Source organism: Candidatus Desulfosporosinus nitrosoreducens, from assembly GCF_030954495.1.
Lineage (GTDB): Bacteria > Bacillota > Desulfitobacteriia > Desulfitobacteriales > Desulfitobacteriaceae > Desulfosporosinus > Desulfosporosinus nitrosoreducens.
This window is the reverse complement of record NZ_JAVHUW010000025.1, coordinates 1-57,671: the sequence shown is the minus strand read 5'-3', so window position 1 is coordinate 57,671 and position 57,671 is coordinate 1. Positions and strand designations below refer to the sequence as shown.

General features: G+C 41.5%; 57 protein-coding genes and 5 tRNA genes (1 of these 62 running past the window's edge). 21 read left to right on the top strand and 41 right to left on the bottom strand.

Features of this window, described 5'->3' with window-relative positions; all coding sequences use genetic code 11:
* The 24 genes from REC12_RS02635 to REC12_RS02520 form a co-directional block, all read right to left on the bottom strand.
* Positions 1 to 937, bottom strand: the 5' portion of a protein-coding gene (locus REC12_RS02635) for an NAD(P)/FAD-dependent oxidoreductase (protein ID WP_308892174.1). The gene continues 476 nt to the left of window position 1, outside the view; the window shows 937 of its 1,413 coding nt (coding positions 1-937); its start codon is at positions 935 to 937; the stop codon falls past the left edge of the window.
* A 213-nt stretch (positions 938 to 1,150) separates the two neighbouring features.
* Complete coding sequence (dnaB, locus tag REC12_RS02630) at positions 1,151 to 2,485, bottom strand: replicative DNA helicase (RefSeq protein WP_308892172.1); 1,335 nt, start codon at positions 2,483 to 2,485, stop codon at positions 1,151 to 1,153.
* 182 nt (positions 2,486 to 2,667) lie between these two features.
* A complete protein-coding gene (lonC, locus tag REC12_RS02625) occupies positions 2,668 to 4,593 on the bottom strand; it encodes a Lon family ATP-dependent protease (RefSeq protein WP_308892170.1) in 1,926 nt (641 codons plus the stop codon).
* A 99-nt stretch (positions 4,594 to 4,692) separates the two neighbouring features.
* Complete coding sequence (gene rplI / locus REC12_RS02620; RefSeq protein WP_308892169.1) at positions 4,693 to 5,139, bottom strand: 50S ribosomal protein L9; 447 nt, start codon at positions 5,137 to 5,139, stop codon at positions 4,693 to 4,695.
* Positions 5,140 to 5,151: 12 nt separating this feature from the next.
* The gene (locus REC12_RS02615) at positions 5,152 to 6,084 is read right to left on the bottom strand and encodes a DUF2232 domain-containing protein (RefSeq protein WP_308892167.1); all 933 of its coding nucleotides are present in this window, start codon (positions 6,082 to 6,084) and stop codon (positions 5,152 to 5,154) included.
* Positions 6,085 to 6,106: 22 nt separating this feature from the next.
* Positions 6,107 to 6,457 (bottom strand): MazG-like family protein, encoded by a 351-nt coding sequence (locus REC12_RS02610; RefSeq protein ID WP_308892191.1) that lies wholly within the window; start codon positions 6,455 to 6,457, stop codon positions 6,107 to 6,109.
* Between the two features lie 96 nt (positions 6,458 to 6,553).
* A complete protein-coding gene (rpsR, locus tag REC12_RS02605) occupies positions 6,554 to 6,784 on the bottom strand; it encodes a 30S ribosomal protein S18 (RefSeq protein ID WP_014829502.1) in 231 nt (76 codons plus the stop codon).
* Positions 6,785 to 6,803: 19 nt separating this feature from the next.
* Entirely contained in the window at positions 6,804 to 7,208 is a 405-nt protein-coding gene (locus tag REC12_RS02600; protein ID WP_308892165.1) for a single-stranded DNA-binding protein, read from the bottom strand.
* Between the two features lie 17 nt (positions 7,209 to 7,225).
* Positions 7,226 to 7,513 carry a 30S ribosomal protein S6 gene (gene rpsF, locus REC12_RS02595; protein ID WP_308892163.1) on the bottom strand — a complete coding sequence of 96 codons (288 nt, stop codon included), beginning with the start codon at positions 7,511 to 7,513 and terminating at the stop codon, positions 7,226 to 7,228.
* A 147-nt stretch (positions 7,514 to 7,660) separates the two neighbouring features.
* The gene (gene ychF / locus REC12_RS02590; protein WP_308892161.1) at positions 7,661 to 8,761 is read right to left on the bottom strand and encodes a redox-regulated ATPase YchF; all 1,101 of its coding nucleotides are present in this window, start codon (positions 8,759 to 8,761) and stop codon (positions 7,661 to 7,663) included.
* A gap of 23 nt (positions 8,762 to 8,784) precedes the next feature.
* Positions 8,785 to 8,982 carry a DUF951 domain-containing protein gene (locus REC12_RS02585; protein ID WP_308892159.1) on the bottom strand — a complete coding sequence of 66 codons (198 nt, stop codon included), beginning with the start codon at positions 8,980 to 8,982 and terminating at the stop codon, positions 8,785 to 8,787.
* A 46-nt stretch (positions 8,983 to 9,028) separates the two neighbouring features.
* The gene (locus tag REC12_RS02580) at positions 9,029 to 9,940 is read right to left on the bottom strand and encodes a mechanosensitive ion channel family protein (protein WP_308892158.1); all 912 of its coding nucleotides are present in this window, start codon (positions 9,938 to 9,940) and stop codon (positions 9,029 to 9,031) included.
* A 30-nt stretch (positions 9,941 to 9,970) separates the two neighbouring features.
* Positions 9,971 to 11,341, bottom strand: coding sequence for an aminopeptidase (locus tag REC12_RS02575; RefSeq protein WP_308892189.1), 1,371 nt, complete (start codon positions 11,339 to 11,341; stop codon positions 9,971 to 9,973).
* A 92-nt stretch (positions 11,342 to 11,433) separates the two neighbouring features.
* A complete protein-coding gene (locus REC12_RS02570; protein ID WP_308892157.1) occupies positions 11,434 to 12,171 on the bottom strand; it encodes a CvpA family protein in 738 nt (245 codons plus the stop codon).
* Positions 12,172 to 12,489: 318 nt separating this feature from the next.
* Positions 12,490 to 12,587, bottom strand: a tRNA-Sec gene (locus REC12_RS02565).
* A 545-nt stretch (positions 12,588 to 13,132) separates the two neighbouring features.
* Positions 13,133 to 13,756 carry a CBS domain-containing protein gene (locus tag REC12_RS02560; RefSeq protein WP_308892155.1) on the bottom strand — a complete coding sequence of 208 codons (624 nt, stop codon included), beginning with the start codon at positions 13,754 to 13,756 and terminating at the stop codon, positions 13,133 to 13,135.
* A 113-nt stretch (positions 13,757 to 13,869) separates the two neighbouring features.
* Positions 13,870 to 14,574, bottom strand: a complete 705-nt coding sequence (locus REC12_RS02555; RefSeq protein WP_308892153.1) for an ABC transporter ATP-binding protein — start codon at positions 14,572 to 14,574, stop codon at positions 13,870 to 13,872.
* On the bottom strand, positions 14,574 to 15,341 hold the full coding sequence (locus REC12_RS02550) for an ABC transporter ATP-binding protein (protein WP_308892151.1): 768 nt from the start codon (positions 15,339 to 15,341) through the stop codon (positions 14,574 to 14,576). The genes REC12_RS02555 and REC12_RS02550 overlap by 1 nt, the downstream gene beginning before the upstream one ends.
* Positions 15,322 to 16,275, bottom strand: a complete 954-nt coding sequence (locus REC12_RS02545; RefSeq protein WP_308892149.1) for a branched-chain amino acid ABC transporter permease — start codon at positions 16,273 to 16,275, stop codon at positions 15,322 to 15,324. Before REC12_RS02545 ends, REC12_RS02550 begins: the two co-directional genes overlap by 20 nt.
* 10 nt (positions 16,276 to 16,285) lie before the next feature.
* Entirely contained in the window at positions 16,286 to 17,179 is an 894-nt protein-coding gene (locus REC12_RS02540; protein ID WP_308892148.1) for a branched-chain amino acid ABC transporter permease, read from the bottom strand.
* A gap of 124 nt (positions 17,180 to 17,303) precedes the next feature.
* Positions 17,304 to 18,470, bottom strand: a complete 1,167-nt coding sequence (locus tag REC12_RS02535; RefSeq protein ID WP_374214158.1) for an ABC transporter substrate-binding protein — start codon at positions 18,468 to 18,470, stop codon at positions 17,304 to 17,306.
* A 275-nt stretch (positions 18,471 to 18,745) separates the two neighbouring features.
* Positions 18,746 to 19,867 (bottom strand): ABC transporter substrate-binding protein, encoded by a 1,122-nt coding sequence (locus REC12_RS02530; protein WP_308892188.1) that lies wholly within the window; start codon positions 19,865 to 19,867, stop codon positions 18,746 to 18,748.
* Between the two features lie 322 nt (positions 19,868 to 20,189).
* Positions 20,190 to 22,085, bottom strand: coding sequence for a selenocysteine-specific translation elongation factor (gene selB / locus REC12_RS02525; protein WP_308892145.1), 1,896 nt, complete (start codon positions 22,083 to 22,085; stop codon positions 20,190 to 20,192).
* Between the two features lie 399 nt (positions 22,086 to 22,484).
* A complete protein-coding gene (locus tag REC12_RS02520; protein WP_308892143.1) occupies positions 22,485 to 23,516 on the bottom strand; it encodes a YkvI family membrane protein in 1,032 nt (343 codons plus the stop codon).
* 122 nt (positions 23,517 to 23,638) lie between these two features.
* Between REC12_RS02520 and yyaC the strand changes: the two genes are divergently transcribed.
* Complete coding sequence (yyaC, locus tag REC12_RS02515; RefSeq protein ID WP_308892142.1) at positions 23,639 to 24,208, top strand: spore protease YyaC; 570 nt, start codon at positions 23,639 to 23,641, stop codon at positions 24,206 to 24,208.
* Positions 24,209 to 24,210: 2 nt separating this feature from the next.
* Here the strand turns inward: yyaC and REC12_RS02510 are convergent, their stop codons facing one another.
* From REC12_RS02510 to rpmH, 13 genes are all read right to left on the bottom strand, one after another.
* Positions 24,211 to 24,714 carry a DUF4446 family protein gene (locus tag REC12_RS02510; protein WP_308892141.1) on the bottom strand — a complete coding sequence of 168 codons (504 nt, stop codon included), beginning with the start codon at positions 24,712 to 24,714 and terminating at the stop codon, positions 24,211 to 24,213.
* 55 nt (positions 24,715 to 24,769) lie between these two features.
* Positions 24,770 to 25,471 carry a DUF554 domain-containing protein gene (locus REC12_RS02505; protein WP_308892140.1) on the bottom strand — a complete coding sequence of 234 codons (702 nt, stop codon included), beginning with the start codon at positions 25,469 to 25,471 and terminating at the stop codon, positions 24,770 to 24,772.
* Between the two features lie 362 nt (positions 25,472 to 25,833).
* The gene (locus tag REC12_RS02500) at positions 25,834 to 26,679 is read right to left on the bottom strand and encodes a ParB/RepB/Spo0J family partition protein (RefSeq protein WP_308892138.1); all 846 of its coding nucleotides are present in this window, start codon (positions 26,677 to 26,679) and stop codon (positions 25,834 to 25,836) included.
* Entirely contained in the window at positions 26,672 to 27,442 is a 771-nt protein-coding gene (locus REC12_RS02495) for a ParA family protein (protein WP_308892137.1), read from the bottom strand. The genes REC12_RS02500 and REC12_RS02495 overlap by 8 nt, the downstream gene beginning before the upstream one ends.
* A 146-nt stretch (positions 27,443 to 27,588) precedes the next feature.
* Entirely contained in the window at positions 27,589 to 29,040 is a 1,452-nt protein-coding gene (locus tag REC12_RS02490) for a VanW family protein (RefSeq protein ID WP_308892136.1), read from the bottom strand.
* Between the two features lie 274 nt (positions 29,041 to 29,314).
* The gene (rsmG, locus tag REC12_RS02485; protein ID WP_308892134.1) at positions 29,315 to 30,034 is read right to left on the bottom strand and encodes a 16S rRNA (guanine(527)-N(7))-methyltransferase RsmG; all 720 of its coding nucleotides are present in this window, start codon (positions 30,032 to 30,034) and stop codon (positions 29,315 to 29,317) included.
* Entirely contained in the window at positions 30,034 to 31,938 is a 1,905-nt protein-coding gene (mnmG, locus tag REC12_RS02480; RefSeq protein WP_308892133.1) for a tRNA uridine-5-carboxymethylaminomethyl(34) synthesis enzyme MnmG, read from the bottom strand. Before mnmG ends, rsmG begins: the two co-directional genes overlap by 1 nt.
* An 8-nt stretch (positions 31,939 to 31,946) precedes the next feature.
* Positions 31,947 to 33,308, bottom strand: coding sequence for a tRNA uridine-5-carboxymethylaminomethyl(34) synthesis GTPase MnmE (gene mnmE, locus REC12_RS02475; protein ID WP_308892132.1), 1,362 nt, complete (start codon positions 33,306 to 33,308; stop codon positions 31,947 to 31,949).
* Between the two features lie 116 nt (positions 33,309 to 33,424).
* Complete coding sequence (gene jag, locus REC12_RS02470; RefSeq protein WP_308892130.1) at positions 33,425 to 34,051, bottom strand: RNA-binding cell elongation regulator Jag/EloR; 627 nt, start codon at positions 34,049 to 34,051, stop codon at positions 33,425 to 33,427.
* A 34-nt stretch (positions 34,052 to 34,085) separates the two neighbouring features.
* Positions 34,086 to 34,760: a YidC/Oxa1 family membrane protein insertase gene (locus tag REC12_RS02465; protein ID WP_308892128.1), complete on the bottom strand. Its 675-nt coding sequence runs from the start codon at positions 34,758 to 34,760 to the stop codon at positions 34,086 to 34,088.
* Between the two features lie 11 nt (positions 34,761 to 34,771).
* Positions 34,772 to 34,978, bottom strand: a complete 207-nt coding sequence (yidD, locus tag REC12_RS02460; protein ID WP_308892126.1) for a membrane protein insertion efficiency factor YidD — start codon at positions 34,976 to 34,978, stop codon at positions 34,772 to 34,774.
* A gap of 9 nt (positions 34,979 to 34,987) precedes the next feature.
* Positions 34,988 to 35,326 carry a ribonuclease P protein component gene (rnpA, locus tag REC12_RS02455; protein ID WP_308892124.1) on the bottom strand — a complete coding sequence of 113 codons (339 nt, stop codon included), beginning with the start codon at positions 35,324 to 35,326 and terminating at the stop codon, positions 34,988 to 34,990.
* Positions 35,327 to 35,455: 129 nt separating this feature from the next.
* Complete coding sequence (gene rpmH / locus REC12_RS02450; protein WP_007777819.1) at positions 35,456 to 35,590, bottom strand: 50S ribosomal protein L34; 135 nt, start codon at positions 35,588 to 35,590, stop codon at positions 35,456 to 35,458.
* Positions 35,591 to 35,946: 356 nt separating this feature from the next.
* Between rpmH and dnaA the strand changes: the two genes are divergently transcribed.
* The 14 genes from dnaA to REC12_RS02380 all read left to right on the top strand — a co-directional run bounded on the left by dnaA (position 35,947) and on the right by REC12_RS02380 (position 48,636).
* Positions 35,947 to 37,308: a chromosomal replication initiator protein DnaA gene (gene dnaA, locus REC12_RS02445; RefSeq protein ID WP_308892120.1), complete on the top strand. Its 1,362-nt coding sequence runs from the start codon at positions 35,947 to 35,949 to the stop codon at positions 37,306 to 37,308.
* Positions 37,309 to 37,566: 258 nt separating this feature from the next.
* Positions 37,567 to 38,670, top strand: a complete 1,104-nt coding sequence (gene dnaN, locus REC12_RS02440; RefSeq protein WP_308892119.1) for a DNA polymerase III subunit beta — start codon at positions 37,567 to 37,569, stop codon at positions 38,668 to 38,670.
* A 10-nt stretch (positions 38,671 to 38,680) separates the two neighbouring features.
* Positions 38,681 to 39,775 (top strand): DNA replication/repair protein RecF, encoded by a 1,095-nt coding sequence (gene recF / locus REC12_RS02435; RefSeq protein WP_308892187.1) that lies wholly within the window; start codon positions 38,681 to 38,683, stop codon positions 39,773 to 39,775.
* On the top strand, positions 39,776 to 40,027 hold the full coding sequence (remB, locus tag REC12_RS02430) for an extracellular matrix regulator RemB (RefSeq protein ID WP_308892118.1): 252 nt from the start codon (positions 39,776 to 39,778) through the stop codon (positions 40,025 to 40,027).
* A 153-nt stretch (positions 40,028 to 40,180) separates the two neighbouring features.
* Entirely contained in the window at positions 40,181 to 42,115 is a 1,935-nt protein-coding gene (gyrB, locus tag REC12_RS02425) for a DNA topoisomerase (ATP-hydrolyzing) subunit B (RefSeq protein WP_308892117.1), read from the top strand.
* 14 nt (positions 42,116 to 42,129) lie between these two features.
* Complete coding sequence (gyrA, locus tag REC12_RS02420) at positions 42,130 to 44,619, top strand: DNA gyrase subunit A (protein ID WP_308892115.1); 2,490 nt, start codon at positions 42,130 to 42,132, stop codon at positions 44,617 to 44,619.
* Between the two features lie 107 nt (positions 44,620 to 44,726).
* Positions 44,727 to 45,611, top strand: coding sequence for a pyridoxal 5'-phosphate synthase lyase subunit PdxS (gene pdxS, locus REC12_RS02415; RefSeq protein WP_308892113.1), 885 nt, complete (start codon positions 44,727 to 44,729; stop codon positions 45,609 to 45,611).
* A gap of 2 nt (positions 45,612 to 45,613) precedes the next feature.
* Positions 45,614 to 46,195, top strand: a complete 582-nt coding sequence (gene pdxT / locus REC12_RS02410) for a pyridoxal 5'-phosphate synthase glutaminase subunit PdxT (RefSeq protein ID WP_308892112.1) — start codon at positions 45,614 to 45,616, stop codon at positions 46,193 to 46,195.
* Between the two features lie 33 nt (positions 46,196 to 46,228).
* Positions 46,229 to 47,494: a serine--tRNA ligase gene (gene serS / locus REC12_RS02405; RefSeq protein WP_308892109.1), complete on the top strand. Its 1,266-nt coding sequence runs from the start codon at positions 46,229 to 46,231 to the stop codon at positions 47,492 to 47,494.
* Positions 47,495 to 47,568: 74 nt separating this feature from the next.
* A tRNA-Ser gene (locus tag REC12_RS02400) sits at positions 47,569 to 47,658 on the top strand.
* Positions 47,659 to 47,720: 62 nt separating this feature from the next.
* Positions 47,721 to 47,797: transfer RNA gene (locus REC12_RS02395), tRNA-Arg, on the top strand.
* 106 nt (positions 47,798 to 47,903) lie between these two features.
* Positions 47,904 to 47,981 (top strand) — tRNA-Arg (locus REC12_RS02390).
* A gap of 14 nt (positions 47,982 to 47,995) precedes the next feature.
* On the top strand, positions 47,996 to 48,442 hold the full coding sequence (gene tadA / locus REC12_RS02385; protein WP_308892108.1) for a tRNA adenosine(34) deaminase TadA: 447 nt from the start codon (positions 47,996 to 47,998) through the stop codon (positions 48,440 to 48,442).
* A 99-nt stretch (positions 48,443 to 48,541) separates the two neighbouring features.
* Positions 48,542 to 48,636 (top strand) — tRNA-Ser (locus REC12_RS02380).
* A 495-nt stretch (positions 48,637 to 49,131) separates the two neighbouring features.
* Here REC12_RS02380 and REC12_RS02375 read toward each other — a convergent pair.
* From REC12_RS02375 to REC12_RS02365, 3 genes are all read right to left on the bottom strand, one after another.
* A complete protein-coding gene (locus REC12_RS02375) occupies positions 49,132 to 49,566 on the bottom strand; it encodes a hypothetical protein (protein WP_308892107.1) in 435 nt (144 codons plus the stop codon).
* A 73-nt stretch (positions 49,567 to 49,639) separates the two neighbouring features.
* Positions 49,640 to 50,410 carry a DUF4367 domain-containing protein gene (locus REC12_RS02370; protein WP_308892105.1) on the bottom strand — a complete coding sequence of 257 codons (771 nt, stop codon included), beginning with the start codon at positions 50,408 to 50,410 and terminating at the stop codon, positions 49,640 to 49,642.
* A complete protein-coding gene (locus tag REC12_RS02365) occupies positions 50,400 to 50,972 on the bottom strand; it encodes an RNA polymerase sigma factor (RefSeq protein WP_308892103.1) in 573 nt (190 codons plus the stop codon). The genes REC12_RS02370 and REC12_RS02365 overlap by 11 nt, the downstream gene beginning before the upstream one ends.
* 330 nt (positions 50,973 to 51,302) lie before the next feature.
* Here REC12_RS02365 and REC12_RS02360 point away from each other — a divergent pair, with 330 nt between their 5' ends.
* The 3 genes from REC12_RS02360 (at position 51,303) to REC12_RS02350 (ending at position 54,405) form a co-directional block, all read left to right on the top strand.
* Positions 51,303 to 51,947 carry a hypothetical protein gene (locus tag REC12_RS02360; protein WP_308892102.1) on the top strand — a complete coding sequence of 215 codons (645 nt, stop codon included), beginning with the start codon at positions 51,303 to 51,305 and terminating at the stop codon, positions 51,945 to 51,947.
* A gap of 363 nt (positions 51,948 to 52,310) precedes the next feature.
* The gene (locus REC12_RS02355; RefSeq protein WP_308892101.1) at positions 52,311 to 53,477 is read left to right on the top strand and encodes a YCF48-related protein; all 1,167 of its coding nucleotides are present in this window, start codon (positions 52,311 to 52,313) and stop codon (positions 53,475 to 53,477) included.
* A 139-nt stretch (positions 53,478 to 53,616) separates the two neighbouring features.
* On the top strand, positions 53,617 to 54,405 hold the full coding sequence (locus tag REC12_RS02350; RefSeq protein WP_308892099.1) for a hypothetical protein: 789 nt from the start codon (positions 53,617 to 53,619) through the stop codon (positions 54,403 to 54,405).
* Between the two features lie 106 nt (positions 54,406 to 54,511).
* Here the strand turns inward: REC12_RS02350 and REC12_RS26410 are convergent, their stop codons facing one another.
* Positions 54,512 to 54,718 carry an RlpA-like double-psi beta-barrel domain-containing protein gene (locus REC12_RS26410; protein WP_374214157.1) on the bottom strand — a complete coding sequence of 69 codons (207 nt, stop codon included), beginning with the start codon at positions 54,716 to 54,718 and terminating at the stop codon, positions 54,512 to 54,514.
* Between the two features lie 900 nt (positions 54,719 to 55,618).
* On the opposite strand from REC12_RS26410, the gene REC12_RS02345 reads away from it, so the two are divergent.
* From REC12_RS02345 to REC12_RS02340, 3 genes are all read left to right on the top strand, one after another.
* Entirely contained in the window at positions 55,619 to 55,984 is a 366-nt protein-coding gene (locus REC12_RS02345) for a hypothetical protein (protein ID WP_308892097.1), read from the top strand.
* A 110-nt stretch (positions 55,985 to 56,094) separates the two neighbouring features.
* Positions 56,095 to 56,391, top strand: a complete 297-nt coding sequence (locus REC12_RS26405) for an SH3 domain-containing protein (RefSeq protein WP_374214156.1) — start codon at positions 56,095 to 56,097, stop codon at positions 56,389 to 56,391.
* A gap of 411 nt (positions 56,392 to 56,802) precedes the next feature.
* A complete protein-coding gene (locus tag REC12_RS02340; RefSeq protein ID WP_308892096.1) occupies positions 56,803 to 57,537 on the top strand; it encodes a C39 family peptidase in 735 nt (244 codons plus the stop codon).
* Positions 57,538 to 57,671: the final 134 nt, after the last annotated feature.

Below are 57,671 nucleotides of genomic sequence, written 5' to 3'. Positions count from 1 at the left end.
AAGCAAAATTTGTATTCTTGGTTTTTTTAGCGGCATCGGCATAGCTGTGCCCATTCACAACGGCTATGCCGCCATCATAATGCTCTTCGGAAACAACTCCGCCAGGGTTAACGCAAAAACTGCGGGTTTTAAGGTCAAAGGTATCCGAGTAATAAACAAGTTTTGCCTCATATAATTCTTTTGTTAAATGATCCATAATCGAGTTCGGAACTTCCACACGCACTCCGATATCCACTTCGTTATTTTCCGTGACTACCCCTAAGCGGACCGTTTGAGCTGCAAGCCAGTTGGCTCCGCCTCGGCCAGGCGCCGCGACCACATACCGGGCAAACACTTCATCAAGTTCGGCCTCATCCCGACGTTGGATGATTGCTCCCTGGGCCCCTTCAGGGCCAGCCAAAATGTCCTTGACCTCCGCAAGTTCCCAGAACGTTGTATTCGTCTTAGTCATTAAATGGCTATACATGCCTTTTAAAACATCATATGCCAGCTCAGTCCCCAAATGGCGCACAGGGCAATGAATTAACTGGATATTATGCCTTGAGGCATCGTATTGAATTTCCTCTACGCGGCGCGTATCTAAGCCATAGACCGTTTCCTGTGCCCCAAAAAGCCGGTAAATAGAATCGGCATAATCAATCAGGGCTTGTGCTTCATCCTCCCTCATATATTCCGTCAGCCGGCCTCCCACAGCAGGACTTAAGGACAGCTTTCCATCGCTAAAAGCACCTGCCCCAGACCAGCCTCTGGTAATGGCACAAGGATTACATCCCGCACAAACTCCTGTCGTCCGGGCCGGGCATTTCCGTTTTTCTATGGTTCGGCCGCTATCTACAATCAGAATTTTCAGGTTATTATTATGCTTCGTCAGCTCTAAAGCCGTAAATATTCCCGCTGGACCCGCCCCGATAATCAAGACATCCACTTCATGTTTCATGGTATCCCCTCCGAGAGCATTTGATTTTTGCAATTTGAAAACTTCTCATCGCAAACAATCTCATCTTAACAATCCTCTCTCTCATTGTCAATGCAATAACCGAACATTAATCAAGAATACACGATAATCATTCGGGATAAGATTCTTCAACCTTTCTCAAATTGCAGAAATAAATAAAAATCCTCCAGTCCATCATAGAACGGGAGGAAGTTATCATAGTACTTGATGCTGGCGATCAAGATTGACGAATTTTGTAAACTCTTTAAGAAATCCTAATTCAACAGTCCCAACGGGGCCATTGCGATGTTTGGCAATAATTAATTCCGCTATTCCTTTTTTTTCTGACTCTTGATTATAATATTCATCCCTGTAAATAAAAGAAATGACGTCGGCATCCGCTTCGATAGCGCCGGACTCTAACAGGTCGGACATAATCGGACGTTTGTCTTGACGTTGCTCAACCCCCCGGTTCAATTGGGACAGGGCAATTACCGGAACCTTCAGCTCACGCGCCAGTCCTTTAAGGGTTCTGGAGATTTGGGCAACCTCTTGTTGCCTGCTTTCCGTCCTTTTTCCCACAGACAACAATTGCAGATAATCAATGATCACCATGCCTAAATCATGTTCGGTTTTTAAACGACGTGCTTTGGAGCGCAGCTCTGCCAGAGAAATTCCCACAGTATCATCAATAAAAATCGGCGCGTCCGACAAGGGACCAACTGCACGTGTAAGCTTAGGCCAATCCGCATCCAACAATTCACCTGTTCTCACGCGCTGCTGATCGACCATTGCTTCCCCGCACAGCATTCTTTGTACCAACTGTTCTTTAGACATTTCCAAACTGAAGACAGCCACAGGTATCTTAGCCCTGACAGCAGCATTTTGGGCCATGTTAAGAACCAGCGCTGTTTTCCCCATGGAAGGGCGCGCGGCGATAATCACGAGATCCGACGGCTGCCAGCCTGAAGTCATGCGGTCTAATTCCGTAAAAAAAGTCGGAACACCTGTCAGATTCCCTTTATTGGCATAAAGATATTCGATTTTCTCGAAAGTATCCAGGAGCACATCCCGGATTATGCTAAAGCCGTCTTTAACCCGTCTGCGTGAAAGATCAAGAATTAATTTTTCTGCCTCTTCAAGAAGATTCTTAGCCTCTTCGCCCGGCTCATACCCTCGCTCAAGAATACCGCTTGTCACCTGGATGAGCTGACGCAAAAGGGCTTTTTCAGTGACAAGTTTGGCATAATAATCCACATTCGCCGCAGATGGAACCGAACGGGCAATTTCGGAGATCGTGGCAATCCCACCAACTTGTTCTAAGCGGCCTTGCTGACGTAAAACCTCAGCAACACTGACAAGGTCAACTGGATCACCTTTTTCGAAAAGATCCCGGATAGCTGAGAATATCAGGCGGTGACTATCCCGATAAAAATCCTCCGGCTGAAGTAATTCAAAGACGGAACTTCCGGACTCAGGTTCGAGCATCATGGCTCCTAAAACCGATTGTTCTGCTTCCAAGTTCTGCGGTGGAACTCTTAATGGTTCCATATTCTTTTCTCCTCCTGGTCACTCACGTCTATAACATATAAAAAACGTAGCTGGCATCAAACAAAGGCACTATTTTCGCACTCCTCAATCATCCGGCAGAGCTAATCGCCTTAGCCGCCTTATAGATCATGAAGTGCCGGGTGTCCTTACAACTGGAGATGCCAGAAGCCTCTATCAATTGTTTAACTCAAATATACTTTGGGATCAGTAGAAAAAACCTGTTTTATAGCGTCATTAACCGTATTGACTCCCACAACTTCAATCCCACGCAAACTTTGCGGTACATCAACCATGTTGTCCAAAGGAATTATAACTTTACGGACATCGGCCTGTTTGGCCCCAAATATTTTCTCGTAAATTCCACCAACAGGTTTAACTTTGCCTTGAATAGAAATTTCCCCGGTAATGGCAACATCTTGACGCAGAGGAATTTGCTTCAAAGCACTGTATATCGCCAGCGTTGTCGCCAGACCTGCTGAAGGACCGTCAATTCTGGCACCGCCAACAACGTTCACATGAACATCATAGTTGCGCAAATTTTCCCCAGTCAGTTCACGAATCACCGCCGTAGCATTAAAAACCGCATCCCTGGCCATACTCCCTGCCGTCTCGTTAAACCGCACCGTTCCTTTCTCGTCCTCGCTCGGAAAAGCAATAGCTTCAATTTCTAAAACCGATCCTAAGAAACCGGCAACCCCTAGCCCCAAAATTCGTCCTATTTCTGCGCCGGGCTGAGCCTTGCGGAAAACATACGGGGTAAGCCGAGCTGAGCGCAAAACTTCTTGCACATCGGCGCAAGTAATTTTAACAGCCTCCGGGCTTGAACTTCGGTATCTCGCTAAGCCGTAAGCATCGGTGAGAATGCTGTTTGCTTTCCTTCCCTCGATAACATATTCGCTTATTATCTCGGGGACATTGTCCTCCAGAGCAACCTCCAGTTTTAGTGCGGCCTGCCGAATAATATGCTGAATGTCTTTCGGTTCGAGGGGAATAAAAAAGACCTCCGAACAGCGAGAACGCAGCGCAGGATTAAGCTCCATGGGGTCCCGAGTTGTGGCGCCAATCAGAACAAAATCTGCCGGCGCCCCTTCGTCAAAGAGCTTCTTAATCCACTGCGGGACTTGAGGATCGCTTGGATCATAATAAGAAGAATCAAAAGTCACGCGCTTGTCTTCAAGGACCTTAAGCAATTTATTCAAAAGCAAAGGGTCCATGTCGCCAATTTCATCAATAAAGAGAATCCCTCCATGGGCATCACTGACTAAACCCATTTTGGGCTCAGGTACCCCGGTATCCGCCAAGTCCCGTTTTGAGCCCTGATAGATAGGATCATGAACAGATCCCATAAGAGGATTGGTTACATCCCTGGGATCCCAACGCAACGTTGTTCCGTCAACTTCAATAAATGGCGCCCCTTGAGCAAAGGGGGAATTAGCATGACTTTTGACCGTTTCCAAGGCCACGCGAGCGGCAGACGTCTTACCTACCCCCGGAGGACCATAAATTAAAATATGCTGTGGATAGGGTGTTGCCAACTTGGCCAAAAGCGCTTGCACAGCGCTTTCTTGTCCGATAATTTCCTCAACAGTCTGCGGGCGAAGCACTTCAGCCGCTGAACGGTTAAGTGAAACCGTATTCATTTTTTCCAGAATCGCCAGCTTTTTAAGGGTTTGGGCATTTTCAGGTCCTGCTGTTTCCTGGAGAACTTGAATTTTAATTTCTTTCACATAATCCTCATGCCGTTCCTGCATCTTCTCCGAGACAACCCGTTCCAATCGTTCTTCGATAGAACGCCGCGCAATTAATTCGGCCATTTGATCTTCAATTTCGTCTATAATTTTAGGAATATCCTGTATCTTCGGGAATTCCTGAATTGTTGGATCATCCATGACGATTTTGCGCAGTCCCGCAATACGCTCAACAAGGTCTTCCGAACGCATCAGCGTGAGGGCTTCTAATTTACTGGCTTTAAGCACTAATTTATCTGCTCCATAAAAATTCGCAGCTAAACTATAAAGTGCCTCAACTTCTTTGCTCCACTCCTCCTCGTCAAGCAACCGATCTCCAACATTCGTACGATTCAGCCATTTTCTCAAAATCCCTTTCATCAGGGGTCCCCTTTCACGAGATCAGTCTTTATCGACAACAGCAGTATTTTCCCAACAGAAAATACTGCTGCCCACACAGCTCCTGAATTTTGCTTAAGCTTATAACGCCGAAACATGTACCTGAAGTTTAGCCGTTACGTCCGGATGAATCTTTACGGGAACTTCATAGCTTCCTAAAGCTTTTATAGGATCTTTTAGTTCGAGTTTGCGTTTGTCTACTTCAAAACCGTATTGCTTTTTTAATACCTCGGCGATCTCTTTGCTGGTCACAGAACCAAATAAGCGTCCGCCTTCACCGGTCTTTGTTTTAACTTCAATTTGCAGAGCATTGAGTTTACTTCCTAAAGCAGCCGCCTCTTCTTTTTCTTTGATCTTACGGCGGTCTTCAGCGGCCTTCTTATGTGAGATATCCTGCATATTTCCTGTAGTCGCCTCTATAGCTAACTTTTTCGGAAACAGGAAATTTCGAGCATATCCGTCAGCCACTTCATAAACCTGCCCCTTCTTACCGGTTCCTTTGACATCCGCTTGTAAAATGACCTTCATGTAAATTCCCCCTTATGATTCCTCAGGTAAACGACGAAAATTAAACACTAAATCAAAGAGTCCAAACAAAATGATACCTGAAATACTAAAGAAAAAATAAATAAAACTGGCTACAATTAAAACCCATTTCAAAAAGCGCGGAATTCTTGGCGATTGAAGCAGATACAAATATACGGCTGTTCCCAGAACTAATGCTAAAGCTCCGTATATTACCATCAAATTAATGCCCAGGCCACGCAAGACCGTCCAGGAAAATTGATCCCCCAACAAATAAAAGGCTAAGCCGAAAACTGCGCCCCAAACCGCATACCAAGGCAAGCGCCAGCGGGCAAAGGGGATGCGGCCATTAGGATTTAACCACCGTCTTAATAGGTAAAAAACAAGGGAATATTCAAATAAAGCTCCCATCACCACAAAGCTTGGCAGAATCAGAACATAGAGCTGAATTAACTGCTGCATTAACTGGCGCAACTGGACCTCAGAAATACCTTGTTGTTGCATTGCTGACAACAACCCTGATGCTTCGTATTGCTGAATGACTGAATTAATGATATCTGTCACAGATTTGGCATCAATTCCCTGAACGGTGAACAGGAGCATTGGTATGACACCTAAAACTGCCGCCAGGACAGCGCTCCAAAAGAAAGTAACCCGAACCGGCCATTGCTTTTGCCAGCCATAAACACCCAATAAGCCAGCCCACGGCACAAAACTTAATTGATTGAGGGCCGATGTACCAAAGCCGATTAACGGTGCCGCATAGCTAATTAAGAGAACAGTCGCGACAACCGGCAGCCCTCTGCGCAAACCCACCAAAAAGACCGCAAACAACATAAATACAGTCCAAAAAAAGCCCCATGTTCCCCATGCAACTCCCAACCAAGGGAAAGCCAGGAGGATAGCCCCGACGACATAGCTGACAGCCACTTCATCACGTAAAAACATGTTCTCCGATTCTCCTATTAACTTAGTCCTCAGGGGCAAGATAACTTAAAAGTAAGCTAAAATCTCCCCACTGCTTTTCAAGATTCATCTCATCCGTATTTTTTAAGCTCTCAAGGCGTTGCAGCAAGACACGGTCAAGCCGGGAAAAATCAAAGCCTAATCGCCTGGCCATCAAATAGCTCATTCCCACCAGATCTGCCAATCCTTGAAGCATCTCAGTCTCAGAACCACTCAGCGTTCCGTGTTGGATCAGCCACTGGGCCTGAATTAAATTGACTTTGAGTTCATCAATAGCCCTTAAGCCTTTTACAACATCAACCTCAATATTTTCCAGGGCCGCTCCCTCCTCAAGCTGGATTTCTTCAAGATACAATTCGTGATAACCCAGTAAATTTCCTGCACTGTTTATGTATGAAAATACTCCCAAGAAAGTCTCAAAAATCAAAAAGGGAGCTCCCGCTCCCTTTTTCTACTCTACACTATACGGTAACAAGGCAATACTACGAGCACGTTTAATGGCCAAGGTTACTTGGCGCTGATGCATAGCGCAGTTCCCGGAGATTCGACGGGGTAATATTTTACCACGTTCCGTAATATACTTGCGTAGTTTATGTGTTTCTTTATAATCCATGGATTCAACTTTATCTACACAAAAGCTGCACACCCGTTTTCTGGGGCGACGTCCGCGTTCACGTTTCATACTAGGCTCCCCTCCTTGTTTAGAATGGGATATCATCATCCAGATTTACTTCATGTCCAAAGGAACGGGTTCCGCTTGGAGCGCCCATGTCCTGTCCTCCACTGTCTTTCGGACTAAGGAGATGAACATTATCTCCAATAACTTCGGTAACCCAGCGTTTTTGACCGTCTTGACCCGTATAGGAGCGGACTTGAATCCGACCATCTACGGCAGCCATTTTACCTTTCGCCAAATAATTTGCTGTAAATTCAGCGGTCTGCCGGTAAACAACGCAAGGTATAAAGTCGGTCTCCCGCTCGCCCTGAGCGTTTTTATAGTTGCGATCAATTGCTAAAGTAAAATTCGTTACGGCCACCCCAGTCGGGGTATAACGCAACTCGGGGTCTTTAGTTAACCGGCCAATCAAAACGACTCGATTCAACATCTATGCCCCACCGTCCTTTAGTCATCTTTTCTAACGGTTAAAAAACGAATGACATCGTCAGAAATTTTCATAACCCGTTCGATTTCCTGGGATATCTTCCCTTCAGCATCGAAGTTCATGAGAATGTATTGGCCTTCTTTGTAATCCTGGATTTCATAAGCTAAACGGCGCTTACCCCACTTTTCTACCGTGACGTTTTGGGCGCCATTGCTGGAGGCAACTCCACTGAAACGATCGACAAGTGCGGTCGTTGCTTCCTCATCCATATCCGGCCGGATAATATAAAGTATTTCATACGCTTTCATATTTGCACCTCCCCTCGGACTTAACGGCCCCGTTGAACGGAGCAGGGATATTTTGACTACCAGGTTAAGAGTATATCATTTTGTCCTTTAAAAAGCAACTATACTTGCCTAAATTATTAATTGAAGGCTAGCAAAACAGCAATTTTTTTAAACGTTAAAACGGAAATGAACAATATCCCCGTCGCGCATGATATAGTCTTTTCCTTCCAAACGCACCAGACCCTTGTCCCGAGCGCCATTTAAACCGTTATTGTCTACAAAGTCCCGATAGGAGACCACTTCGGCGCGAATAAAGCCACGTTCAAAGTCCGTATGAATTACACCTGCCGCCTGAGGTGCCTTTGTTCCCTGATAAATCGTCCAAGCTTTTACCTCTAACGGGCCTGCTGTAAAAAAGGTCATAAGTCCAAGAAGATGAAAAGAGACCCTGATTAGTTGATCCAGTCCTGACTCGCTTAACCCTAAATCTTGTAAAAAAACTTCCTTTTCCTCCGGCTCAAGCTCAGAAATTTCCGCCTCTATTTGAGCGCAGACAACGACAACCTCCGCTCCTTCTTGAGCAGCGATTCCTTTCACTTGCTGAACATAGGGATTATCCGCCGCCGTGGCCAACCCATCCTCTCGAACATTGGCTACGTAAAGCACAGGCTTCAAGGTCAGAAGCGAAAACCCTTTCAGTATTTCACGCTCTTCTTCCGTATAGGTTAGGGTACGCGCCCCTTTACCCTGGTTGAACACCTGCTTTAAGCGTTCCAGCAGCTCAACTTCCACGCGCGCCTTTTTATCTCCCATTTTCAACAATTTAGAGGAACGTTCCGAGCGTCTCTCAATGCTTTCCATATCCGCCAGAATCAGTTCCAAATCAATCGTTTCAATGTCCCGCTCCGGGTTAACAGAACCTTCAACATGGATTACGTTGGGATCTTCGAAACAGCGCACAACGTGTACAATGGCGTCAACCTCACGAATGTGAGATAAAAATTTATTTCCTAAGCCTTCACCTTTGCTGGCTCCCTTAACCAAACCGGCAATATCCACAAACTCCACCGTTGCGGGAACTATCTTTTTCGGATGAACCATATCGGCAAGTTTCTGTAACCTAAAATCCGGAACTTCTACCATACCCACATTGGGATCAATCGTGCAAAAGGGATAATTGGCCGCCTCTGCACCCGCTTGAGTAATTGCGTTAAACAAGGTCGATTTACCTACGTTCGGCAAACCGACAATTCCAGCATGTAATGTCATATTGACCTCCTCTTAATGGGTAGCTACTGATTTTCTTCAGCCCGCTGAAGAATCTCTTTAATATTGCGTTCAAGTTTGATACGGGGAATCCACGCCTGGTGTTGGCATCCTAAACACTGAATCCGAAAATCCATTCCGGTCCGCATAATTTTCCAATCGACACTTCCGCACGGATGTGGTTTTCGCAGCCGAACAATATCACCCACATTTAATTGAATCATAAATCACTCCCCCTAAGTCGAGGTTTGACAGTTGGCTATTCGGCGTTTAAGCCTTTGTCGGGGTTCCCGGCGGTCTTTGTTCTTCCTTGACAGAAGCCCTCATAGGATCGGAAATAATAACACTTGGGAATTGAGGAGGACGAATTCCTTCTTTTAAAAATGCACTGTGAATTCTGCGCCGTAATTCCCGTTCCAAGCTCCATTGCTGATCGGGCTTGGTAAAAGCAATCACCCGCAACACTACATTTCGTTCCCCGAATTGAGTGACCCCCTGAACGGTAGGGGCATCCAGAATCTGCTCTTTAAACTCGGCACTGACTTCCTCGCACACTGCATGCAGCACATCTATCACACGTTCCAGGTCTTCGTCATAGGGCAACTGAATTTCCACCTTAGCCAACATTTTGCCCCGGCTGAAATTAGTAACTGCCGTAATACTTCCATTGGGAATAATGTGCAATTCTCCGCCCCACGCTCTTATACGTGTTGTGCGAATTCCAGTTTCCTCAACAGTGCCCACAAACTCTCCCGTCTGCACATAGTCCCCTACGGCAAACTGGTTCTCAAATAAAATAAAGAAACCGGCAATCATATCTTTGACAAGGCTTTGGGCTCCAAAACCTAAGGCTACTCCTAAAACGCTTGCCGAGGCCAGCAAAGGACCCGTATCAAACTTAAAAAAAAGGTGCCTTAAAATTTGCAGAATAACAAAGAAAGTAACGAGATAAAAAGACATACTGCGCAGAAGAGAAAACAACGTGTTCGCTTTTCGCTCATCTAAAAGTTGCCTTCCTTTGCGCTCCACCAACATGCGGCGCAAAAGATAAACAAACAAGCTATAAGCCACTCGGGCAAGAATCAGCAATACAACAATATAAAGTAACGTATTTAAAGCAAATGATTTTAGATCCTGCCAATTGAAGTCACTGATATTTATGGGAAGCCATGAAATACTCATTGTTCAACTCGTCCTTTTCTGTACTACAATCTATACAGAACTTGTCAGGAATGCCCGATACCCCCGCATCAGCATAACAAAATCGGCGACTGAGGAAATCTCCCAGGGGGCATGCATGCTCAAAATTCCAACTCCGCAGTCCAACACCTCCATGCCATACACAGCCATATACTGAGCAATTGTCCCACCACCCCCCTGATCCACTTTGCCCAGCTCCGCCGTTTGCCAGGAGATTTTCTCCTTATCAAAACTTCGGCGTATTTCAGCCACAAATTCCGGGTTGGCGTCATTCGATGCTGCTTTCCCTTTAGATCCGGTGTATTTGCAGATCACTACCCCGCGTCCCAGGAAAGCGGCATTTCGTTTATCCATAACCTCCGCATAGTTCGGATCATAGCCGGGAGCGACATCCGCTGAAAGGGCTTTACTGTTTGCCATAGATCTTCGAACTGAAAGTCCGTTGTATGTGCCCGTTTGTAACGTAAGAAGCTCGGCAATAAAGTTTTCCAAATAACGGGCTTTCATGCCTGTATTGGAGTCGCTGCCAATCTCCTCTTTGTCGGCAAAGAGAACAACTGTCGTCCATTCTGGATACTCAATCTCCTCAATTGCCTTCCAGGCAGCAAAAGAGCAAATTCGGTCATCTTGACCATATCCTGCTATAAAGCTTTTATCTAAACCGGCAAAACGAGCCTTTCCTGCAGGTACGATTTCCAATTCCGCACTTACGAAATCGTCCTCTTCAACTCCGTACTTATCTTTGAGAATATGAAGAACCGCTTGCTTTACCCGCTCTTCTCCTTCCTCACCGGCAGGATCATGACCCAACAACAGGTTTAGTTCTTCACCGGTTATAGCCTCGCTCAATTTTTTTTGATTTTGATCTTTAGCCAGATGGGGAAGAAGATCATTGATTGTAAAGATAGGATCTTCTTCATCTTCTCCGATGGTAATCTCGACCTTCTCTCCATCTCTTAAAAAGATCACACCGTGAAGAGCAAGAGGCAACGCAGTCCATTGGTATTTTTTAATTCCCCCGTAATAATGAGTTTTAAAAAAAGCAAGTCCTTCCTCCTCGTAAAGCGGACGCTGCTTAACATCAAGCCTGGGCACATCAATATGAGCGGCAATTAAGCGAAATCCCTCATCTAGGGGGCGCTTACCGGCAATGGCCAGAAGACCTGCCTTGCCGCGCACCGCTAAACTAATTTTTTGCCCGCCGGAAAATGACCGAGCTTCCGCAAGGGGAATAAATCCCGCCTTAGCTGCCCATTGTTCCAAGATCCTCCAAGACTTCCTTTCTGTTTTTCCCTCGCTGAGAAACGTTAAATAATCCAGCAGTGTTTGGTGTTCTTTATCTGACAAGGATAGTCCATCCCAGGCCAACTTTTTCTTTGGCATACTCACGGCAAAATCTCCTTTTTCCTTCTTGAATTTTTATGATCCCTCCAAAATATATCCTAAGTTTTCTTCTTCCTTCATGGATTTATGTATTAAAACCAGGTCCCCTTATCTTTTATTAGAGGATCGAGTAGTTTCTCACTAAGCTGGGCTGAAAAAGCCTGATCCATAGCATTAAAAATTTTCACCAAATAGGGAAAACCCGTTGAATTATGCAGGAGAGTCACAAAACCCCCGCTCATCCCCAACTGAGAGAGGGGAGAAAGTAGTCCTGCCAAGACCGCTAAACCAATTAACGCGCTTATCCCTCCAAAAAACAAGCCTCCTCCCCGGTTAATAGAGCTGCCCCAATGACCAAAAGGCCGCAGCAAAAGGGATACGATAAATTGAATCAGTACTACAATACCGTAAAACACCAAACCAAAGGCAACCAGGCCGAGAATGCGCTCGGTTAATACCCCGGCTAAACGCTGAGTAAGCTGTTCAATACTTTGAGATAGTCCATTTCCGGTAATGTTTACTGAAGCAAAAATACTTCTCCATTCTTCAGGTAAAGCCCCAAGAATATTTCCTAAAACTTGTTGCTGTAAGGTCGAGGCCTTAGATTGAACCAAGGGAAGAATTATTCTATAGACAATAGGTTCCAGCCATTGCTGAAGGGGGAAGTACTGTTCCAGCCAATGAAGAGCATTCGAATATTCCCTTGAGGCAATCAAGAAACCTATTAAATTACTTAAAAAATTCACGATACTAGTTAGGAGCCCTCTTCGATATCCGCTTAGAGCTCCAAACAAAATGAACCCTAGTATTAGTACATCAATTAGATTCATACAATCCCCCCTTTTGGTACTAGAAAATACCCACTTCGTTTGCTCATTTCCTGCCGGCACAAGTTCAACAAAGCAGCCACTTGAGCCCGACTGAGCCCAAGACTTTTCCGCTATGCCAACCTGCGCGAAAACAGTATCTTTGGACGTCAGCAAGGTTCTTTTATACGGCTCCGAAAATAAAATTTTGCTTCACACAAAATCGAATAAGTTTAACCTGAACTTATTCGATTTCTCTACCGAGAAATCCTCCTCTATCAGCATCGAAGATCTCTATACGTCAAAAAGACAGCTTCTCGCTGCCTTGTCTACGCTCGAAAGTGGCGGGGATGCGTGCGAATCGAACACACCTCGGAACGTTCTGCGTCCCGACACGCGGATTTGAAGTCCGGGAGCAGCACCAGCCACCATCCATCCCCATTCTATCGTCAGATATTTTAACACATTCGCACTGAATATGGAAGTAAATCATTTTTTTAATCCTATTGCCATTCTGTCAAATAAAATTTTTTCTAATTCCCGCAAGTATATAAGCACAGCTATGTGTATATACTAAATCTAACAACTTTTTATCATCTAAAATATTAATAATGAGAACATTAAATTAGAAAGGAGTCACAGATGGATCACTCTAAAATATTCTTCTCTGCTTTAAGTAACGATCAAGTCCAAGATTTAAGAGAATTGGAAAACAAACTTAATTCCTCCAATTCGGGCGGGCAGGAAACTGTTCTAATAGCTTATGTAAATCCCAAATGATAGCAGCGTTTTCTTGACCATGTATTATTTAAGCTGCCATCCGGATCTAAGTCAATGATAAACGGACATATTGAAACGAAAACTTAATATGTCCGTTTATCATTGACTTAGAATAAGCACCTCAAAAATTCAGGAAATCACTAATTATAACCGAAAGACAGTTAACGTGGGAAATAGAAGAAACCCTTCTACTTCCCACGTTTTTTCAACGAATAATGTAACCTTTTTCTTCTAAGGAAGCTTTAACCTCATCTAACTGCTCACCTTGCAGCCGAGCCAATAACTGAACTTTATTTTCCCGCAAATGGTAAAAGGCAAAACTCGCCACATTGGTATCAAATTTCTTAAATATTGTACCAATGTCCAACAAGATACCTTTCTCGTCTTTTCGTTCAATAACAACGCGTTTACCGGGGCTGCGGGAGCCCATAATATCTAAGAAAGCGTCTAAGATATCATAGCCCGTGATAATACCTACAAGTTTGTTATCTTCAAGTACAGGTAACCCGCCAATTTTGTGCTCCCGCATTAACAATGCGGCGTCTTCAATTCCCATGTCCGGATGGCAAGTGATAACTTTTTTAATGGCAACTTCTCGAATGGGGGTTTTAGCTACAAGATAATTGAGCTCAAAAATACTCAACGTTGTTGCTGGTGATGGCGAAACTTCCCGGAGATCCCCATCAGTCACAAACCCTACCAGTTTTTCTTTCTCCAAAACCGGCAGCCGATCAACCTTTTTCTCACGCATTAGGGCCATAGCATCTGCAATGGATTCCTCCGGAGACACCGTGAAAACTTGGGTTGTCATAAATTGGCGAACATACATTTTTCCTTACCCCTTTCTACTTAAACGTTCTATAAAGTAAAAACTTGGTTCGTTTCCGAATATCTATTCGCCACCTGCAAGTTCTACTTCCAGTCTAGTATAAGGAATATGCATTACCCTCCTAAATAGGCCTTGCGAATTTCTTCGCTGGCTGCTAACTCCTTCGCATCTCCTGAAAGAACAATCTTACCTGTCTCCAGCACATAAGCCCGATTGGCTACAGAAAGAGCCATGTGAGCGTTTTGTTCCACAAGCAAAATAGTAGTGCCGCTTTCATTAATTTCTTTAATAATTGAGAAGATCTGCTTAACCAAAATCGGCGCCAGCCCCATTGAGGGTTCATCAAGCAAAAGAAGTTGAGGCTTGGACATCAGAGCCCGTCCCATTGCCAACATTTGTTGTTCTCCACCTGATAAAGTTCCCGAAACTTGACTGCTCCGCTCTTTAAGACGTGGAAATAATTGATACACACGTTCAAGATCTTGTTTTATCCCTGCTTTATCCTTGCGCAAATAAGATCCCATTTCTAAGTTTTCAATAACGGTCATATTAGCAAAAACATGCCTGCCTTCCGGAACTTGAGAAATCCCTTTGGCCACAATGTTTTGCGGAGCAACGACAGCCAAATTTGCCTCATTAAAAGTAATTTTTCCCGATTTCGGGCGCAGTAATCCGGAGATTGTTTTAAGGCTTGTGCTTTTCCCTGCACCATTTGAACCAATTAGAGTGACTATTTCCCCCTGATCAACACGGAAGGAGATCCCTTTGAGGGCATGAATGGCACCGTAATAAACATTAATATCTTCTAGTACCAGCATCAGACAACCTCCTCCCCTAAATAAGCCTCGATAACTTTAGGATTTTGCTTGATTTCATCCGGAACGCCGTGAGCAATGATCATACCGTAATCCAAAACATAGATACGCTCACAAACGCCCATAACCAAAGACATATCGTGCTCAATAAGGAGAATGGTCAGTTTGAATTTATCTCTTATCCAGCGAATAAGGTTCATAAGTTCTTGGGTTTCCTGGGGATTCATACCTGCGGCAGGCTCATCAAGCAATAAAAGCTTAGGCTCAGTAGCCAAGGCCCGAGCAATCTCTAAACGGCGCTGTTCACCGTAGGGCAAATTTTTCGCTGTTTCATTGGCCTTATTTTCAAGATGAAAAATTTTAAGCAGTTCCAGAGCATTGCGCTGCATCGTCTTTTCTCCCGAATAAAAGCTGGGCAAACGCAGCAAAGCACTCAGTGTCGTGTAGGCTGAACGTTGATGATAGGCAATTTTTACATTGTCAATAACACTCAGATCGCTAAAAAGGCGGATGTTCTGGAAGGTTCGGGCTATGCCGCGGGAAGTCACCTGGTAGGGTTTAAGTCCACATATACTTTTGCCCTCAAATAATATATCCCCTTCAGATTTATCATAAACCCCTGTAAGAAGATTAAAAACTGTTGTTTTTCCCGCACCATTTGGTCCAATGAGACCAATTAATTCTCCCTCATCAATCTTAATATTTAATTCGGAAACTGCTTTTAAGCCTCCGAATGACTTAGAGAGATTCTCAATACTTAGAAGAGGCATTTTTCTCACCCTTCTTTCCCAGGAAGCTTAAGCTGAATTCCTTTGTTCCCAATAATCCTGTCGGTCTGAAAATCATCATGATGATCAATAATACTGCGGTGATTACAAGCCGCCATTCCGGGAAGCTAGACAGCAGGGCAGAAACCAAGGTCATAACTATGGCGCCGACAATACCACCTGTAATGCTACCTAATCCACCTAATACCACCATAACCAGAATATCAAAGGACTTTAAAAATTGAAAGGTCATGGGCTGAATAATATACATATAATTCGCGTAAATCCCACCGGCCAGACCGGCAAAAAAGGCTCCCAGCGTAAAGGCCATTACCTTATATTTTGTCGTGTTGACACCCATTGACTCCGCCGCAATCTCATTTTCACGAACTGAGATACAAGCTCGACCATGAGTGGAATTGACAAAGTTTTTTATTAAAATGACACTTAAGGCCATTAAGCCAAAGGCCCATGTCCAGGTAATTTTGCTTGGAAGGGTAAATCCTGCGGCTCCTCCCACATATTCTGTGTTCAAGAATATAATTCTTACAATCTCGCCAAAGCCCAAGGTGGCAATGGCCAAATAATCTCCATTGAGACGAAGCGTGGGCAAGCCGACCACAATACCGGCTGCGGCAGCCACAAGCGCCCCGGCTAGGAGGCCTAAAATCAAGGGGCCATGGTGAATGGCCGTTACGATCGCCGAAATATACGCTCCCACCGCCATAAATCCGGCGTGACCAATTGAAAATTGCCCTGTAATCCCGTTAATTAAATTTAGACTTGTTGAAAGAATAATGTAAATACAAATGAGGATTAATGTCAGCTTATAGAAAGGAGGCAGTATATCAACCACGATCAGTCCTTGAATAATACCATATATAAGACCAATCGCCACAAGTGCCACTATATTTTTGCGGTTGAACAGGTTGCTCATTTATTCTCACCTACACTTTCTCACGTACATTTTTACCAAATAATCCGCTTGGTTTAACAATGAGTACAAGAATCAAGATGAGAAAGGCAACGGCATCCCGCCAAGTCGAAGCTCCAAAGCCACTCACGATCGATTCAACTAAACCTAACATTAGGCCGCCGACCATAGCTCCGGGAATAATTCCAATTCCGCCTAATACTGCGGCTACAAAAGCCTTTAATCCTGGGATAATACCCATCAGCGGATCAATGGTATTAAAGTACACACCCAGCAGCACGCCGGCCGCTGCCGCTAGAGCAGAGCCAATAGCAAAGGTAAACGAGATAATGTTATTTGTATTAATGCCCATTAATAACGCGGCATCTTTATCAAAAGAAACAGCCCTCATTGCTTTCCCCATTTTTGTATATTGAACGGTAAAATGAAGAAGAGCCATAAGGACTACAGCGGTGACGATCATGACAATATCTCCGTATTTGAACATCACTCCGCCCACGTTATAGATTGTTTCCGGAAAAACTGGAGGATAGGTGCGAACTTGTGCGGTCACAACCAGCATACCGCCATATTCCAGAAATAGTGAAACACCGATAGCCGTAATCAAAGCCGCTATCCGCGTTGCGTTACGTAAAGGTTTATAAGCAATCCTTTCTATAACTACTCCCAGAATTGCACAGGATATCATTGCAAACAGCAGAGCAGGCAAGAACGATAAGTGCAGGACCGTGGTAGCATACCAACCCGCATAGGCTCCCACCATCATTACATCGCCATGGGCAAAATTAATCAGCTTAACAATACCGTAGACCATGGTGTATCCTAAGGCAATTAACGCATAAATGCTTCCTAAGGACAGCCCGTTGACAATTTGTTGAAATACTTGTAATGCAATACTACTTCCCATATACTCACTCCCTTTTATGCATAACCTTTCCAATTAGAAGAGAGAGGGTGAATCTTTTCCCTCCCTCTCCGCTTATGGGATGGTTTTAACCATTTTTGGTAGCTCTGCTACTCATTATCGTCTCTTAGGGAGCGACACGCGTCAAGAAAACAGATTTGCCATCTTTGTTTTCTTTGATAACGGCACTCTTCAGTGGATTATGAGTTTTGGGATCGATGGTAATCTCACCGCCGACTCCGTTAAAACCTTTCATATTTTCCAAAGCAGTACGGATTTTCTCTGGGTCGGTACTCTTGGCATCTTCGATTGCTTTAATAAGCAGGTTGGCAGCATCATAACCCAAAGCTGCCATAGCATTAGGTTCGCTGTTAAATTTCGCTTTGTAATCCTTAACAAAGGTAGCCATTCCCGGATCGTCCGTTGCTACATGGTCAACATAGTAAGTATTGTTCAAAGCGTCGTTGCCGCCGATATTGAAGAGCTGAGGATCATCCCAGCCATCTCCACCCATGAACGGCATTTTCATGCCTAACTCACGTGCTTGCTTGACGATTAGGCCAACTTCTTGATAATAGCCCGGCACCCATACCATATCGGGATTTTCGGCTTTGATGCGAGTTAAGATTGGTCGGAAATCTTTGTCACTGCCCGCAACATATTGCTCAGTGCCAACGATTTGTCCATTCCCTTTTTGGAAGTTCGTCTTAAAAGCGTCGGCTAAGCCTTTGGAATAATCACTTTTCTGGTCAATAATTATAGCAGCCGCTTTAGCCTTCAAATTGTTAATCGCAAAATTCGCCGCAACCTGACCCTGGAATGGGTCAATGAAACAGGCTCGGAAAATCCATGGACGAACCTGATTAGTTGCTGGATCCACTGTAAGCTTAGAGTTAGTCCCACTCGGTGAAATCATCGGGATCTTGTTATCCGTTACAACAGGTACAGCCGCAAGCGTAACTGAGCTTGTCATTGATCCTATGACGGCAACAACCTTATCTTGAGTAACAAGCTTGGTAACTGCCGAAGTTGATTCCCCGGCATCTGATTTATTGTCCGCCGCATCTAAAACTATTTGTCTGCCTAAAACTCCACCTTTGGCATTTTGCTGTTCGAATGCTAAATTAATGGCATTCTGTGCTGCTTGACCAAACATGGCCGTTCCGCCAGTCAGCTCTAAGTTGCCCCCTACCTTAATCGGTGTATTGGAATCACCCGATCCACCTGAGGCAGTTTTCTGAGCCGTACCGCATCCTGCAACCAACGATAAGCTTAATAACGCCACAAATCCCATTGAAAATACCTTGTGAAATTTTCTCACTTTTTCTCCTCCTTAATTATAAATTCTAAATATTGTGTCTTTTTAAGTATTGGTCCACCTCCAAGTCTTTTATTAAAAGCCCCAGTCCAAGCTTAAACCTTAGTGACTGGGGCTTCTCCGCCTTATTCATATTGGATAACTTCTAAAAAAAGTTAGCTAAGCTCTGTATGCTAATTTTATCTTTTGTATAAGATTTAGTCAAGGCCCAATCTGTTATAAGTCATATTTCACTTACTGAAAATTTCGAATTATGGATTAACGTGTGTTAACAACGTCTTTTTCCCATCCACCATCTTGATAATGACTGCGCTTTTCACGGGATTGTGAGTTTTAGGATCTACAGTAATAACCCCGGTGACCCCACTGAAATCTTTTGTATTCTCTAAAGCTTGTCTGATTTTTTCTGCATCGGTACTTCCGGCTGTTTTAATAGCCGAAATCAGCATTTCCGCCGCGTCATACCCCAAAGCTGCCAAAGCGTCGGGCTCTGTATTATACTTCGCTTTATAAGCCTCTACAAAAGGTTTTGTGGCAGGGTCTTCCGCCCACATATGATTTACGAAATAAGTATTATTAAGGTTTGCCGCTCCTGCCAGCTCGGGCAATTGCGCCGAATCCCAGCCGTCTCCTCCAACAAAAGGCACCGTTATGCCAAGCTCCCGGCCTTGTTTGACAATTAAACCTACTTCATTGTAATAACCGGGAACGAAGACAACCTCCGGATTACTTGCTTTAATTCTTGTCAATGTTGACTTGAAATCTTTGTCTCCGCCAACATAATTCTCTGTATCCGTAATCGTTCCGCCGCTATCTTTAATGTCTTTGCTGAATTCAGCTGCCAGGCCTTTAGAATAATCATCTTTTTGATCGATAAATACAGCCGCATTTTTTACTTTAAGAGTATTTAAAACAAAATTGGCAGCTACTTTCCCTTGGAAAGGATCTAAGAAGCAGCTTCTAAATACCCATGAATTTAAGGACCCATCTTTGTTAACTGTGACTTCTGAATTAGTTGCGGTCGGTGTAATAAGCGGAATTTTGTTATCCATCGCAACAGGAACCGCTGCTTTGGTATTTGAGCTTGTTACAGCACCAAGTACCGCTACAACTTTGTCCTGGGTAATTAGTTTAGTGATTGCCGATGTTGACTCACCGGCCTCTGATTTATTGTCAGCGGTGACAAATTGCAGCTGTCTGCCAAGAACGCCGCCTTTCTGATTTTGATCTGCAAAAGCCAAATTAACTGAGTTCAAAACAGATTGTCCATATGTCGCCACACCACCTGATAATTCCAGATCCCCGCCAATTTTAATGTCTCCGGTATCTTTCGCGGTCCCTGCGCTGCCACAGCCAGAGACCATCCCCAACATGATCACTGCTATACCTAGTAGTACTTTAGCTTTTTTCACTCTTATTCCTCCAATTATTTCTCTAGTTTTCTAATTCCTATGACTCCCTATTAAATTACGTTGCAGCTTATAGATTCCGGATTCCAAATTTTACATTCAGATCCCTATATCACTCCTCTGACTAGAAATTATTGCCTACCCCGGAAAAAAACCTGGCAGCAATGCCAGGATATCCCGCACAACAGTTATACTACAGATTGCAAATTAATTTAGCGTCTATACTAGATTATTTTATATCTGTTACACCATTGTGTCAATTATGAAATTCTGTTTCAGGACAATATTAGTACAGTTTTCTCTTGTCTCCGATGCGCTTAGTTATCTTTAGAGAATCAAAATACTCCAGCAGCGGTACGGCATACTTTCTGGAAGTTCCCCATAACTCGCGGGCTTCTGAGACTCCAATTTCTTCATGGGACTTAAGAAAATCCAACAAATTTTTTTGGGCGTCTTCTATATCTTTTCGCTGATAATAGTAATGTTCGATATGAAGCCATTCTCCCGTCTCGCATAAGTATTGAGCGTACTCCGAAGCCTCAATTTTGGGAATTCCTAAAGATTCCGCAACACTGAAAAAATCAAAAGGAGTAAGTTTTGCGTCTTGCCATTTCTTTCTTAAATCGTCCAGACGCTTTGCTATCACGAGAGGCAGATCTGCATTTACATTTGTTCGGACTTTACTGCCGCTCACCCGGTAATAATTCTTTATGGCCCCTTGTTCAAGAACTGTTTGCCAACGATGGTTCGGCCATTGTACACCAAGGCGGGTTTTCAGCTCTTCTCTGCTCATGCCAAGACGCAGGGGGTTTGATTCCTCGTATGCTTTTACAATATCGACCAATTTAGCACGCCATTTTTGGGCTGCTTCGCTGCTCCAATAAAGTTTTGTCTCATCGGCCGGTAAAATTTCCACTCTTTGCTGCTCTTCCAACGAACCTAAGCGTTTATCTAATTCATCCCTGTTGACCTGCAAACGGGTAAGCAATTCAGAGCTATTTCTTGGTTCTGCAATCTCTTTTTCCAGCAGATCAAGCGGGTCCCCTAAGTCTTTGATTTTCATCTGCTCTATCACACTTTGTTTAAACCTTTTTTGTTTAAGGGATGCTACCCCCAGTACTTTTCCTCCCCCAATTGTTTGAGTAGGAGAGTAGAACCTCAGAACAAAACGATCTCCGGACGCTGCCAGCACGGGTTCTTCAAGCAGTATTTGAGCAAAGCCTTCTTGCCCCGGAGCAAGCTCTTCCTGATCTAATAAATGAACTCTGCCTAAAACCTCAGTTGTACCCAAATGAAAGCGCACCCGTTGTCTTTGCGTAATAGGTCTCTCCGCAGAGGCAAGATTGAGCAAATTCAGGTCAAGTATTTTGCCTACCTGAAATACCCTGGGAGATACCAGCACGGAGCCTCGCTCAACTTCCGCAACTTCCAAACCTGCAAGATTTACGGCCACCCTCTGTCCCGCACTTGCCGTTTTCATTTTTTGATTATGTACTTGCAAAGACCTTACTTTTGTCAAAATCATTCCCGGCTCGATAGCTAACTCTTGACCGAGACTTACCGTCCCGCTTTGCAAGGTTCCCGTCACCACGGTACCAAACCCCTGAACGCTGAAAACCCGATCTATAGGCATACGTACCGGCCCTTCTGAAGTCTTACTTTCTACTTCCGCAAGCAAGGCTTCAATTTCCCTGCGCAAGGCGTCTATTCCATCTCCCTTAAGTGCGGAAACCCGGCATATCGGCGCGTTTTGAAAGACAGTTTTCTTTAATTTATCCCGAACATCTTCTTCCATGAGATCAAGCCATTCCTCATCTACGAGATCTGTTTTATTTAAGACTACGATTCCGCGTGGAATCCCCAGCAGCGTCAGAATTTCTAAGTGTTCTTTTGTCTGGGGCATAATTCCCTCGTCGGCTGCTATTACTAGCAGGACAATATCCATGCCGCTGGCTCCGGCCATCATTTGACGTACAAACTTTTCATGTCCCGGTACATCGACAATACCAACTTTTCTTCCACTCGGCAGAACCATATGGGCAAATCCCAATTCAATGGAAATCCCTCGTTGCTTTTCTTCAAGCAAACGGTCCGTTTCAATACCGGAGAGTGCCCGAATTAACTCAGTTTTACCGTGATCAACATGTCCTGCAGTCCCAATTAAATAATTCCTATCAGCCATTTCTGTTCCCCTTATTTTTATTTATTAACTAAAATTATTAGCTAAATGATTAGCTAAATTCCGGCAAAAATTTATCCGCTGACTAATCCGCTCTAAGACTCCCGCTTCGGCAAGCGGTGAGTTAAGAGCGGCTGAGTCCCTGGATAAGGGCAACTAAGATTCAGATGGAATTAAAACTCCACCTGAATCAAGTCTTCTTTATTGCCAAGTTAAAGAGCTCTTTTCAAAAGATTTAAAGCTCTTTCAAGTCTCAAAGATTTTTGCTTGCATAACTAAAACTTTGTTTTACCCATCAGAGTCACTCCTGCAAGACTATTGGATTCCTGTTTTTAGAATGACCAAATCTCTTTGCCGACAATCCAAATTATTAGGAACTTCGACGGATTTGATTGTTTTCCTCTACCGTTTTAACCAAAAGAATAGGATCATGGGCAAAAAAGCCAATCCCAAGTAACCGAACAAGGGGTACACAAACTGGACAATCTGAGAGAATTTCACTCCTGCTATAGGCAATAACAGACATAAGAGTATAAATGCCGCTTTATTGTAGGTAAGTATGCCGGTTTCGACGACCCTGCTAACTAGACTAAAGCCATTTCCTATGGCTGCCGTAATCATTGCCAGCCAAAGCACAATAACATAAAAGAATTCCGGCCAGTCACCCAATTTTCCTGCCACTGCAACCATCGGAATTTCTAAGCCCAATACTTCAGGAAATCTTAGTAAAGCCGCACCTATGACAAATGCAAAAATTCCTAGGGCAGCTCCGCCTAATACTGCTCCCAATCTGGCCCCGGCTCTTTGAACATCTTTGCCAAGGGAGGCAAAGACAACCATGGCTAAGGTTAAATTAAACGATACATATAAGACGGCAGAAAAAGCCCAATTTTTTACGATCGGATTAGTTAAAACTACAATCCCTTCTCCATCTCCCGACTTAGCTAAAAAGACAGCCAATGCTGCAATTCCAAGACAAAATACAAACTTTAAAGGTATCAGGACGGTATTGATCCACAAAACCCCTTCACCTCGAAACCATAAAGCTAAAGCGATTATTGATCCGGTCAGTACAATCCCAAACCATCTGGAAAAACCGAAATATTCCTGAAAGAGTGCTCCGCTTCCCGACATCATCGCCATCATTCCTACGAACAAAAGGACGCTGACTAGTCCATCTGCCCATCTGCCCCATCTGCCACTAAGTAAATGATCAAAAAACTCAGGGTAGGATGACACTTTCCAGCGTTCTTGAAGATCCAACATGCTCCACCCTAAGAGAGAAAACAACATCGTGCTTACCAAAACTCCCGCTAATCCCCATCCTCCAAAACGAGCAAAAAACTGTTGTATTTCTTGGCCAGATGCAAACCCCGCCCCCATAACTGCACCTACATAGGTAGCTGCGACTTGAAACGTTGTTTTCCATTTCATGCTTTTCCCTCCTCGCCATCATACTTATGGTCCGAAGAGATATCTAATGCATAAATGGGGTCTCCTTTGGAAAATATAATAGATGATTATAAGTTAGGAGTAGAGGATTTAGGGGGGAGCTTGTGAGTTTCTTTTCATTGCTGCATGAACCACAAAAAATTAAAGCCCACGTTGATGACAATTCTGCAAAGGCAAAATTGGAAACGAGGCTTTCAGAGCTTTTCACTTCAGCGAAGAAACGACCGGCAGTGATTCTTTGCATTGGCACAGACCGTTCGACGGGAGATGCGCTCGGACCACTGATCGGAACCCAGCTTTCACGCTTAAAACTTCCGCAGCTCCATGTTTTCGGCACTCTTGATGAGCCAGTTCACGCAACCAATCTGGGTGAGACTATCCGGTTCATCGAAGAATCTTACTATAACCCTTTCGTTATTGCTGTGGATGCCTGTCTCGGGCGTATGGACTCTGTAGGTTGCATTACCCTGGCTGATGGTCCTTTAAAACCTGGAGCCGGAGTCCATAAACAATTGCCCGAGGTGGGAGAGGCTCACTTGACCGGTATCGTCAATGTAGGCGGTTTTATGGAATTTATGGTATTGCAAAACACCCGCCTTAATCTGGTTTATAAAATGTCCGAGAATATCAGTTCACTTATCACTCACTCATATTTAAAAATTTGCTATCATTAAAATTATACCTTAGGGCCTACCATGGCTTTGGAAATAACCTCTTTTTCCTCATTAGATAAGACATATGTTGATTCTCCCCGGCTTATAGGTTTAGCATATACTCTTGATTCTTCGCGGTTATGAATTGAATTTAAGACAATTCCGTCTCCGTCTTGATTTAATAAGGCCATCGCAAAGCTTAAATCACTGCCAACGTTTTCGAAAGCTTTATAGCGTACCATTTCAACGCGATCAACGCTGGCTTTCAATTTTAACTCTAGAGGGTCCAACCTGGCACTGCATTGTTTAAGTCTTTCTTCTTGTTCCGCTACTTTTTCGGTATAACCCTGAAGCATTTTCTCCAAATCATTTCCCGACATAAATGTCTTTAGACTCAAATAAGCTGTTTCAAAACGCTTCATACGTCGAAATAACAGAATAACTATGATATATGCAATCAGCAAAAGCACAGCTAATGCCCCGAATGTCCACCAAATCACGGGCATCATACCACTCAATATTGTCAACGGTGAGTTCCTCCTTTAGTTTACTGCCGAAAGTATAATTTGCATTACTTGCTTTTTACATACCTAGATGAAGTTTCGTGAACAAAAGGGTAATCGGAATAGCAATAAATATCCCCGGTAATAGATTACCCACTTTTACTTCTTTTATTTCTAAGATATTTATGCCAATGCCCACAATCAACAAGCCGCCCGTAGCCCCCATTTCGCCAATCACCGGTCCTGATAATATGCCTTGAAGCAATCCTGCTCCCAAGGTTATTGCCCCTTGGTATAAAAAGACAGGAATCGCCGACGCTATCACACCTATTCCCATTGAGGAGGCAAATACTATTGCTGATATCCCATCTAACATAGATTTAGCGAAGAGTATATTGTGATTACCTTTCAGGCCGCTTTCCAGTGATCCCATGATAGCCATCGCGCCAACGCAGTAAATAAGGCTTGCTGTGACAAAAGCTTTGGTGAATCCTGATTTTTCTCCCTTCTTGGTAAATTTACTTTCTAACCATTGACCAAACTCCTTTAAGCGAAGTTCTATATCAATCCATTCTCCTAAAATTCCACCTATTACCAGGCTTGCTATAACGACTAGGGAATTCTTTGTCTGTAGCGCCATACTGCCGCCAATGAGCAGTACGGCCAAGCCAATTCCTTGTATTACCGTACTTTTCATTTTTTCCGGCAGGGCATGACCAAAAAGTAGTCCCGCGAATCCGCCTATCACAATAGCTATTGTATTTACTATTGTTCCCAGCACCTAATTAACCACCTTCCAGAATACGCATTTAGCCAGCGGTAGATATCCTTTTTAGTTGGCTACCATAGCTGATTTTCCAAGTTCCTTTTAACAGGCCTATGTTTTTATTTTAAGAATAATCTCCTCACTAATTTTACTTTTTTCTTTTCCTTATCTTTTCTAACTATTGTTTCTCAGATTAATTGTTTGTTCCACATGGAACATTTTCTGTCTTTCCTCTTTCTGATCAGTAATTATTAATTTTTACTTAACTAATTAAAGCCACTAATTTGAGCTAATGTTCCACGTGGAACATCCTAAATCGAAGCGCCTACCCTATGAAAATTAACAGCATTTTGTTCCACGTGGAACATTAGCAGAAATTATTCCATTTGAATATTCCATATGTCTAAGAGCCTATTCAATTCATCCTCGGAAAAATATTGGATTTCAATCTTACCTCGTTTAAGATTTCCTTTTAGCTGGACTTTTGTTTGAAAGCTGGCTCTGAGGCGATCTTCAACATTGTGCAAAAGCGGAGGTTGTTCTACTGCTAATCTAACTTTTGGTGTCTGCTGGGTAAGGCGGTCAATTAGTTCCTCAGTTTCTCTGACTGACAATTGTTCTTTAGCTGCTTTTTCAGAAACGATAACTTGTAAAGAGGAGTCTTTAATACCTAAAAGTACTTTGGCATGACCCAAAGAAAGCTTGTCAGCTTTGAGCATTTCAAGGATAACCTCCGGCAATTGAATAATACGCAGCAAATTTGCCACTGTTGCCCGAGCCTTACCAACCCTTTGCGCAACTTGCTCCTGAGTCAAACCATATTCATCAATAAGACGGCGATAAGCAATTCCTTCCTCTAAAGGAGAAAGATTAGCCCGTTGTATATTTTCAACAAGTGCCCGTTCGGCCATCTGTTGATCGTCACAAATTTGTACGATACACTCAATAACAGAGAGGCCGGCAATTTTAGCGGCACGCAAGCGTCTTTCCCCGGCGATAATCAGATAACGATCACCTGACGGTCGTACTAAAATAGGCTGAAGCAAACCATGTTCGCGAATTGAATCTGCCAATTCATTCAAAGCCTGAGAATCAAATTCGCGGCGTGGTTGCCCAGGATTAGGCTCTATTTCAGAAAGCGGGATTTCTTTAATCACAGAGTTACCAGCCAGCTCGTCAGACAAAAGTGCCTGAAGTCCACGTCCCAATCCTTTCTTAGACACGTTCCAGAACCTCCTTCGCAAGATCACGGTAAACTTCTGCACCTCTTGAACGGCTATCATAAACATTGATCGGTTTTCCATGGCTAGGTGCTTCACTCAGGCGAACATTACGAGAAATTATCGTTTGAAACACTTTTTGAGGAAAATACTTTTTGACTTCATCAACAACCTGAATAGCTAAGTTTGTTCGAGCGTCAAACATCGTTAACAAAGCCCCCAAGATATTTAAGCCAGGATTGAGATGTTTGCGAACCATTTCTAAAGTATTCATTAAAAGCGTTAAACCTTCCAACGCGTAATACTCGCATTGAATAGGAATTAAAACATCAGTAGCAGCAGTTAAAGCATTGATAGTCAGTAAACCTAAAGAAGGCGGACAATCAATAAATATAAAGTCATAATCTTTTTTAATACTCTCTAAAGCAAGCCGTAATTTAGTTTCCCTTGAATCTTGAGAAACAAGTTCAATTTCGGCTCCAGCCAAGAGAATTCTGGCAGGTATAGCTTTCAAGGACTTTTGATCGGTTTTTTGAATTACCTGCTCAATTGGGATGTCATTAATGAGCACATCATAAATACACTTGGTCAATTTATGCTTTGAGATACCTATGCCACTCGTTGCATTTCCTTGGGGGTCCAAATCAATAAGTAAAACTTTATTCCCAAGTTCAGCCAAACAAGCACTTAAATTAATGGCTGTCGTGGTTTTTGCTACTCCGCCTTTTTGATTGGCGATAGCAATTACTTTGGTCGTCAACGGCATACACTTCCTTTATAACGAACTACACTAAAAATATCCAACACATACTCTAAATACTATCAAACCCCTTCCAATAAAAAAAGCGTTTAGAACGCTTTTTTTATTCATTAAGAGAAATATTTGCTTCGCTGTAGTTATAAAGAAGGTCATCAAGGTCCGCTAGCTATTATTTTAGGTAAAGGTACATAAACACTTTGTTTCAAAGGATCAGTGCTCACAACCTTGCCATCAATTTTAACAGTTCGCACAGATTTAACAAGATAACCGGGCTGACCTTGTTGCTTAATCACAGAAACACCGTGTTTTAAAGTTTGATCTACAACATGCTGTTCATCCGGCTGAGTCACAGATTCTGTTGTATTTGCTATTTCCACTGTCTGTCCTGGGACAACCTTGCCATAAAGCTCAATAGTTAAAGAGTTCGAAGTGGTTTTAGTACGAATCAATAAATAAGCACCCGTATTGTTCTGAAACTTTAAATCCAGGTCCGGATAGGCAACCGTCGCATCTTGTCCTAAAGGAACATAAGTTATCGCCAAATCGTGATTCGATCGCTGTACAACCGGAAGGTTAGCTAAAAGACCGGTATTATAGAGCGTACTGGAAACCTGGCAAATGCCTCCGGCCAATCCCGGTACAAACTTACCGTCTACAATTATATAAGCGTCTTTATATCCTCCTTCGACGGTCCGCTCACCAACGATATTATTAAAGGATAAAATATCGCCTGGTTTAACAACCGCCTTATCAAGTGCGTTAGCAGCAAGGCGAACATTCTCTGAACGCTCAACTTGGGAGGGATCAAAATGCGTTGTATAAGTTGCCAAAAGACCGGTGATTTTCTGGCTTTCTAACTGAGCCGCAGTTACCTGTGGCGATTGATCTTTAAAAGCTACTTTAACGCCAGAACTCGGATGGAAAATATCCAGCGCCTTGATTTGAGTCTTTAGAGCGTCAAGATCAAAATTTGAACCATTCTGTTCGCCTTTAATATTCATAGTATTTTGAGGAGTAATTGCAAAAGAGGCATCAACAGCCGGTTTATTGTAGCTTCCCAACTGGCTGTTTAAAGTCTCCGTCATTTTTTTGTCATCCCAATTAGATGTAAGATTAAAATCAACACCTTTGGCAGCATTCATCTTTGCAGAGATCTTAGAGTAAAAAGAACCCTTACGGCTAATAGCGTAAGCATTTTGCAAAGCTTGATCACCAGAAACCAAAAGTCCTAAATCTCCTAGTGAAATATTAATGGTTTTTTGATCGGCATCCAAAGCTAAGGTCTGACTCTTAAGATGTGTAATTTCCTGATCTAAAGCAGCTTGGGCTTGAGTCTGAGTCATATTCCCGACATTAACACCGGCAATTTTAACTCCCTCAACAATTGTGTGGTGATCCCAAGTATAATAAACCACTGGAATAGTAACAGCAAGCAAGAGAAGCAATACAATCCCCGAAACAATTAGAACAGCCTTTTTGTTCAATATGCGATTTTTCCCGGCCCGACGTCTCCTTTTTACAGGATTGCGATTATGACCATACACTTCTGTAGCCGCGACTTCATCTCTTCCAAACTTAGCTCTTTTCTCTTGTGACTCGTCCAAATCGCACCTCCTCAATTCTTTTTCTTATACCGCTAAAAAGGATAATTTGTTTGCTGCTTTATAGGGCATAAGTGCGGCTAACCCCTTGCCTGCGCAAAAATCGCAAAGCGGTAACATAGCCAAGTCCCTTTTTCGGCTAGTAGGTTAATCAAAAGTATAATTCGACATTAATTTCATATTACCTTCATAATAAAGGATAAAAAGAGCTTTACTTCAATAAGCAAAGCTCAAGTATTCGTGATTTTAAGATCAATTAATTATTATTCTAAAGTAATTATAATAAAGGATGCTTAGCCGGAATTCCCGCTTTCCGCGGATAAGCGGGAGGGGTCTCCTTAATCTTGCGAATGCTGATAATCGCCCTATGTTCCGCACTTTCACCGAGGGAATAGCGTTGAAGGCTCTCAACCTTGCCACCCAAGAGATTTAATGCAGCAATAGACTCATCTAATTCCTCTTGAGCCTGCAAACCTTTAGGTGAAAGAAACAAGCCATTAACTTTTAAGACGGGGAGCGCAAATTCAACGAGTACGGGTAGTCGAGCTACAGCTCGACAGGTCACAGTGTCAAATTGACCCCGATAATGGTGATCACGCCCAAAATCCTCAGCCCGGGAATGAATTGTCCTGGTTTCTTTCAAACCAAGACGAGAAATAACAATATCAATAAAGTCTAAGCGTTTTTTCAAAGAATCAACTAAAAAAACCTTCAAGTCAGGTCGAAGAATTTTCAGTGGAATACCCGGAAAGCCGGCACCCGTTCCTAAATCTACAAATTTAGTTCCCTGAATATAGCTTGCCAAAACCATGGAATCTATAAAATGCTTTAAAATAATTTCCTGAGGATCAAGGATTCTCGTAAGATTTAATTTTTGATTCCAATCAAGCAATAGATCTCCAAAAAGAGACAAATCCTGAATTTGCTTATCCGACAAGTCGTAGCCTAAGTAGAGCTTAGTTGAAGCTTGAATTTGAGAGGCATATTCTTGGAACATTACCTTTTACCCCCTCGTTGCCGTTGCTCAAGGAAAACAAGCAAAACGGAAATATCAGCGGGGCTAACGCCGGTAATTCGAGAAGCCTGCCCCAGACTATGGGGCCGCACCTCAATAAGCCTTTGCCGGCCTTCAGTAGACAGACCTTTTAAATTTTCATAATTAAAGTCTTTAGGTAAGATTCTATCTTCCATTTTGGCAAATCTCTCAATATCTGACCATTGCTTTTCAATATAGCCCGCATATTTTGTTTCAATAACCGCTTCCTCTAAAACCTCTTGATCATAGTCTGCCAGTTGAGGAAGAAGCTGAATCATATGATCCAAAGTAATTTCCGGCCTGCGCATTAAATCCTGAGCATTTATTCCTCCGCTGGTTGGGGTTGATTTCGCACTTGCCATTACCGTCGTTAAACTTTGATTGATAGGAGAAAAAACAGTAGACTTCCAAAGCTTGATGATCTCTTCAAAGTTCTTTTTCTTTGTCTGAAAACGCGCCCAGCGCTTGTCATCTACTAAACCAAGAAACCGTCCTTTTTCAGTCAGCCTCAGGTCAGCATTATCTTGTCTCAGAACAAGACGATACTCAGCGCGCGAGGTCAAAAGGCGATAAGGCTCTTTTACCCCTTTAGTAACCAGATCATCAATCATAACCCCCAGATATCCATCAGAACGGCGAAGAATAAAAGGCTCTTTACCCAAGGAACGCATTGCCGCATTAATACCCGCCATTAATCCCTGAGCTGCAGCTTCTTCATAACCTGAAGTCCCATTTAATTGACCGGCAGTAAATAAACCGGGCAATTGCCGAAGCTCTAGACCCATCGTCAGTTGATGAGGAAAAACATAATCATACTCAATAGCATAACCAGGCCGCAGCATTTTAACATATCTAAGACCGGGAATACTTTGCAAGATCCGGATCTGAACTTCCTCCGGCATACTGGTCGATAACCCCGCAACATAAAGCTCATCAGTATTCCAGCCTTCAGGTTCCAAAAAAATCTGGTGAGCGTCGCGTTCCGCAAAACGGACAACCTTATCTTCAATTGAAGGACAATAGCGTGGTCCAATCCCCTCGATTTTTCCGGAATAAAGAGGTGCACGATAAAGGTTTTCACGGATAATATTATGGGTCTCCTTAGATGTATATCCGAGCCAACAAGGAATTTGCAGAGAAGGGTCTCTATGCCAGAAAATGCTTTCTGTAGGCAAAAATGAAAAAGACCATAAGGAGTCATCACCAGGTTGAATACGCAGCTGCGAATAATCGACAGAATGACGATGAATTCTTGGCGGAGTTCCAGTCTTAAATCTGCCCAGCTCAATGCCATGTTCTTTAAGAGATTCCGACAGACTTAGAGCCGGCATCTGTCCATTCGGCCCACCTTCATACATTGAATCACCGAGAATAATTCTCCCTCGCAAGTAAGTTCCACTTGTCAAAACGATACTTTGAGCTTCATAACGGGCTCCAGTCCTTGTTACAACACCAGCTGCCTGATGCTGGTCGACCACAATCCGCTCGACCAGCCCTTGAGCAACTGTAAGCTTCGGCTGTTTTAATAAAGTTGCCCGCATCTGATTCTGATAAGCTTGTTTATCGGACTGCACCCGCAGAGCATAAACAGCCGGGCCTTTTCCTGTATTTAACATTTTGACTTGTAACGAGGTTTCATCCGCATTAATCCCCATTTGCCCGCCAAGGGCATCAATTTCACGCACCAAATGCCCCTTCGCAGGTCCCCCAATCGATGGATTGCAAGGCATATGGGCAATTGTATCCAGATTTAAAGTTAACAATAATGTCTCACAACCCAGTCGGGCAGCGGCAAGGGCAGCTTCACATCCTGCGTGTCCTGCGCCAACGACAATAACATCATATTTTCCAGCAAAATATTCCAAGGTCGAACCTACTTTCCAATACAAAATCGAGAGAAAATGTCTTCGAGCAATGATTCTTGAACATTATGTCCGGTTATCTCGGAAATATATTGAAGAGCTCGCCTAATGTCAATGGAAAGAATATCCCAGGGCATGGAGAGATCCAAACTGGTTTTAGCTTGGGTGAGCGCGGTATAACAATGCTCTAAAGAAGAAATCTGGCGAAGATTTGAAAGGAAAGAATCTTCTTTATTAATAACCTCTCCTTGATATACTCTCTTTTTTATTTCTTCTTCCAGCTTGTTAAAACCCTTTTGTTGAAGGACTGAAAAAGGTATCCAGCAGCCAACATCTTCCATAACAATATTTTCATCAGGCTTCATTAAATCAATTTTATTAACAAGAACCACCACTTTATCGGAATACTCTTTAAGTATATATCTTTCATCATCCGAAAGAGGAAGATTCGCCTGCACAACCAGTAAAATCAGTTCCGCAGTCTTCAAAGCCTTCCATGTTCTCTCAATCCCAAGACGTTCAACAACATCTTCAGTTTCCCAAATCCCCGCAGTATCTACTAATTGCAAAAGTATCCCCCCAACACTGACAGATTCTCTGATTTCATCTCGTGTTGTGCCGGGAATATCTGTCACGATAGCCCGCTCTTCTTGCAATAAAGCATTAAGCAAACTAGATTTGCCGACATTCGGCCTACCTACAATTACGGTAAGCAGACCTTCCCTAATAATTTTTCCTGTCTTGCTTCCCGACAAAAGATTTTGAGTTAAAACTAAAACTTCGGCTAAATCTTTATCTAAAGTTTCTCGATCCAAACTTTCAACATCATCTTCGGGAAAATCAATACCTGCCTCAATGAAGGCCAAAATCTTCAGAATAGCTTCCCTAAGATTTAAAATTTTTTGGGACAATCCTCCACTTAACTGAGACAAAGCTAAATCAGCAGAAGTCTCTGTACGTGAATTAATTAAATCAATAATAGCCTCCGCCTGAACCAGATCCAGCTTACCATTTAAAAAAGCCCGTTTGGAAAATTCTCCGGCTTCAGCAGTATGAGCCCCGTGACGAAGACAAGCACGTAAAATTCTTTGAGCAACGAAAGGCCCGCCATGGCAATTCACCTCATAGACATCTTCACCCGTAAAAGAGCTGGGAGCAAACATTCTGCCAATCAAAACTTCATCAAGAACATGACCTTCGTCTCGAAAAATACCGAGGTTTAAGGTGAAATTATCCTTACGCAACCATCGTTCTTTGGACCGAGGTTCAAAACATTCCTCAATGATATTTCCCGCTTGAGGTCCACTTAATCTGATAATGTGAACACTCGCTTCTCCCATTGCTGTGGCCATTGCCACAATAGTTTCTTCCACCTGATCATCTCCAATTACATAAACAAATGATAAAAAAAGAGGGGATTCTTCCCCTCAACCTAAATATCTCCACCATTTTTAATAAAACATTAAGTTGAAAGGTTGTTTAAAGAAACTTAACCTCTTTTAAGGGCAATAACGACACGCCGATTAGGATCATCACCTTCACTGAAAGTGGAAATCCTTGTATCATCCTGTAAAGAAGTGTGAATAATTCTCCGTTCATGAGGATTCATAGGTTCTAGCACAATTCTCACACCTGTTCGTTTGACCTTTTCCGATAAGCGTTTAGCTAAACGAATCAAAGTCTCTTCGCGACGCAAGCGATACCCTTCTACATCGACAATAATTCGCACCCGCTCGGATAACTTTTTAGCAACCGCCAAATTTGTCAAGTATTGCAGGGCATCCAAAGTATCTCCCCGCCGACCAATTAAGATGCCAAGATCCGGTCCGGTGATATTTATATGCCAATTCTCAGCATTCTTACTTATCTGAGCACCTGCTTTAACCCCCATAGCCTGACAAACGTCATTAATAAACTCAGTTGCTAATATTCCAGGATCATCTTCATAAGAAACTCTAACTCTAGCCAGTTTTGTCCCGAAAAGACCGAATAATCCCTTTTTTGCAGGTTCTTCAAGAACTTCAATATTGACATATTGACGATCAACGGCCAATTCCTGAATTCCAGCTGCGATCGCTTCTTCAACCGTTTTTCCGGTTTTCTCTGCAACCTTCATGAACGATCCTCCTCACGTCTTCCCCGTTCGTTATCTATGCTGCGCTTTTCTTTTGATTCGACAGTTTACGATTAATATATAGCTGTTGAAGAATCGAGACACAGTTCATAGTTACCCAATATAAAGCCAAACCGGATGGTACCGTGGCACTAATATAGGCAAAAAATAAAGGCATTATATATAACATCGTTTTTTGGGTTGGATCTGTCGATGCATTCGGATTCGTAACTTTTGTCTGCAAATACGTCGTAGCTGCGGCAAATAAAGGCAAAATAATATGATAAGACGGGCTAAAACCATAGACCTTTGTTAAATCAAAGCCTAAAAACCAGTGAGCGGAAGCAGCAGAATTTCCATAAGGAAAATTTCGAAGAGTGCTGTATAAGCCCCAGAAAATCGGCAACTGCACAACAATAGGAAGACAGCCACCCATAGGGTTCACTTTATGTTGCTTATATAATTCCATAATTTCAGCATTTGCTTTTTCTTTATCATTTTTATACTTTGCTTGGATTGCTTTAATTTTTGGCTGAAGATCGACTGTTTTGCGCATCGAAGCCATTTGTTTATAAGTTAAAGGATAGATAATCGTCTTGATTAAAATTGTTAATAAGATAATCGCAACACCATAATTAGGCAGCCCTACTGTAGATGACAGATTATAAAGTATATTTAACAAATACGTCATCCAATGCACAATAATATTCACAGAAGCCCTCCTTAAACTGGATCATGCCCTCCAGGATGAAACGGGTGGCATTTTAAAATTCTAATGAGTGATTTATAACTCCCTCGCCAAAGACCGTATTTTTGCAGCGCCTGAATAGAGTATTCAGAACATGTCGGATAAAAACGGCATGTTTGTCCTTTTAAAGGGGAAATAAATTTTTGATAAAATCTCAGCACTAATACTAATAAATGTTTCACATTAAAGACTCATTTCAAAATTAAAGCATTCGCCCTTTTTAACATCATCATGATAGACGTTTCGACTTCGATAAAGGAAACTCCTTTGATCTTAGCTCTTGCAATAAAAATAATTTGCAAGTCGGGTTTTATTTCCAAGATATGTAGCCGTATAACTTCACGCAAAAGTCTCTTAGCACGATTCCGTTGAACTGAATTGCCGATTTTTTTTGAAGCAATAAATCCGAAAGATTGTTTATCTCCTTTAAAAATATAGACAGCGGCATATTTAGCAGAAAAGTTTTTTCCATTCGCAAATATTGCTTGAAAGCCTGACTTTTTGCGCAAACGTAACTCTCTTTTTAGCATAATTCCTCCAGGCTTATATCCGTGACAATTCTCTCATATTTTAACTCCTGAAGACAATATTTAAACCTTTTATAGCCTTTTGGAGCAAATTAATAATCCATTTAAAAAAAAGGCCACATAATTGCGGCCTTAAACTGACAACTTCTTCCGACCTTTTAATCGACGGCGTTTTATCACATTTCGCCCTGTTGGCGTACTCATACGGCTTAAAAAACCATGAACCCGCTTATGGCGGCGATTCTTTGGTTGATATGTTCTCTTCAATTTAAAGACACCTCCTTTTATGAATAGCAAAAACATCCTAAGCAACAGACTTACTTAAAGATTATACTCTAATAATTTTTGTTCTGTCAAGCAAGGCCTTACGGTAAGATGTGGATAACATAAGGTTCCATATAAGTTATCCACTGTGAATAATTTAATAAAACACGAAATCTTCCTGTTGATAACCTTTTAAAAACTTGATATTATAATTTCACACCAGCTTACAGCAACTGCAAACTTATTTTTTATTATCCACAGCTCGCAATTTGATCAAGTTATCCACAAATGTGTATAAGTTTGTGTATAACTTTTTTATTGTCATTAATCTTACATTCTTAGACAAGGGAGGTCCATTCATGCCACCACAACCAATCTCACCTCACCTATTGTGGCAGGAAACACTTGAAAAACTGAAAAACGAACTAACCAAACCAAGTTTTGAAACCTGGTTAAGTTCTACCCAACTTTTAATGATGGATGGGGATACTTTAGTAATCAGTGTTCCTAATGATTTCGCTAAAGATTGGTTGGAAAGTCGATATGCATCTTTGATTCGGTCCTCTGTCCAGTCAGTGTTGGGGCATTCTGTAAGCCTCCGCTTTGTTATTCCCAACCCAGAAGAATCTATGGCTGAAGAACGAACCCCACCATCCATGATGTCTGAAGCCGTCTTAAAACAAAGTGAACCTTTGCCAAACTCTCTCAATTCCAAATATACCTTCGACACCTTCGTTATCGGCAACAGCAATCGTTTTGCACACGCTGCATCTCTTGCTGTTGCGGAATCACCCGCTAAATCCTACAATCCCCTGTTTATTTACGGAGGTGTAGGTCTGGGAAAAACCCACCTTATGCATGCCATTGGCCATCACGTTCTTCAACGTTCTCCTAATACAAGAGTTCTTTATGTCTCAAGCGAGAAGTTTACCAATGAACTTATTGATTCAATTCGCGATGAAAATTCCATTGAATTTCGCAATCATTATAGAAACGTGGACATTCTCTTAATTGACGATATTCAATTTTTGGCTGGAAAAGAACGCACTCAAGAAGAATTTTTCCATACATTTAACGCCCTGCACGAAGCGAATAAGCAAATTATTATTTCTTCAGACCGCCCGCCAAAAGAAATTCCCACGTTAGAAGATCGTTTGCGTTCGAGATTTGAATGGGGCCTGATCACAGATATTCAAGCTCCTGATCTGGAAACCAGAATCGCTATCTTAAGAAAAAAAGCCAAGGTTGAAAATTTGCAAGTCTCGAATGAAGTAATGGTTTACATTGCTGATAAAATACATACAAACATTCGGGAACTCGAAGGAGCCCTAATTCGAGTCATCGCTTTTGCCTCTTTAAGTTCAATACCTATTACAGCAGAAGTTGCTATGGAGGCTCTTAAAGATATTTTACCTACAAATAACCCCAAACAGATTACCATTGATTCCATTCAAAAAGCTGTAGCAGATTATTTTCACTTGTCCCCCAATGAATTTAAAGCCAAGAAACGCACTCAAGCCGTTGCTTTTCCTCGCCAAATTGCCATGTATCTATCGCGCCAATTAACCGACTCCTCTTTGCCAAAGATAGGCGATGAATTTGGCGGAAGAGACCACACAACGGTAATGCATGCTCAGGAAAAAATATCTCAGGCTGTACAAAATGATCCCATCCTAGAAAAAAAGGTCAATGAAATAATTCAACGAATCCAAAACGAATAATAAACCTGTACTTGTAGGTGTATGTGGATAAACTGTTTACACTATCTTAATAAAATAAAGACATTTTATAATTTGTGGACATGTGGATAAAAATTATCTGTTTGTCCACCCCTTTTTCAACACTATAAAATACAGAGATTCTGCCTCTATAATTGACTTATCCACATGTTGACAAGGAATACTACTATAGCTACTAATTATTATCTTATTAATACTCAGCGTAATTTAGAACTGGGAAAATTTTTAGGAGGATTCAATATGAAAATCTTCTGCTCAAAGGATTCGCTTCTTTCCGGAGTAAATGCCGTTCAGCGGGCGGTTTCCAGTAAGAACACTTTACCCGTTCTTTCAGGAATTTTAATAAGCGCCGAGCAACAGTGTTTGCGCTTTGCAGCAACGGATCTTGAACTGGGCATCCGCTGTGAAGTTCCCGCTCAAATTGAAGAAGAAGGGGTTATAGTTGTCCCCGCAAAACTTTTTGCTGAAGTTGTACGCAAATTACCTGATACAACAATAACAATAAAGGAACAAGACGGGTCAATTACAATTTATTATTATCAATCAGAAATAACCTTAAGAGGATATGATCCTGAAGAATATCCTCTTCTTCCCGATTTAATCGACCCGGTTTCCTTTAATGTACCTACAGTGATTTTTAAAAACATGATTAGACAAACTATATTTTCTTGTGCTGTGGAAGAAAATAGACCTGTTTTTAACGGAACCCTTTTACAAATTGAAGGTTCTAATCTCCGTCTTGTTGCAACAGATACCCATCGTCTGGCCTACAGTATTTCCGAAATAGACAATCCTGAAGACGCAAATTTTAGTGGGATTATACCTGCCAAAACATTGTCGGAAATATATCGCTTACTACGAGATGAAGATGAATACTTAGCGATTAGTTTCAATAAATCACAAATTGTTTTCCAATTTGGTTTAATTTTTTTAGTTTCCAGGTTAATTGAAGGAATGTTCCCTAATTATAAACAAGTCATCCCTCAGACTTGCGAAACTAAAATTAATCTTTCCGTCAGAAATTTTTTAGAGGCAGTAGAAAGGGCTTCTTTGTTATCCCATGATAAAAGTGGGAGCAATATTATTCGAATTAAAGTTGAAAGTGCGCAACTGAGAATAGATCAAACAACGGAATTAGGTAAAATTTCTGAGCAAATGGAAATTTCCATGCAAGGTAAAGATGTCATGATCGCTTTCAACGCTAAGTTTTTAATCGATGCTTTAAAAGTAATTGACAGTGAACAAATCATTTTTGAACTTTCAGGACCGTACAGCCCGGGCGTTATGCGTCCTTTAGATAATCCCAATTATCTCTACCTTGTATTACCTGTTAGAATGTCTTAAATTCGCAATGATGAATATCAATAATTTTCATTTACAGAACTTCCGTAACTATGATGACGAGTCCATTCAATTTATGCCTGGAATTAATGTCTTGGTGGGGAATAACGGACAAGGCAAAACAAATATCATTGAGGGAATTTATTATCTTTTGACTGGAAAATCCTATCGAGTGCAACGTGAACATGAACTTTTAAAATGGAATCAACAAGAGTTCCATCTTTATGGTGATTTTATTGTAAATCACCATAAAGTCTTCTTAGAGAGTCATTATAAAGACCGAAAGAAACGTGTAAAAATCAATCAAGTTCCTTGCCAGCGTTTATCTGATTTTGTCGGGACAATTAATGTCATCTTTTTTTCGCCGGATGATCTTATTATGATCAAAGGAGGACCTTCGGAGCGGAGAAGATTTTTAGATTTGCATATCGCCCAGATTCGACCGGGATATGTAAGTATTCTTAATGCTTATAACAAAGTAATTCAGCAAAAAAGTGCTCTTTTAAAAGCCCATATCGAGCGGTCTTCTAAATATGCTCAACTGGAGCTTTGGAATAAACAAATTATTGAATTAAGTGAAAAGATTATTCTGCAGCGTATAGAGCTGACAAACCGCATCCAAGAAGTTGCTGATCAGATCTATGTAAATCTTACGTCGCAACAAGAAAATCTTAAGATCTATTACTATGCTTTAGGTAAAAAGGAATTCCAAGAAGCTCTTGCGGAATTGCCTGAATTATTAAACCAGAAAATGGAACAAGAAATAGAACGACAGATGGTCCTTGTCGGCCCCCATCGTGATGATTTGCATATACTTTTAAATGATAAACCTGCACGTCTTTATGCTTCACAAGGTCAACAACGTTCTATAGTTTTGAGTTTAAAATTGGGCGAATTAGAACTCATACGTCAAGAAAAGGGAGAATATCCTCTTCTTCTTTTAGACGATGTTTTGTCTGAACTTGACAGTTTCAGGAGAAACTATCTAATAAAGTTTATTGAGTCTTCACGTATTCAGACATTGATTACCATGACGGGTGCTGAGAGCCGCCTTGATGACGGCGCATTATATCATGTTGAACAGGGGCATATAAGGAGGGAACGATAAATGTATTTGCATCTTGGTGGGGACGTATTGATCAAAAAGGACAAGGTTGTAGCAATTATTGACCTGGAAATTGCATCGGAAGGGAAAACAAACAATAATTTTTTGAATAACGTTAAAGATAATCATAAACTCGCATATATCTCTGAGCCTGGTAAGGAAAAATCTCTGATTATCACAAATGATAGCTATTTTTTATCTCCCATTTCTTCAACTACATTATTTAAACGATCGTTTTTTGCTCTTGATGAGTAGAAAATATGGATAAATTTCAAAAATCCTGTGCCGACGAGAGTCGTATTTTTGAAAAGACATTAGCGGCAATTATTCATTGGTAAGGAAATTGAAACATTTTGCGATTTAGTGTACAATAATAAGGTTGAAGGTATATTTTGGGAGGAAACAGCTTTGCAAGAAAATACAGATTTCAATATTCAAGATCCAAGTGACAATTATAATGCGGGGCAGATTGAAGTTCTTGAAGGACTAGAAGCTGTACGTAAACGCCCTGGTATGTATATTGGTTCAACGAGCAGCCGAGGCCTTCATCACCTCGTTTATGAAATTGTAGACAATAGTATTGATGAAGCGTTAGCCGGTGTTTGTGATCAAATTGATGTTTATATTCATAAAGAAAATAGTATTACTGTAATTGATAATGGACGGGGAATACCTGTGGATATTCATCCTAAAATGGGAAAACCCACAGTGGAAGTGTGCTTGACCGTATTGCATGCCGGAGGAAAATTTGGCGGGAGTGAAAGCGCTTATAAAGTTTCCGGCGGTTTGCATGGAGTAGGTTTAAGTGTCGTCAATGCCTTATCACAATGGCTTATTGTGGAAGTTTCTAAAAGCGGACATGTTTTTCATCAGGAATACGCCAAAGGAAAACCTACTTCTGAGCTTATCGATTTAGGAACCACAGAAGAAACAGGTACGAAAATCTCCTTTATACCTGATCCGGAAATCTTTGAAGATACAGTCTATGATTTTGATATTTTAGCCCATAGGCTGCGAGAGCTTTCGTTTTTAAATAAAAATGTTAAAATTAATCTTTTTGATGAGCGCACGGACATAAACGAAACGTTCTTTCATACAGGTGGTATCCAGGATTTTGTTCTTTACCTCAATAAAAGTAAAGATTGTTTGCATCCTCAGCCTATTTTTATTGAAACTATGAAGGATCAGGTTCAAGTGGAGGTAAGTATCCAGTACAATGATAGTTATTCCGAAAATCTGTATTCTTATGTCAATAATATTAATACCCAAGAAGGCGGTACCCATGAAGCCGGTTTTAAAGCTGCTTTAACCCGGGTAATTAATGACTATGCACGCAAAAATAATCTATTAAAGGCCTCTGATTCAAACCTGTCCGGTGATGACATTCGCGAAGGATTAACCGCGGTTATATCTGTAAAAGTTCCTGATCCGCAATTTGAAGGTCAGACAAAGACGAAACTTGGAAACAGTGAGATTCGGGGGATTGTCGACTCTGCCACAGGAGAAGGGCTTGGCACTTTTCTTGAAGAAAATCCAACTTTGGCAAGAAAATTCATTGATAAATCGGTTCAAGCTGCTCGGGCGAGGGATGCCGCCCGTAAGGCAAGAGATTTAACCCGCCGCAAAAGTGCTCTTGAGGGCACTTCACTTCCAGGTAAATTGGCGGATTGTTCTTGGAAAGAGCCGGATCTCTGTGAGATGTATCTCGTAGAAGGTGACAGCGCAGGGGGTTCCGCAAAACAAGGACGTGACCGGCGCTTTCAGGCTATATTGCCGTTAAGGGGAAAAATTTTAAATGTAGAAAAAGCGAGACTTGATAAAATATTAGGAAATGCTGAAATTCGAGCCATGATTACGGCGATGGGAACCGGCATCTCGGATGATTTTGATATCAGCAAGGCTCGTTACAATAAGTTGATCATTATGACAGACGCTGATGTCGACGGAGCGCATATTCGGACTCTGTTGTTAACTTTCTTTTACCGCTATATGAAACCGCTGATTGAACATCATTACGTTTATATTGCCCAGCCTCCACTTTTTAAGGTTAAAAAAGGGAGAGATATTCAATACGCCTATTCTGATGGTGAACTCAACAAAACATTAGATAAAATAGGCCGTGAAAAGGTTGAAATTCAGCGCTATAAAGGTTTGGGAGAAATGAACCCTGAACAATTATGGGAAACTACAATGGATCCGGCAAAACGTACAATTCTACAAGTGACGATCGAAGATGCCATTAGATCCGAGAGAATGTTTTCTGATTTGATGGGTGACAAAGTTGAACCGCGCCGGGATTTTATTCACCGCTACGCTAAAGACGTACGTAATTTGGATACTTAAAGGAGTGCTCACTCATGTCGGAGGAAATCCAAGAGGGAAAAGTTCTTCCCGTTGAAATTGCGGATGAAATGCGAAAGTCCTATATTGACTATGCTATGAGTGTTATTGTCAGCCGGGCGTTGCCGGATGTTAGGGATGGACTGAAGCCGGTTCACCGCAGAATTCTTTTTACTCTTCACGAATTAGGTATGACCCCTAATAAACCTTACAGTAAGTCGGCAAGGCTTGTCGGGGATTGCATGGCTAAATTTCACCCACACGGGGATGCTTCGATTTACGATGCAGTAGTTCGTATGGAGCAAGATTTTGCCAGCCGCTATCCACTTATTGACGGACATGGAAATTTTGGTTCGATTGACGGGGATTCTGCCGCTGCCATGCGTTATACAGAATTGCGGATGGCTAGAATGGCTACGTATATGTTGGCGGATATCGATAAAGATACCATTGACTTTACTCCAAACTATGATGAGAAACAGGATGAGCCTACTGTATTACCTTCTAAATTTCCTAATTTATTAGTGAATGGTTCTTCGGGAATTGCCGTAGGCATGGCTACGAATATACCGCCGCATAACTTAAGCGAAGTTATTGACGCTACGGTTGCTTTATTGGATAATCCCGAGTTATCCAGTATTGATTTAATGAATTATATTAAAGGTCCTGATTTCCCAACAGGCGGAACAATTATGGGCTACGAAGGAATTCAAGCTGCTTATACGACAGGCCGTGGTTCTATTAAAACCCGAGCCAAAGCAAAAATTGAGCCTATGGAGAAAGCCGGTAAGACAAAAATTATTGTCACGGAAATTCCTTTTCTTGTTAATAAGGCCAAACTCATTGAAAAGATTGCCGAGCTTGTGCGCGATAAAAAACTGGATGGCATTACCGACCTGAGAGATGAATCGGATCGTTCCGGTATGCGTATTGTTATTGAGCTGAGGCGGGATGTTAATCCTCAAATTATTTTGAATCAGCTTTATAAACATACTCAGATGGAAGAAACTTTCGGTGTCAATTTGTTAGCACTTGTTAACGGTCAACCGAGAGTTCTTACTCTGAAAGATATGATCCATTACTTTGTTGAACATCAAAAGGATGTTATTGTTCGGAGAACAAGATTTGAATTAAATAAAGCAGAAGCAGAAGCTCATATTCTTGAAGGGTTGAGAATTGCCTTAGATCATATTGACGAAGTTATTGAAACGATTCGTTCTTCAGCAGATGAGGCAAATGCCCGAGAAAATTTATCAAACCGCTTTGGCTTAAGTGAAAAGCAAGCCCAAGCCATTGTAGATATGCGTTTAAAGCGCTTAACAGGTTTGGAACGGGAAAAGTTAGAAGATCAGTATCACGAGCTTATGACAACAATTTCTTATCTCAGATCGGTTCTTGCATCGCCAAGTATGGTTATTGAAATTATTAAAAACGAAATCACAGAAATTAAACAAAAATATGGCGATCCCCGCCATACACTTATTACGGTTGATGTCAGTAAAATGAATATTGAAGATCTGATTGCTGAAGAAGAGGTTGTCATCACAGTAACCCACTATGGCTATATAAAACGTTTGCCGTTGAGTACTTATAAGAGTCAAAATCGCGGCGGTAAAGGTGTTCATGGAATGGCTACCAAAGAAGAAGATTTTGTGGAACATCTTTTTATCACAACCACCCATCAGTATATTCTCTTCTTTACGTCACAAGGTAAAGTCTATCGTCTCAAGGCTCATGAGATTCCGGAGGCCAGCCGTACCGGCAAAGGAACCGCGATTATTAACCTCTTGAATTTGGCGCAGAATGAAATGATTACTGCGGTTATGGCCGTTAAAGACTATAGTTCAGATTATTTTCTAATTACGGCTACTAAAAAAGGTATTCTTAAGAAAACTGCTCTTCAGGAATATGATTCTTCTCGTCGGGAAGGTTTAATAGCCTTAACTCTTGACGAGGGAGATGAACTCATAGGAGTGAAATTAACTCAGGGTTTAGATGATATTTTGTTAGCGACACGGAAAGGGATTGCGATTCGTTTCCCTCAAGAGGACGTACGATATATGGGTCGCACAGCGCGAGGAGTAAAAGGAATAAAGCTCGAAGAAAACGACGAAGTTGTTGGTATGGATGTCATCGGAGATGAAGGCGAACTTTTAACCATGAGTGAAAATGGCTTTGCCAAACGTACGAATCTTAAAGAATTTAGGGTTCAGGGACGGGGCGGCAAAGGTGTCATTGTCATGAAGTTAAATGCCAAAACAGGTATGCTCATTGGTGTCAAAGTAGTGCAGGTGGAAGATGAACTTATGGTCATTACCAATAACGGAATTATGCTGCGTCTTCAAGTATCGAGCATCTCAAATCAAGGACGAACCGCTCATGGAGTTTTGACCATGCGAACCGGGGATGACAGCAAAGTAGTTGCTATGGCAAAAGTTGCCGTGAGAGCAGAGGGTTCTGAAGATGTGGATTTGGAGAATTCTGAAGAACTTGAGACCGAGGATTAATTGACAAAGTTTACGCTAGGTGTTACCATGTCTGGAATTGGAGTCTGAGTCAGAAGTCAGACAACAGCAGTGTCGGTAACTAACATAAATTTTAGGAGGAATTATCGATGGCAGAATTCGGATCATTAAAAGTAAAGACTGGACTGGCAGAAATGTTGAAAGGCGGCGTCATTATGGACGTGACGACCCCTGAACAAGCGATTATTGCCGAAGAGGCTGGGGCATGTGCCGTTATGGCTTTAGAACGTGTTCCTTCAGATATTCGAGCAGAAGGCGGGGTCGCGCGGATGGCTGACCCTACGATTATTAAAAGTATTATGGAGGTTGTCACGATTCCAGTTATGGCCAAAGCGAGAATCGGGCATTTTGTTGAAGCTCAAGTTTTGGAATCCTTAGGTGCTGATTATATCGATGAGTCGGAAGTCTTAACTCCGGCTGATGACGCTTTTCATATAAATAAACATGATTTTAAAGTTCCTTTTGTTTGCGGCTGCCGCAATCTCGGTGAAGCACTGCGCAGAATTGGCGAAGGAGCGGCTATGATTCGCACCAAGGGGGAACCGGGAACCGGTAATGTAGTTGAAGCTGTAAGACATATGAGAACCGTTATGAGTGATATTCGTGCTTTAACTGTTATGCCGAAGGAAGAACTGATGACAGCTGCTAAAAATATGGGTGCTCCTTACGAGTTGGTACTCTACGTGGCAGAACATGGCAAACTGCCTGTTGTAAATTTTGCCGCAGGTGGTATAGCAACTCCGGCAGATGCCGCTTTAATGATGCAGCTTGGCGTAGATGGAATTTTTGTTGGTTCCGGAATTTTCAAATCGGGCAATCCTAAAGCACGGGCTAAAGCTATTGTTATGGCAACCACTCATTACAATGATCCCAAAGTTATAGCTGAAGTATCCAGAGATCTTGGACAACCAATGTCAGGTATTGAAATTTCAACTCTGACAGATGCTCAACGTATGCAAGATCGGGGCTGGTAATCATGAAAAAACGTGTCGGGGTTTTGGCATTACAAGGAGCTTTTCGTGAGCACCGACAGGTTTTGGCTCAATTAGACTGTGATGTCGTAGAAGTACGTAAAACCAGCGACTTAGAAGGAATCCACGGCCTGATCATACCTGGCGGCGAGAGCACAACCATCGGAAAACTTCTACAGGCCAGTGACCTTGGTGAAAAAATTAAAGAACTGGGCAGTAAAGATTTACCCATTTTTGGAACTTGCGCCGGTATGATTTTGCTCAGTAAAACAATTGTCGACAGTGATCAGTATCGATTAAATCTGATGGATACGACGGTAGAACGTAATGCTTTTGGCAGACAGGTGGCTAGTTTTGAAACAGATCTTCAGGTACCGGCTATGGGTTCCCATCCTTTGCGCGCTGTCTTCATCAGGGCACCTTACCTTAGGGAAGTTGCACCTAATGTTGGTATTCTAGCCGAGTTTGAAGGCAAAATTGTCTTTGCCCGGCAAGGAAACTTATTGGCGAGTGCCTTTCATCCTGAGCTTACCCCGGATCAAAGGGTCCATCAATACTTTTTGGGTATGATCGATGAACATTGGTAAACTAAAAGCGTTCTTGGTATGGGAGGGTTTAGTATGTTAGATCTGAAGTTTGTCCGCGGTAATCCTGATCTGGTCAAAGAAGCCTTGCGAAAACGTCATATTGACATTAGTTTGGACCATTTTTTGCAGCAAGAAGAAGAAAGACGTCGTCTGCTCTTTGAAATTGAAACTCTTAAAGCTCGGCGCAATATTGTTTCTGAAGAAGTGGGGCGCTTGAAGAAAAAAGGGGAAGATGCTGAAGCCCTTGTTTTAGAAATGCGTGAAGTTGGGCAAACCGTAAAGAATTTGGAACAACAGTCTTCTGAAATCGTACAGGAGATGGAGAAAGTTCTTTACGAAATACCTAACATTCCCCATGCTTCCGTACCGGTTGGCTTAGATGAGAATGCGAATATCCAAGTACGGGCGTGGGGAACTCCTCCGACCTTTGATTTTCAGCCCAAAGCACATTATGAGCTTGGAGAAAAATTAGATATTTTTGATTTTGTGCGAGCCGGCAAAGTTACAGGGACACGTTTTACTTTCTATAAAGGATTGGGTGCTAAGCTAGAGCGGTCTTTGATTTCATTTATGCTTGATCATCATACAAATAAGGGTTATAATGAAATTTTACCGCCCTATATGGTAAATCGAACTTCTATGTTCGGAACGGGCCAACTTCCTAAGTTTGAAGATGATGCCTTTAAAGTAATGGGTACGGATTATTTTTTGATTCCCACGGCTGAAGTACCTGTGACGAATCTTTATCGGGATGAAATTTTAGACAGTCAGCAGTTGCCTATCCGGCACTGTGCCTACAGCGCTTGTTTCCGTTCTGAAGCAGGTTCAGCGGGTCGGGACACTCGCGGGCTCATCCGTCAGCATCAATTCAATAAAGTTGAGCTTGTTAAGTTTTCACTTCCGGAGAATTCTTATGAAGAATTGGAATTGTTGACTCAGGATGCTGAAAATATTTTGCAAGAATTAGAATTACCTTACAGAGTCATGACGCTCTCAACAGGAGATCTTGGTTTTAGTTCAGCTAAAACCTATGATTTGGAAGTATGGCTGCCGAGTTTCAATACATACCGGGAAATTTCCTCCTGCAGTAACTTTGAAGATTTTCAGGCACGGCGCGCAAATATTCGTTTTCGCAGAGGACCGAAAGAAAAACCTGAGTATGTTCATACTTTGAATGGCAGCGGTCTGGCAATCGGACGCACGGTAGCCGCTATTATGGAAAACTATCAGGATTCAAATGGCAGAATACGTGTTCCAAAAGCTTTGCAGCCTTATATGGGTGTAGAATATATTGGATAGTCACATAAATTTTCATTATATTTTAGTTGCCATTTATTAATTTTTGTGGTATCCTTTGAATTGGTCGTCTACATGGAGGGGTGTCCGAGCGGTTTAAGGAGCCGGTCTTGAAAACCGGTGACTTCGTGAGGGGTCCGTGGGTTCGAATCCCACCCCCTCCGCCATACAGTAATATTTGAGTAGATGATTTTTTCATACAGAAGCTAAACCGTGTTGAGTTAATTATGCGCTCGTAGCTCAGCTGGATAGAGTGTCTGACTTCGAATCAGAATGTCGGGGGTTCGAATCCCTCCGAGCGCACCACTTAAGCGATGTTTTATGTGCGATACTCGAAGTTCGAATATCGCACGTTTAGTCACTAAATCCTTCAATTTTAAACGTTGGATAAGTTCAGTCAGATAATTACTGAGGCCTCGTAGCTCAGTGGATAGAGCGGGGGTTTCCTAAACCCTGTCTTGCGGAGGTTCGACTCCTCCCGGGGTCACCAATTTAGAGGTAAAAATGCTTCATCAAGATTGGATGCGTATGGCGCTCTTACAGGCCCAACTGGCTTTTGAGCAAGGAGAAGTTCCCATCGGAGCAGTTGTTGTTCATAACGGCAAGGTGATTGCGGAAGCTCATAATGAAAAAGAGCGACGTAATGATCCAACCGCTCACGCGGAGATTTTGGCAATTCAACGTGCTGCGGAAACACTGGGCAGCTGGAGACTATCTGAAGCTGCGTTATATGTTACTTTAGAACCTTGCCCAATGTGTGCCGGTGCGATCATTCAGGCCCGCCTGAGCCGACTTGTCTATGGAGCAATGGATTTAAAAGGGGGAGCCGTAGGTTCCGTCATGAATGTCCTTAATCATAACCTCTGGAATCACAAGGTCGATATTTTGGCTGGTGTTTTAGAAGAGGAATGTATGGACATTTTAAAACAATTTTTCAGAAGACTGCGCTAAGTTTGCACATGGAACAACTTAACACTTGTTATATCTGCTCTAAAGGTCTGTCGTTTATCTGAGTAACCTTTAGAGGAGGAGTATATATTTTTATTACCCGGAGGTGTACCGAAGCGGTCATAACGGAAACGACTCGAAATCGTTCGGTCGGCTTTAAAACCGGCCCGTGGGTTCGAATCCCACCGCCTCCGCCACAATTTTATCGAAAGAAGCCGATTGCTGTTGTGATTGGCTTTTTGATTAACTTTCCAGTCTACAATGCTGTTAGTTCTTAGGATTATGAACTGACAGCTTGTTTAATTTTACTTGGCTATCAGTTGGTATAACTGGAACTGAAGATTTATTTAAGTATTAAAAAGCCCACAATTTAGCAATAGCAGATTGTGGGCTTTAGGTTTTGTATGTTACTGTAAACTAAATATGATACTGAATATTGTTCTATGAGAATAGAAAATAATTTGGGCTGATGCGCTCATAATCAAGTTGAATATTATGTTTAAGTTCTTCTGTAGCAACTAGTCTGAACTTGTCCTATTATAAAATTCTATTTTTTTCACGCTGCTTCACATAATAATTCATTAAAGATTGGGACAAATCACAAGGAATAAGGATGTGAATGGTGTTCGTACATTAATTATTAAACAAATCTTTTTTAAAAAGAAAAGAGGGATATATGTCGGCGGGCTAATTTAATAAGTTACGTTATCGGAGTAGGCCGATTGGATCTCAACCAACTTGCCGGATGGATCATAGACATTTGCCGTAGTACAAACCCGATAGGTGCCTGAAACAACATAGTAATAACCCTCTAAATCAGTCCCGGCAATCCCTGTTCCTGATGATGTCCATGTTTTAATAGTGCTCCAGCCACTGCCGGAAGATTTCTGCAGTTGGACAGTCATATTTGTACTGTAAGAGTTGTAGTAAAGGGTAACGTCCCCTGCACAGGTAGCCAGTCCTGATGAATTGATGGCTAGTCCGGCATCTAAAAACGAGATGTACGTGAATTGAGGAGATGCTCCTTCCTTTGTTTTTACGCCATTAGTTCCTTCAACCGCATAAACAGGAACTGCACAAAAAATGGTCATCAGAATAACAAGGCCCATACAGATAAATTTTTTCATAAAATAAAAACCTCTTTTAAATATCTTTCAATAATAAAAGACAACAAAGAAGATTTTTTGCAACAAAAATTTTTTAATTTATATATTTCACTCCCTCGGCGATCTTCACCGCTGTGCTTTCACTTGTCGGGGCCTGAACCATAAACATATGGTTATCCATTTCCCAAATAATTGTCACCGTGGAATTTTTTACAGTAAGTGTTCCATCATGCCCATTGATACTGAGAGATTTAAAAACAGAAGCGTTTTCCGTATCTATTTCCGAAGTGTTAGCTTCATTTAATTCCGTATAAATGATGAATGAATTTTTATCCTGCGCATTTTCAAAGATAATTTTCTTCACTAATTCATGATTAGTAGTGGTACTGACCTTATATCCTTCTGGAATATAGGTTGGAACATAGGTATTGGTCCAGTTTACAACCGGTTTTCCACTATCTGAATTGCTGCCGCTTTCTTTTAGTTTAAAGGATGTATATTGGGGCTGGATATTCATTAAAAAGTTCAGCACTTTAACCCTTACTGCCTGAACACTCGCTACGGCGGTAAACAATACAGCTATCACAATCAGCATAGCAACTGCCGCTCGATTTAAGGCCTTTAATATGCGGCGCTTTCGGGCATAAGCTTTTGTTTTTTTAAAATGAGCGTCCAGTTGCCGACTAAATCTTTGAACTGCTTCTCTGGAAGGCAAAGATTCCGGGTCATTTTTTAGCCTTTCTTTTTCCTCTAGAAAAAGCTTTCCCTCTTTTTCCGCGGCCTCATGCATAATGAGTCTGAACAAACTGTCTTCATATTCTTCAAAAAGCTTTTCCCGGCTTTGATCCGAGCTGTTATCTGACATGCTTATTCACCTCCTTATCCATGAGGCTCTTGGCCTTTCTGCGAGCTCTTGTCAAATATTGCCGGACACTGGCGGGCGCTATTCCCATAATCTCGGCCAACTCCTCATCAGCCATTTCCAGAATGTATTTAAAGTACAACAAATCCTTTTCTTTTTCCGGAAGCCTCAAGATGGCGCTCCCCATTTCTTTTAGTTTTTCCTGACGGATGATCTTATCTTCGATAGTTTCCTCCCAGCCGGAAATTTTTTCTGCTAAATCCTTGTCTTCACCGTAAAATACATGCTTGTTCAGAACGTCTCTGTGTTTTAAAAAGTTGATTGTGACGTTCCTGCTAGTATAGACAACATAGGCAGCCGTTTTGCAACAATCCAGGGTCTTAATTAAAGAGGTTTTTTCGATAAGTTTAAGGAAAGTATCGTTAATCAGATCTTCCAGGTTTCCTGTTTCGTGTATAATATTGTAAATAGTCTTCCGCACGAGACCGTAATAGTCCTGATATAAATCTAGCATAAAGCTTTTATCACTATCATCTGCCAAGGCAGCGATTACCATCGTTATCATCTAATCACCCCTTGTTAGAATAATAACATATTTCCAATAAATTTTTATTATGAACAAATATTTTTACTCTAAGTTTACTGGAACATGTTTGGAAACTCTCTTTATGTTAAACTTGATTTTTGCGGCATTTTCAAGTATGCTAATGCCTTTAAATCCAATATCACTTTGCCTAATAATGATGTTGCAAAAACTCATTATAATTGTCTTAAATATATGCAAGGAATTTTTTCTAGCATTTTATTTTCGTAGCTATTTCCAGAACAAACGTAATCTATTGGCATTCATCTTCGGATTCGGGGAGAGTGTGGTGAAAGAGAGGGTAATAGCATTATGGCCTTTAAAAAAATTACAGTAGTAGGGACTGTTGCGGCGGTTGTCATCATTGCATCAGTTATAACGATATTTGCAATCGGGAAATTGCCGGGTATGCAAACGCCTCAAAACGATACATCCTCCAACCCGTCTTCGTCGCTTCCAGACGCAGTCAGCTCTAATGTAAGCAGTTCCAATGCAAGCAGTTCTTCCTTGCAGTCAGGTACCAATAATATCGGTACGAGTTCAGGCTCCAAAATCACGTCAAGTTCTGATAATAATTTATATTCAGAACAAGCTATATCCGAAAAAGTCATTGATTATCTAATGAATGGTCAAGGCGACAAACCTGATGCATATAAATTGAAATGGAGTCAAACATTCCTAAAGCAAGTTAATATTGAAAGCGTATATAAGCAATATATTGCCAGTGGAGGAAATGCTGACGACGTAAAGAGCTTTGCTGTCTATCTGACAAAAAACGCGCCTATTCTTAGCAACTGGAAAGAACTATTTCAAAATGATTTATATAATACGTTAGGAAAAAAAGTTTCCGGGTTAGAACCACTACAAGGTGATTTATACCAGGCATATATTACGATAGATGGAGCCGAAGTTCCTTACGTCGTTGTTTCATCAAGAACTGGTTATTTTCATGGATAGATATTTGTTTTAATTTGCGAGAGATATGCCAGTATGTATAATTTGTTCCAAGGCGGGATTTCTGTACTTTTTATGTAATTACCTAAAAATGATGTTGCAAAAGATCATTCTAATTGTCTTAATACACGCTAAGAATTTTTTCAAGAATTTCTTTTTCCGAAGCTATTTTTAGATAGTATCTATGTAGTGAAGTAGCTATTAGTGGATGAAGAATGATCGGGTCATGTAGTTTTTCCTTCCCACTAGTTCCCAGTAATTCTGGGTTTGATTTTTAGTTGTTTGTTAAGCTTGAAAAAATAATAATATTAGTAAAAGGAAAATTGCCATATTTTTATCAGTAAGTATAAGGGAGGGCGTTGGTTAATGTATGTTAGAAGAAGCCATATCCCAATAGCATTTTGTCTTATAGGCCTTCTATTAACAAGTGGTTGCGGCCATCCGATTAAAGGAACAGAGCCATTAAATAAGCCAGCTGAAAATTCTTCAACCCTCTTGAACTCTGAAATCACAAATGCTAAATTTGCTTTTCTTGACGATAAGATGGTCTGGATAGGGTTAAACTTTGATGATGTAAATTCGCCTTCTACTGAGATTTTCTCATCCTCTGATCAGGGCCAAACATGGTCGACTGCTCAGGTGAATAATTATAATATTCTATCGATGCAATTTGTTGATCGTGAGCATGGTTGGGCTATTGGGGATGCTCAGCCTCAGTCTGTAGAAAAAGCCTATTGTATCTTATCAACCAAAAACAGTGGTCAAAGTTGGACAAAGCAATTTGAAACGCTACAAACTACAAGAACATCACCTTGTCAAATTCAGTTTTTAAATACTCAAGATGGATTTGCCAGACTAAATAACGATCTTTTCAGCACTACCGATGGCGGTGAATCCTGGAAAAAGATTTGTTCTATGGAAGATTTTATGTCAGTGGATTTTAAAGACAATAAAGAAGGGTGGGCATCGAATACAGATTCTATCTTACATACCACTGATGGTGGTAATATATGGAAAAAAGAATGGTCAGTTCCCGAAAATATGAAAAAAAGACTTGAGCTAGAGAGCAGCAAGGTTATCATTAATTCTGGCTTTGAGGGTTGGGCTCTATTTTCCGGTGAAGGTACCATGTCTCAAGCCGCAAAGATTATCTTGCACAGGGATCAATCAGGCGACTGGACAGTTGAAAGCGGTTATTATCTAGCTCCTCCTCCTTTCTCTGGAAATCCTGCTCCTCCTGAAACCAGTGATCTTTTTCCTATAAACAACGCAAGTGCTTTTCTGATAGCTTATACTCCATCAATATACCCTGTCAGTGTATGGAAAACGGACGATCAAGGTAAAACCTGGTTGGCCAGAGTTGATCAATCAAAGTTTCCTGGTATCCTATTTGGCAATCTGGTTAGAGTTAATTTTGAAAATGCTCAGCTTGGATGGGCTGTCATTGTTAATAGATCTGCATCAAAAAATATAATAAACATTGCTAAAACCGAAGATGAGGGTAAGACTTGGAAGGTTGTCCTACAAAAGTAGTAAGCAAGATATTGTCTAGAAACTAAAATGACCGCAAAATGCAAGGGCTTGTAAGTCTTAAACTAGTCAACAAGCTCTAATTTTATTATTTTCCTCATAATTTGCGGAGAAGTTTTCTCTAACACTGCGGAGGTATTGTATGAAAAAAAAGAAAATCGTAAATTTTAGAAACATAACAGCTCTTATGCTTATTTTTCTGTTACTACTATGTACAGCTTGTGCAGAAAAACAAAATAAGCTTAAAACGCCGGTCGACTACATTCCCTCAGAACAAGGTACGCAAAACACATCATCAACATCGGACACCATCCAACTAAATTTTACCGCTCGGAATTTTTCTAATGTACCCCTTAGTTTATTGAACGATAGTCAGATTGGAAGTATTATTAACTCAATGAAAATTGATGATATGGTCACATATGTTGAATATATCCCCAAAGAGTTCAATAAAGAAAATCCCGAAGGTTATACCTATTCATATATTGAAGTTTCCGGGATACGATATGCTTTGTCACGTTCTCTTGGTGAGACTTGGTATGATATAACGAAAACAACGTTAGCTGAAACTGATACGGTCTATATATCAAATGAGCTGCACGGTGCGAGTTACGGTGTCACAATCTTTTTTATAATAAAGAAAAAGATACCGTATATTATTTCGGAGATCGACAGATTTGCTCAAATTAACGATATAGATGAAAATGGCACAAAGGAAGTCGTCTCCACTGTAGGAACAGTGCCCGACACTTCAATTTATTTTTTTGATTTTGATAAGCAAACATTTAGTATCGCTAATATTAACGAGCAATCAGGTGCCAAGTATTCAATGTACGATGTCACAACGAACACTTTTAGCTTAGCCTTTGGATCCAATCAAAATCCGGTGACTTATGTTTATGAAACCAATGAGCGGTTACGAGTTGAATAATCAGAAAGCAGAGAGCTTTGCTCTCTGCTTTCTGATTATTCAATAATTAATTTGCCACTAGTTCAATTTTTACAGAGTTTGCACCGGACGGTTTACCAATGGAAACTCACGCTCTATAAGATAATTCTATACCTCTGTTTGCTGGGGCTGTATCGGTTACTTTGACAACGATACTTTTTGAAGTATTTGACAAGTTTGTTACTTTAACAAACTTATTTCTATAAGTGCTATTCCAACTGTTAGTGGAGTTCATTGCCGCAGTTAAACACTGAAGATGAAAAACTTCACCGTTTCCAGTCGTTGCGTTAAGAATGTTCTGTGCAGGAAATCCTATTTCGGGTCATGTTGATGTCGTACCGGCTTGAGTACCCTGACATGGAGGACCATGACAATCGCATATGGCGCTGCTAGAAATTGTACTTGCAACTGTTCCTTTTTGGTTTGTCGGCATCACTAGACTTGTGTAAGTTGAGGTTCCTTCAGCATCAGCGAAATTCAGATTGACGCAAGAACGAATCAAATTAGCAATGTATAGCGCGTCATACCAGGGCATTGTGTTACTTGTTCCCACTTGGTAAAGCAAAGTCTGAGCGGATGTGTGAGGATCGGTATTGTTCGTCGGTTCGTAAAGCTTCTCACCATAATAGTAACATTATGTCGTTTGAATATTTATAGTGTTGCTAAAATCAAGGATAGTTGTCTTTATATATGTGAATGATGCCTTTTGGAGAGGAGGTAATAGTTAAAACATCCTATGTGCATAAGTATGAAATGATTCTGGAATTGTCAATTTAAACCATGACGGATGAGATTTAGTAATTTTCTGATTTGGTAGAAAGAGATCCAGAAAGGATGTCACCCACACCTTCAAACAAATAGGGATTAATATTTTATTTTTATCCCTAGAGAATAGGTGAAAGGAATGGAAGCTACCTTGAAAAAAATATTATCTTTAAGCTTAATACTAATACTCGTCTCAACACTCCTAATTGCTTGTAGTAAAACGCAAAATACTCTAACAGCTTTTGATAAACCGTCCGTTCCAAACCAGACTTCAGGAAACGTAACGCAGATCAAAAAAGAAATCTTGAACTATGTTATTTTCCAACGGGGACGAGATGGGCTATGTGTGGGTTTGAAAAATGATTCTTCCGATTGTCTTAGGAACCTTAGCAATTGCGGACTGGTATCCGATGTTGAGAGGTTATTGTGGATGGCGTCCCGCAGCGTATTTACTGATTCTGAAGGAGAGAAAAAGAGAATAACGGAGCTTCCGGTCATTGAGGAAAGCAACAAAAGCATTCCCCAGGATAAAAATATGTGGTTTTATGATGGTGTCAGCAGTAAGAACGTTTGGATCAGATTGAATTATCAACCTTTTATCCCTGGCCAGGGAATGAATGTCTGGGGACATAAGGATCTAATTGTTTATATTGATCCGGACAATGATGATAATGCCTTTTTAGGAATTCAGGACCCCCAAAATCAGAATGTCTGGGATATTCATCTTCTTCCTGACTACGGGCCTTGGCTGGTAAAAGAAATTGACATGCTTCTGTACATGACAGCGGCAATGTAAATAGCCCATGGGGGAAGATTCGTCGGAGGTAGTGATAAGATTCAAAAAGAAAATTGTTTTTGGTGGTATTATGCTCAGCTTTATTATTGGGATCTGCACCATTTTTTTTCATGACTGAGACTCCTGCTAGTAACGGAACAGGTAATTCTACTACCCCTGCCAGTTCAGTGGTTGAAAATAATACAGTCACTCCAACAGGAATCTTGAGCATTCACTATCATGTGACGGCGTCGGTTTTGAATGTTAGGAGTAGCCCGGGGACGAATTATTCAATAGTTGGCCAGGTATATCGGGGCGATACGGTATGGTATGATTCCGTGTTGCCGCGTGCCCCATCTTCGTGGGTGCCTATTTACAAGGGAACTTTAGAGGGATATGTAGATGGGATTTATCTACAGGAATATTAAAAGAATGCATAAGAAATTTTTGTAAAGGAGAATAAATGGAAGGGAGCAATTCTAATAGTTTTAAATGATATACCCGAATTAGTTAAAATAGTACAAATGGAGGTAAAAAATGTATAAAAAAATAAGTTTTATAATTATTTTAGCGTTGATTATTAGCCTATTTACAACTGGTTTTGTTGTTGCTTCACCGCAACCCTTTCGCTAGATACAACAGGCTCAAAGACTATTGCGACAAACCATATTAAAATTTCAGCCGAGGGAAGCTTAAAGGAGTGGGTAGATGCCAGACCGTCAGACCCAATACCCCTTTATGATTTAAATGGGACAATTAATGCTTACGGTTTTAATGTATTAAAAAAGGATCAAGTTGTAGGATACTTAATAGTAAATACCAATAAAGATGATTCTCCTGTGCCAGAATACGGAATTGGTGGTCCTCTGCCGTTTCTAAATGGAGAAGAAAGAATTAGTAAAGCCTTAGCTGATAATCTTGAAAACGGGGATACAATTGTTAATGTAAAATACGTTTATCCATCAATACTTACGTATTTAGCAAAGGTCACTATAAAAGGTCAGAATTCTCAAACTTCTAATATCTTAGTCGATTTAACTAAAAGCCAAAAGATTGACATCTCTACCCCTATAAATGATACAATTAAGAAAGCTGTAGATTCAGAGAAAAATTTAAAGTCATGGGAACGTTTAGAAGGTAAATCGTCCTCAACACAGGCAATATCGGGGCCCTTGAATACAGTAATAGAAAAAGTAATCTCAGGGGTGCCACAATACCTATGGTATAGAGGTTGTTCACCTACATCGGCTGGAATGGTCTTAGGTTATTGGTCTTCTCACGGGTACCCAAACCTACACACTGGTAATACCTTAATCGACCAACTAGCAAACGCTATGAATACTACGAGCAAAGGAGCTACCAACACGAGTGATATACCGAGTGGTATAGAGGCTGTAGCACGTTCAGCTGGATACGGACTGACAATTCACTCCTCAAATGATAGTTATGGACGTGATTATTCGACATGGTCAGATTGGAAATATCAAATCGACATAGGAAAACCACTACTTGCCAACATGGAAGGTGCTACTAAGTATAGTGATCACACTGTTGCTGGAGTTGGTTATGGATAGGTTACACTAAAATAGACAGTTCTCTTAAGGTCTAGTAAACTTGAAACAATTATGAAAGTTGAGGAGATTGCTATGACCAAGCGAGAACGCAGATCATTTACTGACGAATTTAAAAATCAAATGGTTCAACTTTA

Coding starts and splice junctions, on each gene's coding strand:
- rplI (WP_308892169.1), bottom strand. CDS start 5,139: ATGAAGGTCATTTTACAAGCGGATGTCAAAGGAACCGGTAAGAAGGGG.
- dnaB (WP_308892172.1), bottom strand. CDS start 2,485: ATGGAACCATTAAGAGTTCCACCGCAGAACTTGGAAGCAGAACAATCG.
- remB (WP_308892118.1), top strand. CDS start 39,776: ATGTATTTGCATCTTGGTGGGGACGTATTGATCAAAAAGGACAAGGTT.
- REC12_RS02355 (WP_308892101.1), top strand. CDS start 52,311: ATGTATGTTAGAAGAAGCCATATCCCAATAGCATTTTGTCTTATAGGC.
- pdxS (WP_308892113.1), top strand. CDS start 44,727: ATGGCAGAATTCGGATCATTAAAAGTAAAGACTGGACTGGCAGAAATG.
- REC12_RS02350 (WP_308892099.1), top strand. CDS start 53,617: ATGAAAAAAAAGAAAATCGTAAATTTTAGAAACATAACAGCTCTTATG.
- REC12_RS02375 (WP_308892107.1), bottom strand. CDS start 49,566: ATGAAAAAATTTATCTGTATGGGCCTTGTTATTCTGATGACCATTTTT.
- REC12_RS26405 (WP_374214156.1), top strand. CDS start 56,095: ATGACTGAGACTCCTGCTAGTAACGGAACAGGTAATTCTACTACCCCT.
- REC12_RS02585 (WP_308892159.1), bottom strand. CDS start 8,982: ATGATTCAATTAAATGTGGGTGATATTGTTCGGCTGCGAAAACCACAT.
- REC12_RS02370 (WP_308892105.1), bottom strand. CDS start 50,410: ATGTCAGATAACAGCTCGGATCAAAGCCGGGAAAAGCTTTTTGAAGAA.
- pdxT (WP_308892112.1), top strand. CDS start 45,614: ATGAAAAAACGTGTCGGGGTTTTGGCATTACAAGGAGCTTTTCGTGAG.
- REC12_RS02570 (WP_308892157.1), bottom strand. CDS start 12,171: ATGAATCTAATTGATGTACTAATACTAGGGTTCATTTTGTTTGGAGCT.
- rnpA (WP_308892124.1), bottom strand. CDS start 35,326: ATGCTAAAAAGAGAGTTACGTTTGCGCAAAAAGTCAGGCTTTCAAGCA.
- REC12_RS02360 (WP_308892102.1), top strand. CDS start 51,303: ATGGCCTTTAAAAAAATTACAGTAGTAGGGACTGTTGCGGCGGTTGTC.
- REC12_RS02540 (WP_308892148.1), bottom strand. CDS start 17,179: ATGGGAAGTAGTATTGCATTACAAGTATTTCAACAAATTGTCAACGGG.
- REC12_RS02575 (WP_308892189.1), bottom strand. CDS start 11,341: ATGCCAAAGAAAAAGTTGGCCTGGGATGGACTATCCTTGTCAGATAAA.
- recF (WP_308892187.1), top strand. CDS start 38,681: ATGAATATCAATAATTTTCATTTACAGAACTTCCGTAACTATGATGAC.
- dnaA (WP_308892120.1), top strand. CDS start 35,947: ATGCCACCACAACCAATCTCACCTCACCTATTGTGGCAGGAAACACTT.
- ychF (WP_308892161.1), bottom strand. CDS start 8,761: ATGACATTACATGCTGGAATTGTCGGTTTGCCGAACGTAGGTAAATCG.
- gyrA (WP_308892115.1), top strand. CDS start 42,130: ATGTCGGAGGAAATCCAAGAGGGAAAAGTTCTTCCCGTTGAAATTGCG.
- REC12_RS02520 (WP_308892143.1), bottom strand. CDS start 23,516: ATGAAATGGAAAACAACGTTTCAAGTCGCAGCTACCTATGTAGGTGCA.
- serS (WP_308892109.1), top strand. CDS start 46,229: ATGTTAGATCTGAAGTTTGTCCGCGGTAATCCTGATCTGGTCAAAGAA.
- REC12_RS02615 (WP_308892167.1), bottom strand. CDS start 6,084: ATGTTTTTACGTGATGAAGTGGCTGTCAGCTATGTCGTCGGGGCTATC.
- REC12_RS02535 (WP_374214158.1), bottom strand. CDS start 18,470: ATGGGATTTGTGGCGTTATTAAGCTTATCGTTGGTTGCAGGATGCGGT.
- REC12_RS02560 (WP_308892155.1), bottom strand. CDS start 13,756: ATGTATGTTCGCCAATTTATGACAACCCAAGTTTTCACGGTGTCTCCG.
- REC12_RS02345 (WP_308892097.1), top strand. CDS start 55,619: ATGGCGTCCCGCAGCGTATTTACTGATTCTGAAGGAGAGAAAAAGAGA.
- lonC (WP_308892170.1), bottom strand. CDS start 4,593: ATGAAAGGGATTTTGAGAAAATGGCTGAATCGTACGAATGTTGGAGAT.
- REC12_RS02580 (WP_308892158.1), bottom strand. CDS start 9,940: ATGAGTATTTCATGGCTTCCCATAAATATCAGTGACTTCAATTGGCAG.
- rpsR (WP_014829502.1), bottom strand. CDS start 6,784: ATGAAACGTGAACGCGGACGTCGCCCCAGAAAACGGGTGTGCAGCTTT.
- REC12_RS02555 (WP_308892153.1), bottom strand. CDS start 14,574: ATGCTGGTACTAGAAGATATTAATGTTTATTACGGTGCCATTCATGCC.
- jag (WP_308892130.1), bottom strand. CDS start 34,051: ATGAAGGTTGCAGAGAAAACCGGAAAAACGGTTGAAGAAGCGATCGCA.
- REC12_RS02545 (WP_308892149.1), bottom strand. CDS start 16,275: ATGAGCAACCTGTTCAACCGCAAAAATATAGTGGCACTTGTGGCGATT.
- rsmG (WP_308892134.1), bottom strand. CDS start 30,034: ATGTTCCAAGAATATGCCTCTCAAATTCAAGCTTCAACTAAGCTCTAC.
- REC12_RS02550 (WP_308892151.1), bottom strand. CDS start 15,341: ATGCCTCTTCTAAGTATTGAGAATCTCTCTAAGTCATTCGGAGGCTTA.
- dnaN (WP_308892119.1), top strand. CDS start 37,567: ATGAAAATCTTCTGCTCAAAGGATTCGCTTCTTTCCGGAGTAAATGCC.
- REC12_RS02530 (WP_308892188.1), bottom strand. CDS start 19,867: ATGTTGGGGATGGTCTCTGGCTGTGGCAGCGCAGGGACCGCGAAAGAT.
- selB (WP_308892145.1), bottom strand. CDS start 22,085: ATGGCTGATAGGAATTATTTAATTGGGACTGCAGGACATGTTGATCAC.
- REC12_RS02495 (WP_308892137.1), bottom strand. CDS start 27,442: ATGCCGTTGACGACCAAAGTAATTGCTATCGCCAATCAAAAAGGCGGA.
- REC12_RS02600 (WP_308892165.1), bottom strand. CDS start 7,208: ATGTTGAATCGAGTCGTTTTGATTGGCCGGTTAACTAAAGACCCCGAG.
- rpsF (WP_308892163.1), bottom strand. CDS start 7,513: ATGAAAGCGTATGAAATACTTTATATTATCCGGCCGGATATGGATGAG.
- tadA (WP_308892108.1), top strand. CDS start 47,996: ATGCTTCATCAAGATTGGATGCGTATGGCGCTCTTACAGGCCCAACTG.
- REC12_RS02365 (WP_308892103.1), bottom strand. CDS start 50,972: ATGATAACGATGGTAATCGCTGCCTTGGCAGATGATAGTGATAAAAGC.